This is a genomic window from Streptomyces sp. NPDC014676 (genome assembly GCF_043084105.1).
In the GTDB taxonomy this organism is placed as follows: domain Bacteria; phylum Actinomycetota; class Actinomycetes; order Streptomycetales; family Streptomycetaceae; genus Streptomyces.
This window is the reverse complement of the sequence record NZ_JBIBZI010000002.1, coordinates 463,600-520,102: the sequence shown is the minus strand read 5'-3', so window position 1 is coordinate 520,102 and position 56,503 is coordinate 463,600. Positions and strand designations below refer to the sequence as shown.

53 protein-coding genes (1 of these 53 cut by a window edge) are annotated in these 56,503 nt (G+C 71.7%); 29 read left to right on the top strand and 24 right to left on the bottom strand.

The window, feature by feature from the left end; translation table 11 throughout:
• Positions 1 to 1,069 carry the 3' portion of a glycosyltransferase gene (locus ACF1DX_RS06800; protein ID WP_391790149.1) on the top strand. 1,265 nt of this gene lie to the left of the window's left edge, so the window shows 1,069 of its 2,334 coding nt (coding positions 1,266–2,334); the start codon falls outside the window, past its left edge; the stop codon is at positions 1,067 to 1,069.
• A gap of 52 nt (positions 1,070 to 1,121) precedes the next feature.
• Here the strand turns inward: ACF1DX_RS06800 and ACF1DX_RS06795 are convergent, their stop codons facing one another.
• The 3 genes from ACF1DX_RS06795 to ACF1DX_RS06785 form a co-directional block, all read right to left on the bottom strand.
• Positions 1,122 to 2,105 (bottom strand): hypothetical protein, encoded by a 984-nt coding sequence (locus ACF1DX_RS06795; protein WP_391790148.1) that lies wholly within the window; start codon positions 2,103 to 2,105, stop codon positions 1,122 to 1,124.
• A gap of 124 nt (positions 2,106 to 2,229) precedes the next feature.
• Positions 2,230 to 3,597 carry an alpha-2,8-polysialyltransferase family protein gene (locus ACF1DX_RS06790; RefSeq protein WP_391790147.1) on the bottom strand — a complete coding sequence of 456 codons (1,368 nt, stop codon included), beginning with the start codon at positions 3,595 to 3,597 and terminating at the stop codon, positions 2,230 to 2,232.
• Positions 3,594 to 4,574 (bottom strand): glycosyltransferase family 2 protein, encoded by a 981-nt coding sequence (locus tag ACF1DX_RS06785; RefSeq protein WP_391790146.1) that lies wholly within the window; start codon positions 4,572 to 4,574, stop codon positions 3,594 to 3,596. Before ACF1DX_RS06785 ends, ACF1DX_RS06790 begins: the two co-directional genes overlap by 4 nt.
• A gap of 198 nt (positions 4,575 to 4,772) precedes the next feature.
• Here ACF1DX_RS06785 and ACF1DX_RS06780 point away from each other — a divergent pair, with 198 nt between their 5' ends.
• The 9 genes from ACF1DX_RS06780 to ACF1DX_RS06740 all read left to right on the top strand — a co-directional run bounded on the left by ACF1DX_RS06780 (position 4,773) and on the right by ACF1DX_RS06740 (position 13,213).
• Positions 4,773 to 6,080: a DUF6716 putative glycosyltransferase gene (locus tag ACF1DX_RS06780; RefSeq protein WP_391790145.1), complete on the top strand. Its 1,308-nt coding sequence runs from the start codon at positions 4,773 to 4,775 to the stop codon at positions 6,078 to 6,080.
• 32 nt (positions 6,081 to 6,112) lie between these two features.
• Positions 6,113 to 7,354 (top strand): cytidylyltransferase domain-containing protein, encoded by a 1,242-nt coding sequence (locus ACF1DX_RS06775; RefSeq protein ID WP_391790144.1) that lies wholly within the window; start codon positions 6,113 to 6,115, stop codon positions 7,352 to 7,354.
• 13 nt (positions 7,355 to 7,367) lie between these two features.
• Entirely contained in the window at positions 7,368 to 8,306 is a 939-nt protein-coding gene (locus ACF1DX_RS06770; protein WP_391790143.1) for an N-acetylneuraminate synthase family protein, read from the top strand.
• A gap of 49 nt (positions 8,307 to 8,355) precedes the next feature.
• Positions 8,356 to 9,420, top strand: a complete 1,065-nt coding sequence (locus tag ACF1DX_RS06765) for a hypothetical protein (RefSeq protein ID WP_391790142.1) — start codon at positions 8,356 to 8,358, stop codon at positions 9,418 to 9,420.
• A gap of 56 nt (positions 9,421 to 9,476) precedes the next feature.
• Positions 9,477 to 9,746 carry a hypothetical protein gene (locus tag ACF1DX_RS06760; RefSeq protein ID WP_391790141.1) on the top strand — a complete coding sequence of 90 codons (270 nt, stop codon included), beginning with the start codon at positions 9,477 to 9,479 and terminating at the stop codon, positions 9,744 to 9,746.
• Positions 9,743 to 9,886: a hypothetical protein gene (locus ACF1DX_RS06755; protein ID WP_391790140.1), complete on the top strand. Its 144-nt coding sequence runs from the start codon at positions 9,743 to 9,745 to the stop codon at positions 9,884 to 9,886. The genes ACF1DX_RS06760 and ACF1DX_RS06755 overlap by 4 nt, the downstream gene beginning before the upstream one ends.
• A gap of 21 nt (positions 9,887 to 9,907) precedes the next feature.
• Complete coding sequence (locus tag ACF1DX_RS06750; protein WP_391790139.1) at positions 9,908 to 10,153, top strand: PIN domain-containing protein; 246 nt, start codon at positions 9,908 to 9,910, stop codon at positions 10,151 to 10,153.
• Positions 10,154 to 10,467: 314 nt separating this feature from the next.
• Positions 10,468 to 11,697, top strand: a complete 1,230-nt coding sequence (locus tag ACF1DX_RS06745; RefSeq protein ID WP_391790469.1) for a M20 family metallopeptidase — start codon at positions 10,468 to 10,470, stop codon at positions 11,695 to 11,697.
• A gap of 466 nt (positions 11,698 to 12,163) precedes the next feature.
• Positions 12,164 to 13,213, top strand: coding sequence for a BMP family protein (locus tag ACF1DX_RS06740; RefSeq protein WP_391790138.1), 1,050 nt, complete (start codon positions 12,164 to 12,166; stop codon positions 13,211 to 13,213).
• Between the two features lie 57 nt (positions 13,214 to 13,270).
• Here the strand turns inward: ACF1DX_RS06740 and ACF1DX_RS06735 are convergent, their stop codons facing one another.
• Entirely contained in the window at positions 13,271 to 14,494 is a 1,224-nt protein-coding gene (locus ACF1DX_RS06735; RefSeq protein WP_391790137.1) for an RNA-guided endonuclease InsQ/TnpB family protein, read from the bottom strand.
• Between the two features lie 526 nt (positions 14,495 to 15,020).
• On the opposite strand from ACF1DX_RS06735, the gene ACF1DX_RS06730 reads away from it, so the two are divergent.
• From ACF1DX_RS06730 to ACF1DX_RS06700, 7 genes are all read left to right on the top strand, one after another.
• Positions 15,021 to 16,070 (top strand): BMP family protein, encoded by a 1,050-nt coding sequence (locus ACF1DX_RS06730; protein WP_391790136.1) that lies wholly within the window; start codon positions 15,021 to 15,023, stop codon positions 16,068 to 16,070.
• A 201-nt stretch (positions 16,071 to 16,271) separates the two neighbouring features.
• Positions 16,272 to 17,831 carry an ABC transporter ATP-binding protein gene (locus ACF1DX_RS06725; RefSeq protein WP_391790135.1) on the top strand — a complete coding sequence of 520 codons (1,560 nt, stop codon included), beginning with the start codon at positions 16,272 to 16,274 and terminating at the stop codon, positions 17,829 to 17,831.
• Entirely contained in the window at positions 17,831 to 18,955 is a 1,125-nt protein-coding gene (locus ACF1DX_RS06720; RefSeq protein WP_391790134.1) for an ABC transporter permease, read from the top strand. Before ACF1DX_RS06725 ends, ACF1DX_RS06720 begins: the two co-directional genes overlap by 1 nt.
• Positions 18,952 to 20,226 (top strand): ABC transporter permease, encoded by a 1,275-nt coding sequence (locus ACF1DX_RS06715; protein ID WP_391790133.1) that lies wholly within the window; start codon positions 18,952 to 18,954, stop codon positions 20,224 to 20,226. The genes ACF1DX_RS06720 and ACF1DX_RS06715 overlap by 4 nt, the downstream gene beginning before the upstream one ends.
• Entirely contained in the window at positions 20,223 to 20,636 is a 414-nt protein-coding gene (locus ACF1DX_RS06710; protein WP_391790132.1) for a cytidine deaminase, read from the top strand. Before ACF1DX_RS06715 ends, ACF1DX_RS06710 begins: the two co-directional genes overlap by 4 nt.
• 100 nt (positions 20,637 to 20,736) lie before the next feature.
• Entirely contained in the window at positions 20,737 to 22,014 is a 1,278-nt protein-coding gene (locus ACF1DX_RS06705) for a thymidine phosphorylase (protein ID WP_391790468.1), read from the top strand.
• 74 nt (positions 22,015 to 22,088) lie between these two features.
• Positions 22,089 to 22,679 (top strand): Uma2 family endonuclease, encoded by a 591-nt coding sequence (locus ACF1DX_RS06700; RefSeq protein WP_391790467.1) that lies wholly within the window; start codon positions 22,089 to 22,091, stop codon positions 22,677 to 22,679.
• A 1-nt stretch (position 22,680) separates the two neighbouring features.
• Here ACF1DX_RS06700 and ACF1DX_RS06695 read toward each other — a convergent pair whose 3' ends face one another.
• The gene (locus ACF1DX_RS06695; RefSeq protein ID WP_391790131.1) at positions 22,681 to 23,601 is read right to left on the bottom strand and encodes an AEC family transporter; all 921 of its coding nucleotides are present in this window, start codon (positions 23,599 to 23,601) and stop codon (positions 22,681 to 22,683) included.
• A gap of 128 nt (positions 23,602 to 23,729) precedes the next feature.
• Here ACF1DX_RS06695 and ACF1DX_RS06690 point away from each other — a divergent pair, with 128 nt between their 5' ends.
• Positions 23,730 to 24,128 carry an STAS domain-containing protein gene (locus ACF1DX_RS06690; protein WP_391790130.1) on the top strand — a complete coding sequence of 133 codons (399 nt, stop codon included), beginning with the start codon at positions 23,730 to 23,732 and terminating at the stop codon, positions 24,126 to 24,128.
• Here ACF1DX_RS06690 and ACF1DX_RS06685 read toward each other — a convergent pair.
• Positions 24,012 to 25,025, bottom strand: coding sequence for a sigma-70 family RNA polymerase sigma factor (locus tag ACF1DX_RS06685; protein WP_391790466.1), 1,014 nt, complete (start codon positions 25,023 to 25,025; stop codon positions 24,012 to 24,014). The two genes, ACF1DX_RS06690 and ACF1DX_RS06685, sit on opposite strands and share 117 nt — an antisense overlap.
• Before the next feature lie 210 nt (positions 25,026 to 25,235).
• Complete coding sequence (locus ACF1DX_RS06680; RefSeq protein WP_391790129.1) at positions 25,236 to 26,519, bottom strand: MFS transporter; 1,284 nt, start codon at positions 26,517 to 26,519, stop codon at positions 25,236 to 25,238.
• Positions 26,520 to 26,582: 63 nt separating this feature from the next.
• Between ACF1DX_RS06680 and ACF1DX_RS06675 the strand changes: the two genes are divergently transcribed.
• Entirely contained in the window at positions 26,583 to 27,545 is a 963-nt protein-coding gene (locus ACF1DX_RS06675) for a LysR family transcriptional regulator (RefSeq protein WP_391790128.1), read from the top strand.
• Between the two features lie 94 nt (positions 27,546 to 27,639).
• Here the strand turns inward: ACF1DX_RS06675 and ACF1DX_RS06670 are convergent, their stop codons facing one another.
• A complete protein-coding gene (locus ACF1DX_RS06670) occupies positions 27,640 to 28,401 on the bottom strand; it encodes an alpha/beta hydrolase (protein WP_391790127.1) in 762 nt (253 codons plus the stop codon).
• A gap of 113 nt (positions 28,402 to 28,514) precedes the next feature.
• Here ACF1DX_RS06670 and ACF1DX_RS06665 point away from each other — a divergent pair, with 113 nt between their 5' ends.
• Both ACF1DX_RS06665 and ACF1DX_RS06660 read left to right on the top strand, forming a co-directional pair.
• Positions 28,515 to 29,672 (top strand): adenosine deaminase, encoded by a 1,158-nt coding sequence (locus ACF1DX_RS06665; RefSeq protein WP_391790126.1) that lies wholly within the window; start codon positions 28,515 to 28,517, stop codon positions 29,670 to 29,672.
• 138 nt (positions 29,673 to 29,810) lie between these two features.
• On the top strand, positions 29,811 to 30,155 hold the full coding sequence (locus ACF1DX_RS06660) for an ATP-binding protein (protein ID WP_391790125.1): 345 nt from the start codon (positions 29,811 to 29,813) through the stop codon (positions 30,153 to 30,155).
• A gap of 86 nt (positions 30,156 to 30,241) precedes the next feature.
• Here the strand turns inward: ACF1DX_RS06660 and ACF1DX_RS06655 are convergent, their stop codons facing one another.
• The 5 genes from ACF1DX_RS06655 to afsQ1 form a co-directional block, all read right to left on the bottom strand.
• The gene (locus tag ACF1DX_RS06655; RefSeq protein WP_391790124.1) at positions 30,242 to 30,442 is read right to left on the bottom strand and encodes a PspC domain-containing protein; all 201 of its coding nucleotides are present in this window, start codon (positions 30,440 to 30,442) and stop codon (positions 30,242 to 30,244) included.
• Positions 30,443 to 30,501: 59 nt separating this feature from the next.
• The gene (locus tag ACF1DX_RS06650) at positions 30,502 to 31,083 is read right to left on the bottom strand and encodes a VanZ family protein (protein ID WP_391790123.1); all 582 of its coding nucleotides are present in this window, start codon (positions 31,081 to 31,083) and stop codon (positions 30,502 to 30,504) included.
• Between the two features lie 83 nt (positions 31,084 to 31,166).
• Positions 31,167 to 31,787, bottom strand: coding sequence for a hypothetical protein (locus ACF1DX_RS06645; RefSeq protein ID WP_391790122.1), 621 nt, complete (start codon positions 31,785 to 31,787; stop codon positions 31,167 to 31,169).
• Complete coding sequence (locus ACF1DX_RS06640; RefSeq protein WP_391790121.1) at positions 31,787 to 33,385, bottom strand: ATP-binding protein; 1,599 nt, start codon at positions 33,383 to 33,385, stop codon at positions 31,787 to 31,789. The genes ACF1DX_RS06645 and ACF1DX_RS06640 overlap by 1 nt, the downstream gene beginning before the upstream one ends.
• Entirely contained in the window at positions 33,382 to 34,059 is a 678-nt protein-coding gene (afsQ1, locus tag ACF1DX_RS06635) for a two-component system response regulator AfsQ1 (RefSeq protein WP_391790120.1), read from the bottom strand. Before afsQ1 ends, ACF1DX_RS06640 begins: the two co-directional genes overlap by 4 nt.
• Before the next feature lie 243 nt (positions 34,060 to 34,302).
• Here afsQ1 and ACF1DX_RS06630 point away from each other — a divergent pair, with 243 nt between their 5' ends.
• Positions 34,303 to 35,040 carry a SigE family RNA polymerase sigma factor gene (locus ACF1DX_RS06630; RefSeq protein WP_391790119.1) on the top strand — a complete coding sequence of 246 codons (738 nt, stop codon included), beginning with the start codon at positions 34,303 to 34,305 and terminating at the stop codon, positions 35,038 to 35,040.
• A 318-nt stretch (positions 35,041 to 35,358) separates the two neighbouring features.
• Here the strand turns inward: ACF1DX_RS06630 and ACF1DX_RS06625 are convergent, their stop codons facing one another.
• The gene (locus tag ACF1DX_RS06625) at positions 35,359 to 36,075 is read right to left on the bottom strand and encodes a uridine kinase (protein WP_391790118.1); all 717 of its coding nucleotides are present in this window, start codon (positions 36,073 to 36,075) and stop codon (positions 35,359 to 35,361) included.
• Between the two features lie 52 nt (positions 36,076 to 36,127).
• Here ACF1DX_RS06625 and ACF1DX_RS06620 point away from each other — a divergent pair, with 52 nt between their 5' ends.
• The 3 genes from ACF1DX_RS06620 to ACF1DX_RS06610 all read left to right on the top strand — a co-directional run bounded on the left by ACF1DX_RS06620 (position 36,128) and on the right by ACF1DX_RS06610 (position 41,989).
• Complete coding sequence (locus tag ACF1DX_RS06620) at positions 36,128 to 36,466, top strand: hypothetical protein (RefSeq protein WP_391790117.1); 339 nt, start codon at positions 36,128 to 36,130, stop codon at positions 36,464 to 36,466.
• Between the two features lie 530 nt (positions 36,467 to 36,996).
• A complete protein-coding gene (locus ACF1DX_RS06615) occupies positions 36,997 to 41,538 on the top strand; it encodes a DNRLRE domain-containing protein (RefSeq protein WP_391790116.1) in 4,542 nt (1,513 codons plus the stop codon).
• A 1-nt stretch (position 41,539) separates the two neighbouring features.
• On the top strand, positions 41,540 to 41,989 hold the full coding sequence (locus ACF1DX_RS06610; RefSeq protein ID WP_391790115.1) for a hypothetical protein: 450 nt from the start codon (positions 41,540 to 41,542) through the stop codon (positions 41,987 to 41,989).
• 315 nt (positions 41,990 to 42,304) lie between these two features.
• Here ACF1DX_RS06610 and ACF1DX_RS06605 read toward each other — a convergent pair whose 3' ends face one another.
• From ACF1DX_RS06605 to deoC, 3 genes are read right to left on the bottom strand one after another with little or no spacing between them, the layout of a single operon-like run.
• The gene (locus tag ACF1DX_RS06605) at positions 42,305 to 43,195 is read right to left on the bottom strand and encodes an aldehyde dehydrogenase family protein (protein WP_391790114.1); all 891 of its coding nucleotides are present in this window, start codon (positions 43,193 to 43,195) and stop codon (positions 42,305 to 42,307) included.
• Complete coding sequence (locus tag ACF1DX_RS06600) at positions 43,188 to 44,624, bottom strand: aldehyde dehydrogenase family protein (protein WP_391790113.1); 1,437 nt, start codon at positions 44,622 to 44,624, stop codon at positions 43,188 to 43,190. Before ACF1DX_RS06600 ends, ACF1DX_RS06605 begins: the two co-directional genes overlap by 8 nt.
• A gap of 5 nt (positions 44,625 to 44,629) precedes the next feature.
• Complete coding sequence (gene deoC, locus ACF1DX_RS06595) at positions 44,630 to 45,583, bottom strand: deoxyribose-phosphate aldolase (RefSeq protein WP_391790112.1); 954 nt, start codon at positions 45,581 to 45,583, stop codon at positions 44,630 to 44,632.
• A gap of 112 nt (positions 45,584 to 45,695) precedes the next feature.
• Here deoC and ACF1DX_RS06590 point away from each other — a divergent pair, with 112 nt between their 5' ends.
• Entirely contained in the window at positions 45,696 to 46,370 is a 675-nt protein-coding gene (locus ACF1DX_RS06590) for a PH domain-containing protein (protein ID WP_391790111.1), read from the top strand.
• Between the two features lie 44 nt (positions 46,371 to 46,414).
• On the opposite strand, the gene ACF1DX_RS06585 is transcribed toward ACF1DX_RS06590, so the two are convergent.
• From ACF1DX_RS06585 to ACF1DX_RS06575, 3 genes are all read right to left on the bottom strand, one after another.
• Positions 46,415 to 48,049 (bottom strand): phospho-sugar mutase, encoded by a 1,635-nt coding sequence (locus tag ACF1DX_RS06585; protein WP_391790110.1) that lies wholly within the window; start codon positions 48,047 to 48,049, stop codon positions 46,415 to 46,417.
• A 108-nt stretch (positions 48,050 to 48,157) separates the two neighbouring features.
• Positions 48,158 to 48,982: a purine-nucleoside phosphorylase gene (locus ACF1DX_RS06580; protein WP_217131615.1), complete on the bottom strand. Its 825-nt coding sequence runs from the start codon at positions 48,980 to 48,982 to the stop codon at positions 48,158 to 48,160.
• Between the two features lie 89 nt (positions 48,983 to 49,071).
• A complete protein-coding gene (locus tag ACF1DX_RS06575; protein ID WP_391790109.1) occupies positions 49,072 to 49,512 on the bottom strand; it encodes a gamma-glutamylcyclotransferase in 441 nt (146 codons plus the stop codon).
• Positions 49,513 to 49,598: 86 nt separating this feature from the next.
• Between ACF1DX_RS06575 and ACF1DX_RS06570 the strand changes: the two genes are divergently transcribed.
• Positions 49,599 to 51,059, top strand: coding sequence for an NAD(P)H-quinone dehydrogenase (locus ACF1DX_RS06570; protein WP_391790108.1), 1,461 nt, complete (start codon positions 49,599 to 49,601; stop codon positions 51,057 to 51,059).
• A 110-nt stretch (positions 51,060 to 51,169) separates the two neighbouring features.
• On the top strand, positions 51,170 to 52,111 hold the full coding sequence (locus ACF1DX_RS06565) for a DeoR/GlpR family DNA-binding transcription regulator (RefSeq protein WP_391790107.1): 942 nt from the start codon (positions 51,170 to 51,172) through the stop codon (positions 52,109 to 52,111).
• A 666-nt stretch (positions 52,112 to 52,777) separates the two neighbouring features.
• Here the strand turns inward: ACF1DX_RS06565 and ACF1DX_RS06560 are convergent.
• Positions 52,778 to 54,550 (bottom strand): biotin carboxylase N-terminal domain-containing protein, encoded by a 1,773-nt coding sequence (locus tag ACF1DX_RS06560; protein ID WP_391790106.1) that lies wholly within the window; start codon positions 54,548 to 54,550, stop codon positions 52,778 to 52,780.
• 379 nt (positions 54,551 to 54,929) lie between these two features.
• Between ACF1DX_RS06560 and ACF1DX_RS06555 the strand changes: the two genes are divergently transcribed.
• Positions 54,930 to 55,409: a hypothetical protein gene (locus ACF1DX_RS06555; RefSeq protein WP_391790105.1), complete on the top strand. Its 480-nt coding sequence runs from the start codon at positions 54,930 to 54,932 to the stop codon at positions 55,407 to 55,409.
• On the opposite strand, the gene ACF1DX_RS06550 is transcribed toward ACF1DX_RS06555, so the two are convergent.
• The 3 genes from ACF1DX_RS06550 to ACF1DX_RS06540 form a co-directional block, all read right to left on the bottom strand.
• On the bottom strand, positions 55,378 to 55,998 hold the full coding sequence (locus ACF1DX_RS06550; RefSeq protein ID WP_391790104.1) for a Maf family protein: 621 nt from the start codon (positions 55,996 to 55,998) through the stop codon (positions 55,378 to 55,380). The genes ACF1DX_RS06555 and ACF1DX_RS06550 overlap by 32 nt on opposite strands.
• A 31-nt stretch (positions 55,999 to 56,029) precedes the next feature.
• Entirely contained in the window at positions 56,030 to 56,158 is a 129-nt protein-coding gene (gene mmpB, locus ACF1DX_RS06545) for a morphogenic membrane protein MmpB (protein WP_391790103.1), read from the bottom strand.
• A 129-nt stretch (positions 56,159 to 56,287) separates the two neighbouring features.
• Positions 56,288 to 56,494: an acyl-CoA carboxylase epsilon subunit gene (locus tag ACF1DX_RS06540; RefSeq protein WP_391790102.1), complete on the bottom strand. Its 207-nt coding sequence runs from the start codon at positions 56,492 to 56,494 to the stop codon at positions 56,288 to 56,290.
• Positions 56,495 to 56,503: the final 9 nt, after the last annotated feature.

Here is a 56,503-nt window from a genome sequence, read left to right as displayed (position 1 = left end):
GCACGTCGCCTTCTACATGGACCGGCAGGGCAACGCGGGCGACAAGCTGCTGCCGGAGACGGTGCGCCTGGCGTTCGGCGAGGACACCACCTCCCGGCGCTGGCACTCCGTCCACGCCCACCGCCTGTTCGACGAGGCGGCCCTGGAGCGGGTCAACGCCCGGCGCGGTCTGGTCATCGGCGGTGGCGGACTGTTCATCCCGGACACGATGCCCAACGGCAACAGCGCCTGGCAGTGGAACGTGGCCGACGAGCAGCTGAACGGCATCGACGTGCCGATCATGGTGTACGCGGTGGGGTTCAACGCCTTCGACGGGCAGTCGTACCGGGCCGGGCGGTTCCGCGAGAGCCTCCGGCTGCTGGTGGAGAAGTCCGCGTTCTTCGGACTGCGCAACCACGGCTCCATCGCGAAGGTACGGGCGATGCTCCCGGACCACCTGCACGACCGGGTCCGCTTCCAGCCCTGCCCCACCACGGTCAGCCGTCAGCTGGTCCCCGGCTGGACGGACCCGGCGCACCGCGAGGACACCGTCCTGCTGAACGCCGCCTACGACCGGGCGGGCCTGCGCTTCGGGCACGACTACGGCCACTTCCTCGCGGAGATCGCGAAGGCCGTACGGGACATCGGCGCGCACACCGAGGTCCGCTGCGCCGCGCACTCGCTGGACGACGAGCGGATCGCCTTCGACCTGCGCCGTGAGCACGGCATCTCGCTGCCGGTGATCCCGATGTACGACTTCGACAACGACGCCATCCGGGACCTGTACGCGAAGACCCGCCTGGTCATCGGCATGCGCGGGCACGCCGGGATGATCCCGTTCGGTGTGGGCACACCGATCATCAGCCTGATCTCGCACCCCAAGATGGCGTACTTCCTCGCCGACATCGAGCGTCCCGAGTGGGGCATCTCCGTGCACGAGCGGAACCTGGGCGCGATGCTCACCGAGCGGGCCGTCGGCATCCTGGACGCCCACGCGGCGACGGTCGCCGACGTCCACGAGCGCCAGCAGACGCTGTGGAAGGTCACCGAGGCGAACGCGGCCGACCTGCGGAGGATCCTCGGAGCCTGAAACAGGGTGAGCCCCCGCGGCCGGTGGACCGCGGGGGCTCACGCACGCGGGTTCAGCGGCCCACGGCCTTCCTCACCAGCCGGGTCAGGCGGGAACCGCCGTGCTGCTCCCGGTCCTGTTCGTACGCCTTGCGCAACTGTTCGAAGTGGTCCGCGCGGGTCCGGCTCAGGTACGCGTCGGAGGTCAGCGGCTTGGCGATCGACCAGGCCCGACGGTGCTCGCCGGCGTAGTGGGCGGTGTAGGCCTTGGCGAACTCCAGGACCGACTTGAAGGGGATCCCGCCCGTGTGGTCGCGGTCGATCTGCTCCTGGACGGCGGAGATCAGCGCCAGTTTCTCGTCGACGGAGTAGGAGTCCTCCGCGACGGCCTTCAGCACGTGCCCGGGGATCGGCCGGACCACCTCGAAGGCGAGCGTGGAGCGGACCGGCGGCCCGGCGATCTCTATGTACGGCAGCAGCGCGCCGGTGCTGTGGTGCAGCCACGGCAGCCGCGGTCCGGCGAAGTCCTGGTGCAGCACCACCGAGCCCGGTCGCAGCCGGGTCAGGAACCGTTCGGTCACGCACCGGAACACCCGTGCCGTCTTGGCGATGTCGACGTGCAGGAACTCGACGGGGGTGGTGTCCTCGGGGTCGGAGGTCTGCCAGAGGTCCCCGGCGTGGATCTCCAGGAACGGCAGGAACGGCTCCAGCCGCCCGCGGAAGTCGTCCAGGAAGGAGTTCTCGCCCCGCGGCTTCGCTCCGTCGGTGAAGAACTTCTCCGTGGCGAACGTGCCCTTGCCCACGCGGAAGAAGTCGTACGCGTGCAGCCGGCCCGTGCGCTCGTCGAACACCGGGCTCTCCCGCAGACCGAGGGCGAGGGCGTACGTGGATCCGCCCCCGCCGGAGCCCAGTTCGACCAGCCGGTCCTCGCCCGTGAGGTGATGGCGTCCCAGCAGGTAGAGGAACTGCAACTCCCAGGTGCTCACCTGGGAGTAGGGAAGGGTGTCCGGCAGCCGGACGTCGCCGAGGAGAGGATAGAGCCGACTGAGCTTCGTCATGGATGCCTCACGGGTGGGACAGCGCTGGAGGAGGGCGGCAACGCGGTACGGAACGCACGACCGTTGATACACCAGCGAATCCGGGGAATGCATTCCTCTCGGCCGAATGTCCGACGGGCTTCATTCACTGTTCACCGGTGGAAGCGGGGGCCGCCCGCCGGCGTGCCACCGCCCGCCGCAGACCGCGTGCCTTGCGCGCGACCCGCCGTACGGTGGCGTTGCGCGGCAGGAAGCCCAGCTGGGCCGGAATTCCGCCCGGCAGCCCCAGGGACGTCAGCCGCTTCTTCGTGAAGTACCTCAGGGTCCCGTCGTCCAGCCGCGTCGACAGATACCGCTCGGTCCCGGCCCGCAGTTCCGGGAGGATCTTCGGCTGCATCGCGAACCCGACGGCCCGCACGAGGTCGCCGAGCGCCTCGGTGTCCATGCTCCCGCGCCGCTCCGCGACGGCCGCGCGGTCGTCCGGCGAGGGCAGCAGCGCGTGGACGATCGTGACGGGGACGCGGTTGCTGTTCTCGTACGGCGTCAGCCGTTTCAGCAGCGTGTCCGTGCCGACCCGGGCGACCGGCAGACCGTACAGCTCGGACGCGGTGAGCAGGGCCGTGGAGAAGCAGCCGACGACCAGCGCCGGACGCATCCGCTGGTAGAGCACCTCGGCGAGCACCGGGGTGTCCAGCACCGTGAGATCGGCACCGAGCCGCTCGGCCTCCCGCTCCAGGGTGCGGGTGAAACGGGCCGGGGCCGTGGGGTGCGGCTTGAACAGCACCCGGGTGTGACCCAGTTCCACCGCGCCCTTCAGCATCCGTACGTGCAGGTCCTCCTCCTCCTCGACGGAGAGGATGCGCAGCGCGGACAGGTACTGGCCCAGCAGCAGCGCGGGCTCCTCCACGTCCGGCAGCGCGGCGCCGGTGTCGACCAGCTCGGCGAGCACCTTGGTGAACGCCGGGGTCGGCACCACCTCCGACGCGACACCGAACTCGGTGAGCAGCAGCGGCCGGAGCCCCGGCACCAGGTCCAGGTGGAGCAGGCGCTCCACCCGTGTGCCGACCAGCGGATCGATCTTGTTGCGGGTGGGGCCGTAGCTCATCAGGCCGTCCGCGTAGACGGTGACGGGCGCGTCGGTGAAGATCTGCGCCACGCCGAGGGCCGGGTTGACCTGGATGGACTCCACCGCGAGCGCCACGTCGTCGTCACCGATGTTCCAGGCCAGCCGCAGATACCGCTCCCACAGGGGCACGTCGTCCACCCGCGGTTCCCAGCCACCGGGATGGAAGGGGAAGACGGCCTCGTTCCACGACACCACGTCGTCGAAGCGCGACCGCAGCCGCTCGAACCCGGGCATCTCGTCGACGGAGGGTGTCGTCTCCGGCGTCACCGCGTTGTTGGAGACCAGCAGGATCCGCCGGTCGGCGGGTGCGAAGCAGCCCGAGTCGAGAGCGGCGGCGAGCGTGGCGGTGCCGTACAGGGTCGACGCCATGAAGATCTGTGTGCTCACGCCGCCACCTCCGCGGCCGGCGCCGGACGACGCCGCAGCCGGCGCAGCCGTCCGGCGCGCTCGGCGTCCATCGAGCCGAGCGCGCCGTCGAGTACGTCCTGCGGCATGCGCCGCAGAGCGGCGGCGCTCATCACCTTCAACTTCCTCGCCACGGACGGCTCGAACCTGTCGACGGCGCCCAGGTGGTGGGCGATGATCGCGCAGTACGTGCGCACGGCCTTCGGCAGCAGCGCCGCCGCCTCCGGGTCCCTCGCGGTCTCCTCGATCACCTGGTCGAACGCGCGGATGAAGTCGAGTTGCCGGGCGTCGCCGATCTGCGTCAGCGACGAGGTGACGCCGCGCCGGTAGAAGACCCCCAGCAGGCTGGTCACCGCGAAGGACTCCGCCTCCCGGTGCAGCTTCCAGATCCAGGGCCGGTCCTCCGCCGTGCGCAGCCCGTCGGTGAAGTGCAGCAGGCCGCGATCGACCAGACGACGGTGGTAGATGCCCGCCCAGGCATAGGCGTAGTCGACGGAAGTGGTCCGGTGGGCGGGCAGGATCGCGTCGCGCGGCCGCAGCGTCACGTTGCGCCGGCCGTGCGGGACGCGGTGCACGGTGCGGGCCCGCGCCGTGCACTGCACGTGATCGGTGCGGACGAAGTCGCAGCCGAGCGCCTCGATCGCGGCGACCAGCCGGGCGTAGTAGCCGGGCGCCAGCCAGTCGTCGCCGTCCATGAAGGTCAGGTACTCGCCACGGGCCCGGTCGATGCCGGTGTTGCGGGCGGTCGCCAGACCGCCGTTCCGTTCGTGTCTGACCAGTACCGCCCCCTGCAGTTCATGTTCCGCGCGTGAGAGAAGGTCTGCGGTTCCGTCGGTCGAACAGTCGTCGACGAGAATGAATTCGAAGTCGTCGCGCGCATTGGCACGCAGACTTCGCAGGGCATCGAGGGCGTATTGCCGCACATTGTAGAACGGCACGATCACGGAAAGCTTCGGCACCCTCGAAACGCTAGGAGATTGCCGGACAGGGGAACTTTCCGACGGGCATACACAGGGTGAACTCGATGTGTCGGAATGGTGCATCGCTTGTGCTTCCAGGGAATCCGCGGGCCGGTTCGGCTTTCGGTGGTGTGTTGTTAACTTCTCGTTGATTCACGGTTGGGCCATGCCTAGAATTCGCTTCCTAGCGTCTTCGACGTGCCAGCAAGTGCAACGAAGCCTCTCAGGGTCGCGGTCCTCGCGGATTCCGACACCCGGTGGAAATGGGGCGCGCTCACCGCGAACCGCGTCGCTCCGCGGGACGTCCGCCTCGACGGATTCCTGCTGCGGGGCCGCGCCACCCCCACCGCCCGCCAGCTCGGCGAGGTCGGCGTCACCGCGGACTCGCTCCGCGAGGTCACCGCCGTCGAGTTCCTGCGCGCGATGCGCGAGGAGTCGTACGACCTCCTCGTGCTCGCCCTGGTCGGCGGCGGGGTGCAGGCGATGCTGCACGGACTCAAGCGCGCCTGGGAGGACCGGCCGCGGCGGCCCGTCGTCGTCACCGGATACGTCGGCGTCGTCTACGAGAAGCTCGCCGACGGCCTGCTGCTGCGTCACGGCGCCGACCTGGTGCTCGCCAACTCCCGCCAGGACGCGGACCGTTTCCGCGCCGTGTACGAAGGCGTGGGCGCCGACGCCTCCTCGGTGACCGAGGTCGCGCTGCCGTTCCTCGGCGGGGACTCCTACGAGGGCGAACACGAGCCCTACACGGTCGTCTTCGCCGCCCAGCCCTCCGTCCCGGAGAGCCGCAAGGACCGTACGTACCTGCTGAACCGGCTGGTGGAGCACGCCCGCCGGCACCCCGAGCGCGAGGTGCTGCTGAAGCTGCGCTCCAAGCCCGGCGAACACACCACGCACATCGAGGAGCTGCCCTACCAGAAGCTGTCCCAGCGGCTGGACCTCCCCGCCAACTTCCGCCTGGTCTACGGGCACATGGGCGAGGTCCTCGACCGGACCGACCTGCTCGTCACCGTCAGCTCCACGGCCGCCCTGGAGTCGCTGCACCGCCGCATCCCGACCGCGGTCCTCACCGACCTCGGCATCCGGGAATCCCTCGGCAACCACCACTTCCTCGGCTCCGGCTGCCTCGCCTCCTGGGACCAGCTCGACGACGGACACCGCCCGGTGCCCGACGCGGAGTGGGTCGCCCGGCAGGGTGTCGCGTCGGACGGCTCGTACGGGACGGCCTTCGACGCGGCCCGCGCGCGCATCGCCAAGCTGCTCGACCGCCCCGGCGGACTGCCGCCCCTCACCCCGTACTACACGCCCGTCACCGCGCCCGGCTACCTGCCCGGCATCCTCGCCCGCCACCACCTCGGCCCGGACGGCACCCCGCTGCCCGGCGCGCCCGCCGCCGACAAGGAGCCCGGACCGGTCCGGCAGATCGTGCGCCGGGCGGCGCGCGGCGCCTACCGGCACGGCGTGCAGCGCGTGGCCCCGGTGATCCGCCGGATGGGGGAGCTGTGACCGGCCCGACCCCTGCTCAAGGAGCTGATCCCATGTCCCACCCGCCGACGGTGCGCCGTGTGCTCGCCGTGATCCCCGCGCGCGGCGGCTCCAAGGGCGTACCCGCGAAGAACCTCGCCCCCGTCGGCGGCGTCCCCCTGGTGGCGCGCGCCGTCCGCGAGTGCCGCGCCTCCCGGTACGTCACGGACGTCGTCGTCTCCACCGACGACCAGGCCATCGCGGCCGCCGCCCGGCAGGCCGGCGCCGAGGTCGTGCTGCGGCCCGCCGCCATCGCCGGCGACACCGCCACCTCCGAGGCCGCCGTCCTGCACGCGATGGACACCCACGAGGCCCTCCACGGCGCCCCCGTGGACGTCGTCCTGCTCGTGCAGTGCACCAGCCCCTTCCTGCTCCGCGAGGACGTCGACTCAGTGGCCGGCGCGGTCGTCGACCAGGGCGCCGACACCGCGGTGACCGTCGCCCCCTTCCACGGCTTCATCTGGCGGGACGCGACGGACGGGACCCCCGGCGCGGGAGCGGACCCGTCGGCCGCCGGAGGCCACGGCGTCAACCACGACAAGTCCTTCCGCCCCCGCCGCCAGGACCGCCCCCAGGACCTCCTGGAGACCGGCGCCGCCTACGCCATGGACGCGGCCGGCTTCCGCGAGCACCAGCACCGGTTCTTCGGCCGCACCGAACTCGTGCGCACCGACCCGGCCCGCGTCCTGGAGATCGACGACCCGCACGACCTCGCCCGGGCCCGCGCCCTCGCCCCGCTCTTCGACGGGGACCGGCCCGGCGCCCTCCCGACCGCCGACGACATCGACGCGGTCGTCCTCGACTTCGACGGCACCCAGACCGACGACAGGGTGCTGATCGACTCCGACGGACGGGAGTTCGTCTCCGTGCACCGCGGGGACGGACTCGGCATCGCGGCCCTGCGCCGCAGCGGCCTGAAGCTGCTGATCCTGTCCACGGAGCAGAACCCGGTCGTCGCCGCCCGCGCACGCAAGCTCAGGCTCCCCGTGCTGCACGGCATCGACCGCAAGGACCTCGCGCTCAAGCAGTGGTGCGAGGAACAGGGCATCGCGCCCGAGCGCGTGCTCTACGTCGGCAACGACGTCAACGACCTCCCGTGCTTCGCCCTCGTCGGCTGGCCCGTGGCGGTCGCGAGCGCCCACGACGTCGTACGCGGCGCCGCACGCGCGGTCACCACCCTCCCCGGCGGTGACGGCGCGATCCGAGAGATCGCCGGCTGGATCCTCGGTCCCTCTCTCGATTCCCTCCCCAAGTAAGGAAACCCCGGACATGAGCACCAACTCCCGCATCCGCACCTTCGGCACCCGCGAAGCCGGCCCCGGCCGCCCCGTGTACGTCACCGGCGAGATCGGCATCAACCACAACGGCGACATCGAGAACGCCTTCAAGCTGATCGACGCCGCCGCCGAGGCCGGCTGCGACGCGGTCAAGTTCCAGAAGCGCACCCCGGAGATCTGCACCCCGCGCGACCAGTGGGACATCGAGCGCGACACTCCCTGGGGCCGGATGACGTACATCGACTACCGCCACCGCGTGGAGTTCGGAGAGGACGAGTACCGCCGGATCGACGAGTACTGCAAGGAGAAGGGGATCGACTGGTTCGCCTCCCCGTGGGACACCGAGGCCGTCGCCTTCCTGGAGAAGTTCGACGTCCCCGCCCACAAGGTGGCCTCCGCCTCCCTCACCGACGACGAGCTGCTGCGCGCCCTGCGCGCCACCGGCCGTACGGTCATCCTCTCCACCGGCATGTCCACCCCGAAGCAGATCCGCCACGCCGTCGAGGTCCTGGGCAGCGACAACATCCTGCTCTGCCACGCCACCTCCACCTACCCGGCGAAGGCGGAGGAGCTCAACCTCCGCGTCATCAACACCCTCCAGCAGGAGTACCCGAACGTCCCGATCGGCTACTCCGGCCACGAGACGGGCCTGCAGACCACCCTCGCCGCCGTCGCCCTCGGCGCCGTCTTCGTCGAGCGCCACATCACCCTCGACCGCGCCATGTGGGGCTCCGACCAGGCCGCCTCCGTCGAGCCGCAGGGCCTGCAGCGCCTGGTCCGCGACATCCGCACCATCGAGGCCTCCCTCGGCGACGGCGTCAAGAAGGTCTACGACTCCGAGCTCGGCCCGATGAAGAAGCTCCGCCGCGTCACCGGCGTGGTCGCCGAGGCGGAGATCGCCGCCGCCGCCGGCGAGCCCCTCGCCGTCTGAGCAGTCGAACCCACCCATCCCTTACGACGACGGGAACGGTCGTACGTCGATGAGCCCCCGCGCCGGCCGGCCCGGCCCCCACACTCTCGCCTTCGTCGAGAGCCCGGTACAACTGCTCAACGTGCTGGAGTGGGCGCACGCGCATGCGCCCGGCGTGGGGCTCACCCTCGTGGTGCTGTCCCCGGTCGACCCCATGACCCGCGGCCAGCTGCGCCGCATGGCGGAGCTGGCCCGCGAGGAGGGCCACGAGGTCCGCTGGGAGGAGGCGCGGGGAGGAGCCGGCGCACCGTTCCAGACGGTCGGCGGTCTGACCGCCCCGCTCCGCCGGGCCACCCGCGTCGTCCTCGGTGACCCCTTCTCCCGCTACGTCCAGCTGCTGCTGACGATCACCCGCGCCCGTGAGGTCGTCGTCGTCGACGACGGCACCGCGACCATGGAGTTCGTCGGCCAGCTCGCCCGGGGTGAACGCCTGGTGCGCTGGCACCGCAAGGGCGGCCGCCCCGGCCCCCGCGAACTCGTCCTCGCCCCCGTGTCCGCCGCCGCCCGGCGCCGGCTCACCCCCGGGGCGAAGCGCACGGTGGAGGTCTTCACCTCCATGCCCATGGAGGACACCCCGCCCGGCGTCACCGTCAGCTCCCACACCTTCGCCTGGACCCGGGACCGCTTCGGCCCGCCCCGCGTCACCCGGGGCGCCGACATGGTCGGCACGTCCCTGGTGGAGACCGGCGTGGTGGACGCCGACGCCTACCTGGAGGCCGTACGCGCCCTGGCCGCCACGCACGGCGCCAAACGCTACTTCGCCCACCGCCGCGAGAGCACGGAGAAACTCCACCGGCTCGCCGTCGAGACGGGGCTGGAGATCGTCCGCCCCGAGCTCCCGCTGGAGCTCATCGCCCGGCGCGGCCCCATCGGCTCCACCGTCCTCAGCTTCCCCTCCACGGTCGTCCACACCCTCCCGCTGGCCCTCGCCGGCACCGGCGTCCGCGTCGTGGTGTGCGACATAGACCCCGCCTGGCTCACCGAGCACGCCTCCCCCCGTGCCCAGGGCTTCCTGGCCAACGTCACCGACACGGCCAGGTCCGCCCACCACCTGCGGACGGTCCCGGCGGTCTGAGTTCCGGCTGCCGGAAGTCAGGGCGTGGGAGGTGGGCGCTGCCCTAGACTGGCCGCGTGACCGCAGCGTCCGACTACGAGGACATGCACCACCTGGTGGACCGGCTCACGCCGTCCCAGGTGCGGCGTCTACGCCTGCTCGTCACCCAGGACGAGGAACTGTCACAGGCCGCCGAAGCGCTCCCGGCACGTCCCGACGAGGAGCAGTCGGCGCCGGACGGGCTGCTGTCCCTGATCGGCGCGGTCAACGGGCCCGAGGACCTGGCCGAGCGGCATGACGACCACATCCGGGAACGCATGCGCGAGCGGTTCGGCGACCAGGTGTGAACGCCATTGTTCTCGACACGGGCCCGCTCGCGGCGGCCCTCAACGCCGGCGACCGCCGCCACTCGGAATGCGCCTCTCTGCTGGTCTCGATGACCGGCCGCCGTCTGCTGCCCAGTCCGGTCCTGACCGAAGTGTGCTGACTGCCGGAACGCTGGCCCAAGGTGGAGGCCGCGTTCCTCTCCGAGGTCGCCAAGGGGACCTTCGAACTGGTCCATCTGACTCCCGCGGACCTGGAGCGGATGAGCGAGCTCGTCCTGCGGTACGCGGACTTCCCCCTCGGCGGCGTCGACGCCTCGGTGATCGCCGTTGCCGAACGCTTCGGCGTGGAGCGCGTCGCGACGCTCGACCGCAGACACTTCAGCGTGGTACGCCCCGCCCACACCCCGGTCCTCACGCTGCTGCCCTGACGGCGGGCACGGCGGATGCCCAGGCCGCTGCCGCGTCGAGGCATCCGCCGAATGAACCGGCCCGCGTGCCTTCGGCCGATCGTGGTAACCGTGAGGAGTGGACGGGTGCCGGAACCATGTCCCGGATTGTGACCGGCCTCATGGACCGGCAGGCCAACGGCCTATACCCTCGCAAAAAGGCGGTGAGTGTACCCACCTCAATACACAGCTATGCGTAGGGCAGCCGGATTTTCTCCCTCCAACGGGCTGATTTTTCTTGATCGGGGGTCAGCGGACGGCTCCGGCGCCCTACCCTTCAAAGGGTGAAACCACTGATGTCACTGGAGTCCGAGATCGATCTCCCCGGGGGAGCGGTGCTCCCCGGGGCGCTGCCCGAGGCCCTGCGCGCCGAACTCGTGGCCTTCCGACGCGACCTGCACATGCACCCGGAGCTCGGTCACCAGGAGTTCCGCACCACCGCGGCGATCAAGGAACGCCTCGAGCAGGCCGGTCTGAAGCCGCGCGTCCTCTCCGGCGGCACCGGTCTGATCTGTGACATCGGAACCGACGACGAGGCCGGCACGGACTCGGCGATGCTCGCCCTGCGCGCCGACATCGACGGCCTGCCCATCCCCGACATGAAGGCCGACTGCCCCTACCGCTCCACCGTGCCCGACCGGGCCCACGCCTGCGGTCACGACGTGCACACCACCGTCGTGCTCGGCACCGGCCTGGTCCTCGCCGAACTGCACCGCCAGGGCCTGCTGCCCCGCCCCGTGCGGCTGATCTTCCAGCCCGCCGAGGAGGTGCTGCCCGGCGGCGCCGCCGAGGTCGTCGAGGACGGCGGACTCGACGGCGTCGGCCGGATCCTCGCCGTGCACTGCGACCCCCGCGTCGACGCGGGGAAGATCGGGCTGCGCGAGGGCGCCATCACCTCCGCCTGCGACCGGCTGGAGATCGCCCTCGACGGCCCCGGCGGCCACACCGCCCGCCCGCACCTGACCACCGACCTGGTCACCGCCGCCGCGCGGGTCGTCACCGACGTGCCCGCACTGGTCGGCCGGCGGGTCGACAGCCGCAGTGGACTCGCCGTGACCTGGGGCCGGGTCGAGTCGGGCCACGCGCCCAACGTCATCCCGCAGCACGCCGAGCTGTCCGGCACCGTGCGCTGCCTGGACCTGGAGACCTGGCGGCAGGCCCCCGACGTCGTGGTCGCCGCCATCGACGAGGTGGCCAACCTGCACCGCGCCAAGTCGGAGATCACCTACGTGCGCGGCGTCCCGCCGGTCGTCAACGAGGCCGGCGCCACCGAGCTGCTGCGCGACGCCATGATCGCCCGGCGCGGAGCCGACTCCGTCGAGGGCACCGAACAGAGCCTCGGCGGCGAGGACTTCTCCTGGTACCTGGAGCGCGTCCCCGGCGCCATGGCCCGTCTCGGCGTCCGTCCCCCGGGCGAGCGCACCGTGCGCGACCTGCACCAGGGCGACTTCGACGTGGACGAACACGCCATCACCGTAGGAGTGGAACTCTTCACCGGCGCCGCCCTCCTGGACGCCCTGCGCTAGGAGTCCCAGCCCTTCCGCCCCAACCCAGTTCCTCCACCCCAACCCAGCCCCTCCGCCCGATCCAGCCCCTCCGGCGTTTGAGGAGCGGGGTCCGGGGCGGAGCCCCGGGTCGGGACGGGAAGGGGCGGCGGGGGCGAAAACCCTGCCCGGTCCTCACCCCCCTCCACCTCACCCATCCCCTCCACCTCCTCCCCACCCACCCCACCAGTCCCCACCGTCACCTCCCCTGCCCGCTCCGCTTGCGCGCCCCGCGCACCGGAGGCAGCGTGGGCCGCGTGCACCTACGAGCCCCGCACCGACCGCCCGCTTCGGACCCGTACGTCCCCCTGATTCACCAGGACGTAACCGGCCACCGGCACGAATGGATAACGGCCCCGCTCGCCCCCGTTCCCAGGAGTGTCTACGCGCGTTAATGTGCGCCGAACCGAGCGCCCACTGCGGGGCTTTGGAGAATGGGGAACTTCAGATGCGTCGGATATCCAAACTGACCCGCGTCGCGGTGGGGATCGCCTCGCTCGCACTCGCCGCCACCGCCTGCGGCGGCACCAGCGGTGACAACGGCGACAGCGGCGGCTCCAAGGAGAACCTCGGCCTCGCCATCGCCTACGACATCGGCGGCAAGGGCGACCAGTCCTTCAACGACGCGGCCTTCGCCGGCCTCACCAAGGCCAAGGACGAGTTCGGCTACAAGACCGCCGACGTGGAGCCCACCGAGGGCGAGACCGACGCGGACAAGGAGCAGCGCCTGGCCTCGCTGGCCCGCCAGGGCTACAACCCGGTCATCGGCGTCGGCTTCGCCTACGGCCCCGCGATGAAGGCCGTCGCCGAGAAGTACCCGAAGACCACCTTCGGCATCGTCGACTCCGTGGTCGAGGGCGACAACGTCACCTCCCTCGTCTTCGCCGAGGAGCAGGCCTCCTACCTGGCCGGCGTCGCCGCCGCCAAGGCCACCAAGACGAAGACGGTCGGCTTCGTGGGCGGCGTGGACATCCCGCTGATCCACAAGTTCCAGGCCGGCTACGAGCAGGGCGTCAAGGCGACCGACCCCGGCGTCAAGGTGATCCCCCAGTACCTGACGCAGACCGCGGAGGAGGGCGGCTTCTCCAGCCCCGACAAGGGCAAGGCCGCCGCCGAGGGCCAGATCGAGAAGAAGGCCGACGTCATCTACCAGGCGGCCGGTCTCTCCGGTCAGGGCGTCATCGAGGCCGCGGCCAAGGCGAAGGTCTGGGCGATCGGTGTCGACTCCGACCAGTACCAGCAGGAAGCCCTCGCCGCGCACAAGAACTACATCCTCACCTCCGCCCTCAAGGACGTCGGCGGCGCGGTGTACACCCTGGCCAAGTCCGTCGAGGACGGCAAGCCGCTGACCGGCACCCAGGTCTTCGACCTCAAGGTGAACGGCGTCGGCCTGTCCGAGAGCAACCCGGAGATGGCCAAGATCCCCGGCCTGACGGACGCCGTGAACAAGGCCAAGGAAGGCATCATCGACGGCTCCATCCAGGTCAAGACGGATTGACATGCTCCTCGCCCTGAAGGGCGAGGATTCCGGCCTTCCCGACTGGTTGCCGTGCCGCTACGCGGCACGGTTTCCGGTCGGGAATCCGTGGCTTCCTGTTTCTTCGCGCTGTGCCAGAACGGGTTCTGGTCTTACCGGCGCTCCGCAGGCCGATACCGCCAGTCCGGCGGCCGTTTCGATGTTGAGTGCGGCGTTGTGGTCCCGGTCGTGGACCGTGCCGCAGGCGCTGCAGGTCCATTCCCGCACGTGCAGGGGTTTGGGCCCGTCCTTGGCCCCGCAGGTGGAGCAGGTCTGGCTGGTCGGCTCGAACCGGCCGGTCTTCACCAGGGTGCGCCCGTACCGGGCGGCCTTGTACTCCAGCATGTTCACGAACGACGCCCAGCCCGCGTCATGGACGGACTTGGCCAGCCTGGTGCGGGCCAGTCCCGCCACCGACAGGTCCTCCACGGCGATCCCTTGGTCCTCGGAGATCAGCTTCGTGGAGAGCCGGTGGTGGAACTCACGGCGTGCATCAGCCACCTTGGCGTGGGCGCGGGCGACCTTCAGGCGGGCCTTGGCCCGGTTCTTGGATCCCTTCTGCTTGCGGGACAGCTCCCGCTGGGCCTTCTTCAGCTTCTTCTCCGCGCGGCGCAGGAAACGCGGGGAGTCGATCTTCGTGCCGTCGGACAGGACCGCGAAGTGCGTGAGGCCGAGGTCGATACCGACGGTCTGGTCGGTGGCGGGCATGCGTGCCTGGTCGGCGGCGGGGTCGGTGTCGATGACGAAGGACGCGAAGAACCGGCTGGCCGCGTCCCTGACGACGGTGACGGAGGTCGGGGTGGCGGGCAGTGTGCGGGACCACTTCACCTTCACCGCCCCGATCTTCGGCAGGTCCAGCCGGCCCGCGACGGTGATCTTCCAGCGGGCATTCGCGGTGAACCGGACCGACTGCCGGTGATCCTTGCGGGACTTCAAACGCGGCGGACCCAGTTTCGGGCCCTTGCGGGTGCCGTTGAGGGAGGCGAAGAAGTTGCGGTACGCGGTGTCGGCGTCCCGCAGGGACTGCTGGAGCACCACCGCGGAGACCTCACCCAGCCAGGCACGTCCGGCCGTCCGCTTCGCCTCGGTGATCAGCTTCCGGGACAGCTCCCCGGCCGTCGGGAACGGCCGCCCGGCCCGACGGGCGTCCTCACGGGCACGGACCGCGTCGTTGGACACCACGCGGGCGCACCCGAACGCCCTGGCCAACGCGGCCTGCTGGACGGCGTTCGGGTACAGGCGGAAGCCGTACCGGAGCCGCATGACGATCACCCTAGGCACATCGAACCCACGTCGTCACCGGGAACATGCGAGCGACCCGTCACCATGACGAAGCAGAGTCCGGCTCCGCCGGAACGCCACCGCGACGCTCCGCGTCGCGACCACACGATCCGCTGCACCCCCGGCCTGAAGGCCGGAGCACTGCGAATGACTCCCAGTAGCCGAACCCGGTACACACGCACGGAGGGGGCCGGCCCGTCGGGTGCCGGCCCCCTCCGTCGTTCCCGCGCCCCTTCAGGGGGCGCGGGGCCGCGCCGGTATGAGGCTCCGCCGCGTGGGCACGAAGGGGGCGCGGGGGTGATGCTCCCGAGGGTGCCCGCTCACCCACCGCCACCCTCCGTTCGCGCCCGGCAACGCCCTGCCCACCGCTCGACGCCGTATTGGCCACGGCCGCATAACAAGGTGGACAGAAGGGGTTTTCAGGCAGGTCTACGCGCGTTAATCTGCGGCAGAGCCAGCGCCGCAGCCGAACACGTCCCGGCGCTTTGTACGACTAGGAGCACCACACATGCGCCGGATTTCCCGGATCACGGTCGCAGGCGCAGCGACCGCCTCCCTGGCCCTCGCCCTCTCCGCCTGTGGCGGCACCTCCACCTCCTCGAGCTCCTCGGAGTCGAAGGGTGACAAGGGCCTCGCCATCGCGTACGACGTCGGCGGCAAGGGCGACCAGTCCTTCAACGACGCCGCGTACGCGGGTCTGGAGCAGGCGAAGAAGGAGTTCGGCTACGAGACGGCCGACGTCGAGCCCACCGACGGCGAGACCGACGCCGACAAGGAGCAGCGCCTGGTCTCGCTGGCGAAGCAGGGTTACAACCCGGTCGTCGGTGTCGGCTACGCGTACGCCGCCGCCGTGAAGGGTGCCGCGGAGAAGTTCCCGGACACCACCTTCGGCATCGTCGACGACGCCACGATCGAGGCGAAGAACGTCGCCGACCTGGTCTTCTCCGAGGAGCAGGCCTCCTACCTGGCCGGTGTCGCCGCCGCCAAGTCCACCAAGACGAAGACGGTCGGCTTCGTGGGCGGTGTGAACATCCCGCTGATCCACAAGTTCCGCGCGGGCTTCGAGCAGGGCGTCAAGGACACCGACCCCAAGGTCAAGGTCATCTCGCAGTTCCTGACCCAGACCGCGGAGGAGGGCGGCTTCTCCAGCCCCGACAAGGGCAAGAGCGCCGCCGAGGGCCAGATCGAGAAGAAGGCCGACGTCGTCTACGCGGCCGCCGGCCTGTCCGGCCAGGGTGTCATCGAGGCCGCCGCCGCCAACAAGGTGTGGGCGATCGGTGTCGACTCCGACCAGTACAAGCAGGAAGCCCTCGCCACGTACAAGGACTCGATCCTGACCTCGGCCATGAAGGACGTCGCCAAGGCGGTGTACAACCTGGCGAAGTCGGTCGAGGACGGCACGCCCACGACCGGTATCGTCAAGGGCGATCTGAAGACGGGTGAGGTGAGCCTGTCGAACTCCAACCCGAAGTTCGCGGACGACGCCGAGCTCCAGAAAGCCATCGAGACGGCCAAGGAGAAGATCATCAGCGGCGAGATCAAGGTCAAGTCGAGCTGAGGCAAGTCACCCCTGAACCACCCGGGGTCGCGTCCGCTCGACGGGGTACGAGGAGCCAGGCTCCTCGTACCCCGTCGGTCGAGTGCGCCGCCCCTTTGCATGCCGTAGGGGCACTACGCGCGTAGACGGCCCCCGTCCCCAGGAGAGTGCGTCATCAACGCGTCCAGCAGCCCTCCGGCCGGAGCGGCGGTCAACGATTCGGTGACCGCCGTCGAACTCGCCGGCATCACCAAGCGCTTCCCCGGTGTCGTCGCCAACCACGACATCCACCTCACGGTCCGCAAGGGCACCGTCCACGCCCTCGTCGGCGAGAACGGCGCCGGCAAGTCGACCCTGATGAAGATCCTCTACGGCATGCAGAAGCCGGACGAGGGCACCATCGCGATCCACGGCGAGAAGGTGAGCTTCTCCTCGCCCGCCGACGCCATCGTCCGCGGCATCGGCATGGTGCACCAGCACTTCATGCTCGCCGACAACCTCACCGTCCTCGAGAACGTCGTCCTGGGCAGCGAGAAGCTCTACGGCATCGGCGCCAAGGCCCGCCGTAAGATCAAGGAGCTCTCCGACCGCTACGGCCTCGGCGTGCGCCCCGACGTCCTGGTCGAGGAGCTCGGCGTCGCCGCCCGCCAGCGCGTGGAGATCCTCAAGGTCCTCTACCGCGGCGCCACCACCCTGATCCTCGACGAGCCCACCGCCGTCCTCGTGCCGCAGGAGGTCGACGCGCTCTTCGACAACCTGCGCGAGCTGAAGGCCGAGGGCCTGTCGGTCATCTTCATCTCCCACAAGCTGGGCGAGGTCCTCTCCGTCGCCGACGACATCACCGTCATCCGCCGCGGCACCACGGTCGGCACGGCCGTCCCCGCCGAGACGACCCCGCGCCAGCTCGCCGAGCTGATGGTCGGCAGCGAGCTGCCCACCCCCGAGACGGCCGAGTCCACGGTCACCGACCGCCCCGTCCTCACCGTCGAGAAGCTGCGCCTGGCGGCCCCCGGCGGCAAGGCCCTGCTCGACGACATCAGCTTCACCATCCACGCGGGCGAGGTCCTCGGCATCGCCGGTGTGGAGGGCAACGGCCAGACCGAGCTGGTCGACGCGCTCATCGGCCTGAGGCACGCCGACTCCGGCGTCATCCGGCTGGCCGACGAGGAGATCACCTCCTGGGCCACCCGCAAGCGCCGCGAGCAGGGCATCGGCTACATCCCCGAGGACCGCCACCGCCACGGCCTGCTCCTGGAGTCCCCCCTCTGGGAGAACCGCATCCTCGGCCACGTCACGGAGAAGCCCAACGCCAAGGGCGTCTGGCTCGACCCGAAGGCCGCCCAGGAGGACACCCGCCGGATCGTCACCGAGTACGACGTCCGCACCCCCGGCATCGACGTCACCGCCGCCTCCCTGTCCGGCGGCAACCAGCAGAAGCTGATCGTCGGCCGCGAGATGAGCCACAAGCCGCGCTTCCTGATCGCCGCCCACCCCACCCGCGGTGTGGACGTCGGCGCGCAGGCCGCCATCTGGGACCACATCCGCGAGGCCCGCCGCGAGGGCCTGGCCGTGCTGCTGATCTCCGCCGACCTGGACGAGCTCATCGGCCTGTCCGACACCCTCCGGGTGATCTACGACGGCAAGCTGGTCGCGGACGCCGACCCGGCCACCATCACCCCGGAGGAACTCGGCACCGCCATGACCGGCGCCGCCGAGGGCCACCTGGAGCACGAAGAGACCCCGGCCGACGGCGGCCCGGGTGCGGAAGACGAGGCCCGCTGATGAAGAAGTTCGACAAGGAGCGCGTACTCCTCGCGGTGGCCGGACCGGTCATCGCGCTCGCCGTGGCCTTCGTGCTCAGCGCGATCGTCCTGATCGCGTCGGGCAAGAACCCGGTCGAGCCGTTCGCCCTGATGTTCGAGCAGGCCGGTTTCTCCGACATCCAGGTCCTGATCATCAACCAGGCCTCGATGTACTACATCGCCGCCCTCGCGGTCGCCATCGGCTTCCGCATGAACCTGTTCAACATCGGCGTCGACGGCCAGTACCAGCTCGGCGCCATGATGGCCGCCGTCGTCGGCGCCCACGCCGCCCTCCCGGCGTTCCTCCAGGTCCCGCTGCTGCTGCTGACCGCCGTGCTCACCGGCGCCTTCTGGGCCGGCATCGCCGGTGTCCTCAAGGTCACCCGCGGCGTCAGCGAGGTCGTCGCCACGATCATGCTCAACGCGATCGCCACCTCGCTCATCGTCTACATGTGGAAGCCGGACGTCTTCGGCGTCAAGATCGGCAACAACAGCACCACCGGCGAGATGCACGAGTCCGGCTGGATCCCCGGCATCGACATGGGCGCGGCCGGCGAGATCTACGGCCTGGTGATCCTCGCCGTCCTGCTCGGCATCGGCTACTGGATCACCCTCAACCGCACCCGCTTCGGCTTCGACCTGCGCGCCTCCGGCGCCTCCGAGTCCGCCGCCTCCGCCAGCGGCGTCGACCCCAAGCGCATGGTCCTCACCGCCATGCTGCTCTCCGGCGCCATCGCCGGCCTCGCGGGCCTGCCGATCCTCCTCGGCGACTCCCACACCTACAACCTCAACTTCCCCACCGGCATCGGCTTCCTCGGCATCGGCATCGCCCTGCTCGGCCGCAACAGCCCGGTCGGCATCGCCTTCGCCGCCCTGCTGTGGGCCTGGCTCGACAAGGCCTCGCCCGAGCTGGACTTCCACGGCTACGACAAGGAGATCGCGGTCATCATGCAGGGCCTGATCGTCCTCTCGGTGGTCGTCTCCTACGAGGCCGTCCGCGAGTGGGGCCTGCGCCGCCAGCAGCGCCGGGTCGGCGCGGAGCTCGCCGCAGGGCACGTCCTGGGCGCCGACAACAACACCACGAAGGAGGTGGCCGGCCGATGACCGCTCCGACCACAGCGACCGACGTCAACCAGCCGTCGCTGGAGCACACACCGCCGACCGGCCGCCGCATGTCGTGGCCCGTCCTGCTCCTGGTCATCGCCGGAGCCCTGGCACTGGTCTCGATCGTCCGCATCGTCACCGGCGCGGACGGCATCACCAACGTCAGCCAGATGTCCACCGCCCTCCAGCTCGCCGTCCCGATCGGCCTCGCCGGTCTCGGCGGCCTGTGGGCCGAGCGCGCGGGCGTCGTCAACATCGGCCTCGAGGGCATGATGATCCTGGGCACCTGGTTCGGCGCCTGGGCCGGATTCCAGTGGGGCCCGTGGACCGGCGTCCTCGTCGGCGTCATCGGCGGCTGCCTCGGCGGACTGCTGCACGCGATCGTCACGATCACCTTCAACGTCAACCACATCGTCTCCGGTGTGGCCATCAACATCCTCGCCCTCGGCGCCACCCGCTACCTCGCCCCGCTCGCCTTCGAGGGCCACCAGGGCGGCTCCGCCAAGCAGTCCCCGGCGGTCGAATCCCTCGGCCACTTCACCGTGCCGGGACTGTCCGACGGACTGAGCGACCTCAACGACAAGGGCTGGTTCCTCGTCTCGGACATCGCCGGCCTGCTCGGCGGACTGGTCACCGACGTCTCCTGGCTGACCCTGGTCGCCGTCGCGCTCGTCCCCGCCACCTGGTGGATCCTGTGGCGCACGGCCTTCGGACTGCGCCTGCGCTCCTGCGGCGAGAACCCGATCGCCGCCGAGTCCCTCGGCGTCAACGTCTACAAGTACAAGTACCTCGCCGTGATCATCTCCGGCGGCCTGGCCGGCCTCGGCGGCGTCTTCCTCTCCATCGTGGCCAACCCCTTCTACCTGGAGGGCCAGACCAGCGGCCGCGGCTACATCGGCCTCGCCGCGATGATCTTCGGCAACTGGATGCCCGGCGGCCTCGCCATCGGCGCCGGCCTCTTCGGCTACACCGACAGCCTCAACCTGCGCGGCGGCTCCGCCAACGTGCACGCCCTGCTGCTGCTCGGCGCGCTGCTGCTGGTCATCGGCGCGATCTGGCTGGCCGTCCGCAAGAAGTACGTCCACGCGGTGATCACCCTGATCATCGGCGCCCTCGTCTGGACCTGGTACGCCACCACCAACGAGGTCCCCAACCAGGTCGTCTCCGCCACGCCGTACGTCATCACCCTCGTGGTCCTCGCCCTTTCCGCGCAGCGGCTGCGCATGCCCAAGGCGGACGGCATGCCGTACCGGAAGGGACAGGGCAAGTGACCTCCGCCGGGTCCACCGCGGCCGGCACCGACTGGGAGGCGCTGCGCGCCGTGGCACGGGACGCCATGTCCCACGCCTACGCCCCCTACTCGGGCTACCCGGTCGGCGTGGCGGCCCTGGTCGACGACGGACGCACGGTCTCCGGCTGCAACGTCGAGAACGCCTCGTACGGGCTCGGCCTGTGCGCCGAGTGCGGACTGGTCTCCGAGCTCCAGCGCACCGGGGGCGGCCGGCTCACCCACTTCACCTGCGTGGACGGCGCCGGCGAGATCCTCGTCCCGTGCGGCCGCTGCCGCCAGCTCCTGTACGAGTTCGGCGGCCCCGGCCTGCTCCTGGAGACCCCGGCGGGCATCCTGCCGCTCTCCGAGATGCTGCCCCAGGCCTTCGGCCCGCAGCACCTCACCAAGTAATTCCCGTACGGCCCCTCCGAGCGACTGCCGGTATCCGTCGATACCGTCGTCCGGAGGGGCCGCACCCTTCGCACCTCCGGAAGGAACGCCAGCCATGGCCATGGACGCCATCTCCGTCATCCGCACCAAGCGGGACCGCGGCGAACTCAGCGACGAGCAGATCGACTGGGTGATCGACGCGTACACCCGCGGGGAGGTGGCCGACGAGCAGATGTCGGCCCTCGCCATGGCGATCCTCCTCAACGGCATGAACCGCAGCGAGATCGCCCGCTGGACCGCCGCGATGATCGCCTCCGGCGAGCGCATGGACTTCTCGTCCCTGTCCCGCCCCACCGCCGACAAGCACTCCACCGGCGGCGTCGGCGACAAGATCACCCTCCCGCTGGCCCCCCTCGTCGCGGCCTGCGGCGCGGCCGTCCCCCAGCTCTCCGGCCGCGGCCTCGGCCACACCGGCGGCACCCTCGACAAGCTGGAGTCCATCCCCGGCTGGCGCGCGCTGCTCTCCAACGAGGAGATGCTGTCGGTGCTGGACGGCACCGGCGCCGTCATCTGCGCGGCGGGCGACGGACTGGCCCCGGCGGACAAGAAGCTGTACGCCCTCCGGGACGTCACGGGCACGGTCGAGGCGATCCCGCTGATCGCCTCCTCGATCATGTCGAAGAAGATCGCGGAGGGCACCGGCTCCCTCGTCCTGGACGTGAAGGTCGGCACCGGCGCCTTCATGAAGACGATCGACGACGCCCGCGAACTGGCCCGCACCATGGTCGGCCTGGGCACCGACTCCGGCGTGCGGACGGTCGCCCTCCTCACCGACATGTCCACCCCGCTCGGCCTGACCGCCGGCAACGCCCTCGAGGTCCGCGAGTCGGTCGAGGTCCTGGCGGGCGGCGGTCCCGCGGACGTCGTCGAGCTGACCCTCGCCCTGGCCCGCGAGATGCTGGACGCGGCGGGCCTGAAGGACGCCGACCCGGCGAAGGCCCTCGCCGACGGCTCCGCCATGGACGTCTGGCGCCGCATGATCGCCGCCCAGGGCGGCGACCCGGACGCGGAGCTGCCGGTCGCCCGGGAACAGCACGTCGTCAAGGCCCCGTCCTCCGGCGTCCTGACCCGCCTCGACGCCTACGGCATCGGCGTCGCCGCCTGGCGCCTCGGCGCGGGCCGCGCCCGCAAGGAGGACCCGGTCCAGGCGGGCGCGGGCGTCGAACTTCACGCCAAGCCCGGCGACACCGTGACGGAGGGCCAGCCCCTCCTCACCCTCCACACGGACACCCCGGACCGCTTCGACTACGCGCTCCAGGCGGTCGAGGGCTCGTACGACATCGAAGGCCCCGGTACGCACTTCTCCGCCACGCCGGTGGTGCTGGAACGTATCGCCTGACCTGGGTTTTCCTCATTCGGGTGAACGGGACCGGTGGACCCCCGCCGGTCCCGTTCCGCGTGCTCGATGCCTTCATGGACGTGTGCGACGGCGACTACATCAAGGCCGACAACGAGTGGGACGAACTCCGCTGGATCCGGGAGCGGACGGACGCTCCCAAGGGCTGCCGGGTGGAGATCGTAGAAGGGCTCGTCACCGTGACACCACTCGCCGGGGTCCGCCACCACGCCATCGCCGCACGGGTGCACCGGCGCCTCTACGAGGCGATCCCGGAGGACTGGGGCGTCCATCAGTGGTGGGACATCGCCGTGCCGGAGCACCTCGCGCTCTACGTGCCCGACCTCGTGGTCGTGCGGGAGAACACCCGGGACGCGGGCGACGACGGCCTGTGCCCCGCGGCGGCAGCCGAACTCGTCGTGGAGATCACCTCGAAGGCCACCGCGAGCCGTGACCGGACGGTGAAGCCCGAGGCATGCGCCACGGGCGGTGTCCCGCTCTACCTGCTGATCGACGGCCTGGCACCGGGCGGGCCGGCCTTCACGCTCCACGGCGCACCGGAGAACGGCGTCTACCGCGTCCTCGACGCGGGCCCGTTCGGCGAGCCGATCAAGCTCCCCGCCCCCTTCGACCTCGTCATCGACACCAGCGAGTTCCCCGGGACCTGACTCACCCCAGCAGCGCCGCCACCACGACCAGCACCGGCACCGACAGCACCGTCGACACCAGGATCGCCTCCCGGGCCAGCTTCTCGCCCACCCGGTAGCTGCTCGCGTACGTGAAGAGGTTCTGGGCGGCCGGGAGGGCCGACGTCACCACCACGTCCAGCAGGTGCGCGCCGCGCAGCCCGAAGACGCCCACCGCCAGCGCCCAGGCCGCCAGCGGCTGGCCCACCGCCTTCAGACCCACGGCGAGAAGAACGGCGCCCCGGTCACCGCCCCGCAGGGGCAGCGCGCTGCCGCGCAGCGAGATGCCGAAGGCGAGCAGTACGGCGGGGACCGCCATGTTGCCGATCAGGGTCACCGGGTCCCAGACCGGCCCCGGTATCCCGACCCCGGCCGCCGACACCGCCACCCCCGCCAGCGACCCCACCGCGATCGGATTGCGCAGCGGGGTGAGCAGCCGCCGCCACAGGGGCTGCTTCTCGCCCGCCGTCGACAGGTCGAGGATCGTCAGCGCGACCGGCGTGACCCCGACCAGCTGGAACAGCAGCACCGGCGCCACGAGCGAGGCGTCGCCCAGCACGTACACCGCGATCGGGATCCCCAGATTGCCGGAGTTGACGTAGCTGGAGCACAGGGCGCCGATGGTGGTGCGGCCCACGCCCCAGCCCCGTACGACACCCACCGCGACGAAGACGCCCGCCACCGCCGCCGTGCTCAGCGCGGTGACCAGGAGGCGGCTGGAGAAGACCACCGACAGGTCGGCCCGGGCGAGCGTGGTGAACAGCAGCGCCGGGGACGCCACATGGAACGCCAGCTTCGTCAGGACCTCGCGGCCCTGCGCGCCGAGATACCCCCGGCGGCCGATGACGTAGCCGACGCCGATGACGACGGCGATCACCAGGAACCCGCTCAGCACCCCCTGCACGGCGGCTCCTCGCGGACGCGAAAGGCATCGGACACCATGGGCGGGGAGGATCTATGGCACATACAGCCAACCCTCCGGGGAGGGCCGCTTCCAGGTCAATGTGATCCTTACGGCGCCGGCCGCTCGCGATGAGTTGCGCACCGCCGCCCGGTCTACCGGTCGTGGACGCCATGACACCGCCCGTGCTCGTGCTCAACGGCCCCCTCGTCCAGGACGAGGTGAGCGGGCCCTGCGACGCGCTGCGGGCGCTGATGGACAGCGGCGGCGGCGGTGGCTCGGACCGGGTGGTGGTGTGCGATGTCGCCGGGCTGGGGCCGGCCGGTCTCGCCGCCGTGAACCTGCTCGCGCGGCTCCAGCTCACCGCCCGCCGCGCCGGGGGCCGGATCCGGCTGCGCGATCCCTCCCCGGCGCTATGCGCCCTGCTCGACCTGGTCGGCCTCCGCTTCGAGACGGAGGGGCAGGCCGAACAGCGGGAACCACCGCTCGGTGTCGAGGAAGCAGTGGAACCCGGTGATCCGGCCGTCTGAGATCTCCAGCACCTGGACCGCCCACGGTGTGAAGCCGCCGGCCTCCGGATCGGGCTTGTACTGCGCGAACCCCGGCAGCCCGTTGACCTCCACCGGTATCAGCCGCGACCCCGAGCAGGCGGCGCCCAGCGTCGTCATGAAGCCCGTGATGTCCTCGGTGCCGGTCAGCCACAGGTCGAACGGCGGCATCGTCATGACGGCGTCCTCGTGCAGCAGCGCGGTCAGCGCCGACATGTCGTACCCCTCGAACGCCGCGACATAGCGCTCGAGCAGCTTCCGCTGCTCCTCGTCCAGCGGGTCGGAGACCGACGCGTCGGCGCCCGGCTGCCGCCGCTCGGCGAGCGTCGCCCGGGCCCGCTGGAGCGCGCTGTTGACCGACGCGACCGACGTGCCCAGCAGCTCGGCGACCTCGCTCGCCTTCCAGGCCAGCACCTCGCGCAGGATCAGCACCGCCCGCTGCCTGGCCGGCAACTGCTGCAGCGCGGCCATGAAGGCGAGCCGCACCGACTCCTTGGCGACCGCCGCCTCCGCCGGGTCGGCGGGCGTGGGCAGCACCCGGGAGTCGGGCATCGGCTCCAGCCAGGTGCTGTCCGGGCGGGGGGAGAGCGCCGCCTGCGCCAGCGGGGTGGACTCGGTCAGGTCCATCGGCCTCGCCCGCTTGCCGCCCGCCGTCAGCATGTCCAGGCAGACGTTGGTCGCGATGCGGTACAGCCACGAGCGCAGGCTGGAGCGGCCCTCGAACCTGTCGAAGCCGCGCCAGGCGCGGATCATCGTGTCCTGCACCGCGTCCTCCGCCTCGAAGGAGGAGCCCAGCATCCGGTAGCAGTACCCGGTCAGCTCGACCCGGTACGCCTCCAGCCTGGCGTCCAGATCGGTCGTCGTCGCGGTGCCGTTCATCTTCGTCCACCCACCCCATGTGGTGTCGTCGTGGTCCACCACTTCGGAAGCTACAGCAGCCCACTGACAACGGCCCGCCGTGCAGACGAATGTGCAGGTCAGGGGGGCTGGCGCAGGTGTGTTTCGCCCCCGCCGCCCCTTCCCGTTCCCGTCCCCCGGGGGCAGCGCCCCAGGTTCGGGACGGGAAGGGGCGGCGGGGGCGAGGAAAACTCAAGCCGGCCGGACCACGGCCGCCCGCGCCGCCGCCCGCGTCCCGGCCAGGGTGATCGACGCGACCCCGGCCACCGAGACCAGCCCGACCGCCACCGTCCCGCCCCAGCCCCCCGCGTGGAACGCGAGCGCTCCCACCGTGCTCCCCACGCTGGACCCGACGTAGTACGCGGACTGGTACAGGGCCGATGCCTGCGCCCGCCCCACCGTCGCCGTCTTCCCGACCGCCGACGACGCCACCGCGTGCCCCGCGAAGAACCCCGCCGTGATCAGCACCAGCCCCAGCAGCACCACCGGCAACGACCCCGCCAGCGACAGCAGCAGCCCCGCCGCGGTCGTCCCGCCGCCCGCGTACAGCGCGCCCCGGCGGCCCAGCCGGCCCACCAGCCGCCCCGCCGCCGACGCCGAGACCGTGCCGACCAGGTACACCAGGAAGATCGAGCCCACGATGCCCTGCGGCAGCGAGAACGGCGCCTCGGTCAGCCGGTAGCCGATCACCGTGTAGACACCGCCGAACACCGTCATGAACAGCGCGCCGATCGCGTACAGCCGCCGCAGCAGCGGGTCGGCGAGATGCCCCCGGACGGTCCGCACCAGCACGCCCGGCCGCAGCGAGCCCGCCCGGAAGTGCCTCGGCGCCGGCAGCAGCAGCCGGAACGCCACCGCGCACGCCACCGCGACCACGCCGATCACCCCGACGGCGACCCGCCAGCCCCACTCCTGCGCCACCCAGCCGGTGATCACCCGGCCGCTCATCCCGCCGACGCTGTTGCCGGCCACGAACAGCCCGATCGCGGTCACCAGCGCCTTCGGCGTGACCTCCTCCGCGAGATACGCCGTCGCCGACGCCGGCAGCCCGGCCAGCGCCGCACCCTGCAGCGCCCGCAGCGCCACCAGCGCGCCCAGCGACGGCGCGAACGGCACCAGCAGCCCGAGGACCACCGCGACGGCCAGCGAGGCCGTCATGACCGTGCGCCGTCCGTAGCGCTCCGACAGCGCGCTCATCGGCAGCACGAACAGGGCCAGGCCGCCGGTGGCCGCCGCCACCGTCCAGCTCGCGTCGCCCGCGCTCACCGCGAAGTCGCCGGAGATCAGCGGCAGCAGGGCCTGGGTGGAGTACAGCAGTGCGAAGGTCGCGACGCCCGCGAGGAACAGGGCGAGACTCATCCGGCGGTAACCGGGCCCGCCCGGAGACATCCGGGACTCGGAGACGGGCGGCCGGGAGGAGGGAACGGATGCGACGGCGCCCACATTGGTGGACGCCCCGGTACTGGCGGGAGTCATGCCTCGAAGCTACGTACGCCCCCGCTCATCCGTCCAATGCACGGAATCGCCATAATCGTTCCCATGGCGCATGAGCAGAGGTCACGGAGCCGGCTGTCACGGACCAGTGACACACGAGACACGGACGACATGTCGCGGCTGCTCGCACCCCGCCTCGCCCACTTCGCCGGCGTCGCCCGCACCGAGCACGTCACCCGTGCCGCCCAGGAGATGCAGGTCCCGCAGTCCACCATCTCCCGGGCGATGGTCCGCCTGGAACAGGACCTGGGCGTCGAGCTGTTCGCCCGCCACGGCCGCACCGTCTCCCTCACCCCGGCCGGCCGCACCTTCCTCACCTCCGTCGAGCGCGCCCTCGCCGAGATCGAGCGCGCCGCCGACGAGGTGCGCGCCGACGCCGACCCCGCCACCGGCAAGGTCGCCTTCGGCTTCCTGCACACCATGGGCGCCGAGACCGTACCCGGCCTGCTGCACGCCTTCCGCGCCGACCACCCGCGCATCCGCTTCAGCCTGGTCCAGAACTACGGCGAGGCCATGCTGGAACGCCTCCGCGCGGGCGAACTCGACCTGTGCCTGACCTCCCCGGTGCCCGAAGCCCCCGACCTCGTCGCCCGCCGCCTCGACGAACAGAAGCTGCGCCTGGTCGTCCCCGCCGACCACCGCCTCGCCGGCCGCCGCCGCATCCGCCTCGCCGAGGCCGCCGACGAGACCTTCGTGACCCTGGAACCCGGCTACGGCCTGCGCCGCATCACCGACGACCTCTGCGCCCAGGCCGGCTTCAGACCCCGTATCGCCTTCGAGGGCGAGGAGGCCGAGACCCTGCGCGGCCTGGTGGCGGCGGGCCTGGGCGTGGCCCTCCTCCCCCCGCCGGCCTTCCCCCGCCCCGGAGTGGTGGAACTGACGGTCACGGCCCCCAGGGCGGCCAGGGAGATCGGCGTGGCCTGGCTCGCCGGCCGTCCGGACACACCCCCGGTGGCGGCCTTCAAGAAGTTCCTGCTCTCCAAGAGAGGCACGCTGCTGCCGGCCTAGGGGCGCGGGGCCGTGTCGACATGCGGCTCCGCCGCGTGGGCGCGGCCGGCCCCCGACGGCCCGCGGTCACGGAACGGCATTCCGCCCGACGGCACTACCGCCGCAACGACTTGCCGAACCCGGCGGCGAGCGGCATCCGCAACCCCAGCGGCGGAGGCGCGGCCAGAGCATCCCGCACGGGCCGCGAGAACGCCCGCCCGAACAACGCCCCCATCACGAAGTCCTCGGAGAGCGCCAGCACTTCGTCCCGGTACTGGCTCAACCCGTGGCCGTCCGAATGGACTTCGAACCGGCACACCTCCCGGTTCGCCTTCTTCGCCCGCGCCGCCAGCCGGAACGACAACTCGGGATCGCTGCGCGCGTCGTTCGTGCCGTGCACGATCAGCACCCGCCGCCCGGCGAGCTGTTTCACCGGTTCGGGTGGCGCCGCCACGTCCTCGTCCGGCAGCCAGGGGGCCAGCGCCAGCACGGAGTTGACGGCCTCGTGGCCCGCCGCGCGGAGCGCGGCCCTGCCGCCCATGCCGACGCCGGCGAGGCAGACGGGGACGTCCCCGTAGCGCCGTACGGCCTCGTCGGCGGCCCACGCGGCGTCCCGCGCGAGATGCGCCTCGCTGCCGTTCCAGCCCCGGTAGCGGTAGTGGACGACGTGGGCGGCGAGGCTCTCGTCGCGACCCGCGCGGGTGAGACGGCGCCCCAGAGCGCGTACGGAGGCGGCCGCCAGCACGGCGGACGGTCTGCGGCCGGACACCTCCTCGCCGCCGGGGAGCAGCAGCACCACTCCGCCCACCGCCGTCGGATCCGGGCCGAGCGCCCTCCCCAGCCGGGCCGTGCGAACCGGCATCGCTTCCTGTGCCATGACAGAACATTCTCAGAAGTGCGGGTGTACTCCACCCGGCCGTGCGATCACTGTTACGTATCGGCGCCTTCGCCCTCCCGGCGATCTACGCGCGTAGGAGTTAGAGTGCGGAAATGACGAGCCAGACCATCGCGAACACCCCGACGACGGAGCAGATCCGCCGGGCGCCCAAGGTTCTGCTGCACGACCATCTCGACGGCGGGCTGCGCCCCGGCACCGTCGTGGACCTGGCCCGCGAGAGCGGGTACCTCCACCTCCCCGAGACCGACCCCGACAAGCTGGGCCTGTGGTTCCGGGAGGCCGCCGACTCCGGCTCCCTGGAGCGGTACCTGGAGACGTTCTCGCACACCGTCGGCGTCATGCAGACCCGTGACGCCCTCGTCCGGGTCGCCGCCGAGTGCGCCGAGGACCTCGCCGAGGACGGCGTCGTTTACGCCGAGGTGCGCTACGCCCCCGAGCAGCACCTCGAAGGCGGGCTCACCCTCGAAGAGGTCGTCGAGGCGGTCAACGAGGGCTTCCGGGAGGGTGAGCGGCGCGCGCGGGAGAACGGCCGCCGGATCCGGGTCGGCGCCCTGCTCACCGCGATGCGGCACGCCGCCCGCGCCCTGGAGATCGCCGAACTCGCCAACCGCTACCGGGACCTGGGCGTCGTCGGTTTCGACATCGCGGGCGCCGAGGCCGGCTACCCGCCCACCCGGCACCTCGACGCCTTCGAGTACCTGAAGCGGGAGAACAACCACTTCACCATCCACGCCGGTGAGGCGTTCGGGCTGCCGTCCATCTGGCAGGCCCTCCAGTGGTGCGGCGCCGACCGGCTGGGGCACGGGGTGCGCATCATCGACGACATCCGGGTCCGCGACGACGGCACGGTCGAACTCGGCCGGCTGGCCTCCTACGTCCGGGACAAGCGCGTCCCGCTGGAGCTGTGCCCCAGCTCCAACCTCCAGACCGGGGCCGCCGCCTCGTACGCCGAGCACCCCATCGGACTGCTGCGCCGGCTGCACTTCCGGGCCACGGTGAACACCGACAACCGTCTGATGTCCCACACCACCATGAGCCGGGAATTCGAGCACCTGGTCGACGCATTCGGCTACACGCTCGACGACCTGCAGTGGTTCTCCGTCAATGCGATGAAATCGGCGTTCATTCCTTTCGATGAACGACTCGCCATGATCAATGACGTCGTCAAGCCCGGATACGCCGAGCTGAAGTCCGAATGGCTGTTCCGTCAGACGGCCTCCACCAGCGGTTCTCCGGAAAAGGAAAGCTGAGAACGGCGTCCGCGGGAAACGTGAACAGCGTCAATGTTCACCATCCGTCCGCATTTCGATGTTTGCGGCGGGAGGGGCCCCGTGTTTACGGTCTCAGCACCGCTCACTCCCCGTATCCCATTTCGAGGACGCATTTACATGAAGCAGTCTGCTGCCAAGACCCTCGGTGTCGCCGTGCTGGGTGCCGCCTTCGCCGCCGCCGGTGCCGGCGCCGCCCACGCGGCCCCGGCCGTCCCGGACGCCGCCCCGGCGCTGGACACCGTCAACCGGGCCGTACCGGCGGAGAAGCTGTCCACCGCGCTGCCGGGCTCGGACCGGGCGCTGGCGACGGGCCAGGAGCTGGCCGGCACCGGCGTGGCGACCGCGCAGCCGGTCGCCCGGCAGGTGGGCCAGGAGGCCCCGACCGGTCTCCTCGGCGGTATGCCGCTGCAGGACCTGCCCACCCAGGGCGTCAACCTCAACGGGATGCCGATCGGCGCCTGACCGCCAGGCGGAAACGCACCGATGGGGCGCGACCCGGAACCGGGTCGCGCCCCATCGGCGTACTCGCGGCAGACCGCGTCGCGGAGCTACCAGGCCGCCCGGGCCTTGTCCTCCGACGGCAACAGGATCCACAGCGCTATGTACAGCAGGAACTGCGGGCCCGGAAGCAGGCACGACAGCAGGAAGATCACCCGCATCGTGGTCGCGGAGGTACCGAAGCGCCGGGCCAGCGCGGCGCAGACTCCGCCGATCATGCGGTTGCCGGTGGGGCGGGCGAGGCGGCTCATCATGACTCCTTCGTGAGTGGTGCGAGGCCTCCCGACCGGCTGCCTCGATGCACTCCACGTTACGGAGACGAAGGGGGCAAAGCATCGCTCCACGGGGCGATCCCGACCCTGGGAATCGTCGGGGTCCTCCCCTGAGCCGGCTCCTCCGGGAGGAGGGGCGGGACGGAGCACCGTACCGCCCGGCGGCGCAGCCGGGCGCGGCCCGCCGGCACCACCGCCGCATGCGCGAGTGCCGCACCCGCCGTGTTGAGCAGCAGCGAGTCGACGTCCACGACCTGGCCCGGCACCACCGTCTGCAGCATCTCGATGGCCAGCGACACCAGCGCGGTCGCCGCCGTGGTGCGGACCAGCGAACCCAGCCGCGAGACGGCCGGCCGGCCCCCGGCCATCGGCAGCAGCACACCCAGCGGCGCGAGCAGCGCCAGCCCCTCGCAGATCCGGCGGACCCCCGTCGTCCAGCCCAGCGCGAAGTCGCCCCGGATGCCGTCCAGCGGCCGCAGATTGGCGGGCATCACCCAGGGGACGTCCAGGGGGCGCAGCGTGTACCAGGCGACGAACGCGAGATACGCGCCCAGGAGGAGGCCTCCTGTCACACGGATACGGGTCACGGCGGAGCCGCCGATGAAACCTTGACGCTGCACGCCCCCCAAGACGCGGCCTTCGGCACGATCGGTTCCGGGATGTCACCCGTTCACCGGATGAGGCGTGCGCCACAGCCGCGGGTTCACCCGCCGGTGGCCTCCGAGGACGGCGGTTCCTCCTCGTCCGGACGGGACCGGACCTCGTCCGTGCACGCGTAGCGGAGCGGCCGGGCGCCGTCGGGGCCGCCCAGGATCACCGAGCCGTCGCCCTCGGCCGCCGCCGAGTCGGAGAAGGTGCACACGATCTGCGCGAGCCCGGCGGAGGTGAGGTCCGCGGGCGCGGTGCTCAGCCGCAGCGTGTCCTCGGGGTCTCCGGGCCGCGGACCGCCCACGGTCGTCCCACGCCGTACCCGCGTGCTGTACCCGGTCCGCTGCTCGGCGGCCGACGGCTCCCGTGCCAGCTCGTCCAGCAGCCCCTGCGCCACCAGCACGCGCCGCGCGTCCGCCGCCCCGTCCGGCACCCGCACCGTCCGGTCGACGGCCACCAGCGACGACCCGCACAGCAGGAACACCTGCACCGGCAGCCCCCGCTCCGCCTGCGCCGACGCCTCCGGCCCGGCCGGCGAGCAGCGCACCCGCGACGGCGCGGGACCGAAGTCGGTCGGCACCTCCGTGGCCCGTATCCCGCACCCGGCGAGCAGCACCGTGAGCGCCCCCGCCGCGAGCAGCCCCCGCGTACGCCGCGGAGCAGTCCGTACGTTCATCAGGCGTCCCCCTCGGCGCCCTCGTCCCCGATGCCGGCGTCCTTCTCCGAAGCGCTCCGCGCGGACACGTCCCGCGGCAGCCGCAGGGTGAACACGGCGCCTCCCTCCGGGGAGTTGGCCGCGGTGATCTCGCCACCGTGGATATGGGCGTTCTCCAGCGCGATGGACAGGCCCAGGCCGCTCCCCTCGGAACGCGGCCGCGAGGCGCTCGCCTTGTAGAAGCGGTCGAAGACGTGCGGCAGGACCTCCTCCGGGATGCCGGGACCGTGGTCCCGCACCTCGATGACCACCGCGCCCCCGTCCCCGGCGCCCTCCGCGCCGTCCTCCCGTACCGAGACCCGCACCGGCGACCCGCCGTGCTTGAGCGCGTTCCCGATCAGGTTCGCCAGGATCACGTCCAGCCGGCGCGGGTCGATCCGGGCGTGGATGCCGCGCTCGGCGTCCAGGTCGACCGCGTCCAGCCAGGCACGCGCGTCGATGCAGGCGGTGATCTGGTCGGACATGTCGACGTCGTCGAGGACCAGCCGGGCGGTGCCCGCGTCGAAGCGGGTCACCTCCATCAGGTTCTCCACCAGGTCGTTCAGCCGCCGGGTCTCGCTCACCACCAGCCGTACCGCGGGCTCGATCATCGGATCGATGCCGCCGGCCTCGGAGTCCAGCTCCTCCTCCAGGACCTCCGTCACCGCCGTGATCGCGGTCAGCGGCGTCCGCAGCTCGTGGCTCATGTCCGCCACGAACCGCCGGGACGCCTCGTCGCGCCCCGCCATGTCCGCCACCCGCTTCTCCAGCGCCTCGGCCGCCTTGTTGAACGTCCGGGAGAGATCCGCCAGTTCATCGGTGCCCGACACCCGCAGCCGGGTGTCCAGCTTCCCCTCGCCGAGCCGTCGCGCGGCCACGCCGAGCCGCTGCACCGGCTTCAGCACCGTCGTGGCCGCCGCGTGCGCGAGCAGCGCGGAACCTATCAGCGCCAGCCCGGTGGCGATCCCCAGCGACCAGGCCAGCGAGTTGAGGTCCTTCGCCTCCGGCTCCAGCGACTTCAGCATGTAGCCGGTCGGCCCGCCGCCGATCACCCGCGTCCCCGCCACCAGGTACGGGGTGTCGCCGTCGACGATCCGCTGCCAGTACAGATGGTGCGGGTACGTGTTGTTCGACGTGATCTTCTGCCGCTCGGTCACCGCCTCGCGCAGCGAGACCGGCACGTCCCGCAGCGAGAAGCCGTTCAGCCCGCCCGAACTGCCGTACACGGTCCGCCCGTCGGGGTTCTCGGCGACCAGCAGCACGGTGAAGCGCTGACTGCTGGTCGCCATCTGCCCGGCGGTGCGCTGCAGTTCGTCCTGCGTCGGCCGCTCGGGCAGCGAGCCCGCCCGGTTGCGCATCTCCTGCTCGAAGTCGCGCAGCACCGCGTCCTGGGTGCGGGTCAGCACCGACTCGCGGTTCAGCCAGTACGCGATGCCGGACGCGGACACCGCCGCGGTGAGCGCGACCAGCCCGAACACCACGACCAGCCGCAGCCGCAGGCTGGTGAACCGCAGCCGTGACCAGACTCCCTTGCGCGCCGCGGACCAGCCGCGGCCTTCCTCCTGGTGCTCCTGTGTCACTGAGGCGCGTCCAGCCGGTAGCCCACACCGCGCACCGTACGGATCAGGGTCGGGGACGACGGCACGTCCTCGACCTTGGCGCGCAGCCGCTGGACACACGCGTCCACCAGGCGCGAGTCGCCCAGGTAGTCGTGCTCCCACACCAGTCGCAGCAACTGCTGCCGGGACAGCGCCTGCCCCGGCCGCCGGCTCAGCTCGAGGAGCAGCCGCAGCTCGGTCGGCGTGAGCTGGAGGTCCTCGCCGTTCTTCGTCACCGTCATCGCCGAACGGTCGATGACCAGGCTGCCGAAGGTCGCCGAGTCGGTGGACTCCCGCTCCCCGCGCCGCAGCACCGCCCGGATCCGGGCGTCCAGCACCCGGCCCTGGACCGGTTTGACGACGTAGTCGTCGGCGCCGGACTCCAGCCCGACCACCACGTCGATGTCGTCGTTGCGCGCGGTCAGCAGGATGATCGGCAACTGGTCCGTGCGCCGGATGCGCCGGCACACCTCGAACCCGTCGATGCCGGGCAGCATCACATCCAGCACGATCAGATCCGGCCGCTGCTCACGCAGCAGCTTCAGACCGTCCTCACCACTGGCAGCGGTCGCCACCCGGTGACCCTGGCGCGTCAGTGAGAGCTCCAGGGCCGTGCGGATGGCGTCGTCGTCCTCGATCAGCAACAGGGAAGGCACGGGCTCATTCTGGCCCATGGAGGGCCCCCTGTTCGACCCATGGACGGCAGATGCCCATTGAGCACGCATACGTGCCGCTACGTGCACGGACACCTGTGAAGGATCCGTGGGCCCACCGTGACCGACCTCTGTGACACGCCTGTGACAGTCGGCTGACACGGCGATGAAGGTCCCCGGGCAAGCTTTTCGGCACAAGCACAACAGCACGGCAGAACACCGGAAGTCCACGACGGGGGGCGCGAGATGAACACGCTGCACGGCACCAGCACCAGCGCAGTGATCACGCGTCTGCACGACGTGCACCGGGGTTGTGAGAAGTCCGGTGCGGCGGGCATGCGGGGGTGCGCCCGCGGCACCGGGCGTCAGCACACCACGATCATGACGGTGGTTGACGCACCCACGGGGGACACGGACGGGGGGAACGCGTACAGGGAGGGCTCGGGGGAGCGCCGCTCGCTGTCGGAGGCGGAGTTCACCGCCTACGTCCAGGAGCGCCGCGCCTCCCTGTACGCCACCGCCTACCACCTGACCGGCGACCGCTTCGAGGCCGAGGACCTGCTGCAGAGCGCGCTGTTCTCGACCTACCGGGCGTGGGACCGGATCAGCGACAAGGCGGCCGTCGGCGGATACCTCCGCCGCACCATGACCAACCTGCACATCAGCGCGTGGCGCCGCCGCAAGCTGAACGAGTACCCGACCGAGGAACTGCCGGAGACGGCCGGTGACACGGACGCGATGCGCGGCACCGAGCTGCGCGCCGTGCTGTGGCAGGCGCTGGCCCGGCTGCCCGAGCTCCAGCGCACCATGCTGGTCCTGCGCTACTACGAGGGCCGCACGGACCCGGAGATCGCGGACATCCTCGGCATCAGTGTCGGCACGGTGAAGTCCAGCATCTGGCGGTCGCTCCGCCGGCTGCGCGAGGACGAGGTCCTCAGCTTCGGCCGTGACGAGGAGGACGCCTTCGGGGAGCTTGTCGCCTGAGGGTACGGGGGAGTCACGGGGATGCCGGGGGGCGTCGCCGTGACGAACGGGGGCGCGGGGATGTCGGGGGACGTCGCCGTGGCAAGTGGGGGAGCGCGGGGGCGTCGGGGGACGCCGCCGTGACGAACGGGGGACCGGAGGGGGGAAGCACGAGGGGGTCACGGGGGACCTCCGCGGATCCGGGGGGACCACGGGGGAGCACGAGGGATCCGGGGAGAACACGGGGGATCACGGGGGAGTGCGAAACAGCGGGACTGGAGGGCCGGGGGGCCCGCCCGGTCCCGCCTTTCGTATGTGCGCGGTGGTGTGGGCGTCCCGCTAGGCCGGGGTGCTCGTCCCCGTCGCCGTACGCCCGGCGACCGCCGCCCTCGCGAGGCGGCCCAGCGCCTCGTCCCGGTCGCATGCGTACGCGCCCAGCGCCGTCTGGCGGGCCACGATCGACCGCTCCAGCCGCATCAGCCGCCAGCCGCGGCGCAGCAGGAACGGCACCGACTTGCGGCCCTCCTTCAGGTCCCGCAGGAACCGCCGCCGGAACGTCCGCACCGGACCGCGGTTCAGGCACAGCGCGTCGGCCAGCAGGCCGAGTTCACGGCAGCGCTCGACGATCTCCGCGGCGAAGATGCCCTCGGCGATGAACAGCGGGGTCCCGCCGATGTCGACGGCCGTCTCGCCCGTACGGGCGCTCAGCGAGATGTCGTAGACGGGAACCGGCGTACGACGCGTGCGGCACAGCCGCTCGATCGCGGCGACGGCGGTGTCCGCGTCCCAGGAGCCGGGGTGGTCCCAGTCGATGTCCGTGCTGCCCGCCACGAGGGGGAGGGTCGGGTCGTCGCCCTCCTTGTAGAAGTCGTCGAGGCGCAGCACGGGAAGACCGGAACGGGCCGCGATGAGGGACTTGCCGGAGCCGGAGGGGCCGCAGAGCAGCACGACTCGCGCGGATATGGGCGACTGGGAACTCACGGGACACCAGTCTGAGGCATCAGCCGGGCGGCGTACGCCCCGCGGTACGGCTTTGAAGCGCGCGTCACACCTCAACTACTCTTCGCGTCGATCCGGTTACCCATCGAAGGCGACAGGTGGCAGAGCGATGGCCCGACACAAGGCCCCCAAGGCGCCGACCGTCCGACGTGCCCTGGCCGTCCTCGCGACCGCCTCGGTGGCGCTCGGGGCCGGCGCGGCGACGGCGGCGGCCGCGGACTCCGACTCGCTCCTCGACGACACCGGCCGGGCCGTGGGCACGGTCGCGGACCTCAAGCCCAATCCGCTGGCCGGCACGGGCGTGGACCCGCTCGACAACGGCGTCGGCACACAGGTCGCCGACTTCCGCGCGGTGGACTCGCGGGAGGTGACGGGGCCGGTCGCCCAGGCGCGGTCGGTCGGCGGCGTCCCGGTGGCGGGGCAGGCGACGGACGCGCTGAGGGGCTGACCCCTGCCGTCCGCTGCGCCCCTGGTCCGCCCTGCGGGCTCGGCGCGGCCTCGTGCGCCGGGCCCGATGGCCGCTCGCCCGGCCGTCCCGGCGTCGCGATGTGCCGCAGGGCGCCGGCATCCCCGTCACCGGGGGCATGCCCCACCGCGGTCGAGCCGCCGTCCCGCCGGGGGAGCGGCCGCGGCGTCCGCGGGTTCGGGATGCGACCGTGACGTCCTCGCGGCGCGTCAACCGCTCTACCGGCCGGCTCGGTTGGCGTGATGACAGGTCGAGCGGATCTGCCTCGGCCGGTTGGCGTCAACTTCGCCTCGCACGTGGTGACTTGTAAGGCAAGCCCTGCCCGGGCGCCCCGCCCGCTCGGCCGGAGCGGCATGTCTTTTTGTGGACATGTCATGCATGGGTATTAAGATCACCCAACCTTTGACCGAGATGGATGGGAAGGTTCCTCTGTGTACGACCGCACGCCGATCGCCCCGGTTCCCGGCCGACGAAGATCCCGCATCGGACGACGAGCCCTGACGGCAGGCCTGTTGGCCGCTCTCGTGTGCGCCCCGCTGCCCCTGCTCGGCGAGCCCGCGTCCGCCGAGGCCGCGGAGGCGGCAACCGGGGCGGCGACGACGGCACAGCAGACGTCCGGCGCGCGGAGCGAGATCGTCTCCGAGCGCACCGAGTCGACCACCACCTGGGCCAACGCCGACGGCACCACCACCGTCGAGGCGTACACCGGTCCGATCCGGGTCAAGCAGGCCGACGGCGGCTGGCGGCCCGTCGACACGACCCTCGTGGCCGAGGACGGCGTGGTGCGGCCGAAGAGCGCGGCCGCCGGCATCACCTTCTCCGGCGGCGGTGCGGACGAACCCCTCGCCGAGGTCTCCCGCGGCGGCCACACCCTCGGCCTCGACTGGGACGGCAGGCTTCCCGAACCCCGCCTGGACGGTTCGACCGCCGTCTACGAAGGCGCCGTCGAGGGCGGTGATGTCGTGGTGACCGCCCTGAAGGAGGGCTTCTCCCACTCCGTCGTCCTGCACGAGCGCCCCGACGGCCCGGTCAGTTACCGGCTGCCCGTCTCGGCCGACGACCTCACCCTGCACGAGACCGCCGACAAACGTCTGCGCTGGAACGACGGCAGCGGCCGTGCGGTGGCCACCGCACCGCTGCCGGTGATGTGGGGCTCGGACGAGAAGCACGCCTCCGGCGAGCCCGAGGATCTCGCGGCCATCGACGTCGCGATCGAGCGGGACGCGGACACCGGCGACCAGGTCCTGGTCCTGCGGCCCGACGCGGAGTTCCTCGCCGACCCCGAGCTGAAGTACCCGGTCACCATCGACCCGACCGACTCCCTGCTCGGCCCGGTGACCGACACCTGGGTCCAGTACGACGACTACCTCACCTCGCAGCGCGGCTCGACCGAGCTGAAGGCCGGCACGTACAACGGCACCGAGAAGGCCCGCTCGTATCTGAAGTTCGACGTGGCGAAGTACGCGGGCAAGCACATCCTCGACACCGACCTGCGCCTGTACTCGTACTACTCGTCCACGTGCAGCACCGGCAACTCCGGCAACCAGGTGCGCCGTATCACCTCGGCCTGGGACCCGTCGGCCCTCACCTGGGCCGAGCAGCCCACGACCACCACGACCGGCGCCGTGACCTCCACAGCGGCCAAGGGGTACAACTCCAACTGCCCGGCCGGGCACGTCTCCTGGGACATCGACGGCATCGTCCAGGCCTGGGCCGACGGTCAGCCCAACCACGGTGTGCGGATCGCGGCCGTCGACGAGACCGACCCGCTCACCTGGCGCCGCTACCACTCGGCGAACCAGACGGACGGTTCGCACAACGCCGCCTACGAGCCGTCCCTGACGGTCACCTACAACTCCAAGCCCGGTACCGCGGCAGCCGTTTCCCCGCTGACCGGTGCCTACATCTCCGACACCACACCCACGCTGTCCGCCAAGGCCACCGATGCCGACGCCCAGCAGCTCACGCTGACCTTCGAGGTGTGGACGGCGACCGGCACCGCGGCCCTGCAGTCCGGCACGTCAGCCGCCGTGGCCTCCGGAGCGGTGGCCACCCGCACGGCCACCGCACTGGCACCGGGTGACTACAAGTGGCGGGCCCGGGCGTCCGACGGCACCGACACCGGGGCCTGGTCGGCCTGGCGGACGTTCACCGTCGACACCACCGCGCCGTCCGCCCCCGCCATCACCTCCACCAGCCACCCCTCGGCGTCGGCCTGGTACAACGCCACCACCTTCGCGGGCACGCTCGCCGCGACGGACGCCTCCGGCGTGAGCGGGTACGCCGTCAAGCTCGACCAGAACCCGACGACCGCTGCCGGAACGACCGTCACACAGACGGCGGCCGACGTGAACTGGTCCGGGCGCACCGACGGAACGTGGTGGGTGCACGCGGCCGCCAAGGACAAGGCGGGTCTGTGGTCCTCGACCCAGCACCGCGGCTTCAACGTCGACACCACCGCCCCGGGCGCGCCCGGCGGTCTGGCCTCCTCCACGCATCCCGTGACGACCAGCGTCTACGCCGACCGCACCGCGACGTTCACCTGGTCCGCGCCCACCGACCTGTCCGGCATCGCCGGTTACGCGGTCAGTGTGGACCGCGTCACGGACACCCTGCCGGCCACCACCGGCACCGCGCAGACATCGACGAGGTTCACCACCACCGTCGACGCGGACGGCGCCTGGTACCTGCACGTCCGGGCCGAGGACCAGGCGGGCAACTGGTCCTCCACCGCCGCGCACCTGCCCTTCCGGGTCGACACGACGCTGCCGCCGAGCCCGGCGATCAGCTCGTCCACCCACCCCGACCAGACGGGCGCGTACAGGAGCGGTTCCTTCGAGGCGACCTGGACGGCGCCCTCCGGCGCCTCCGCCGGGTACAGCGTCGTCGTCGACTCCGCCTCCGACACCGTGCCCGACAGCACGGCCGAGACGACCGGCACGTCGTACGCGACGACCCGCGCCGAGGGCGTCTGGTACCTGCACGTGCGCGGCGTCGACGGCGACGGCACGGGCGGGGCGACCGCGCACCACCGCTTCACCGTCGACACCACCGCGCCCGGCGTCCCGGCCGTGACCTCCGCGTCCTACCCCGCGGACGCCTGGGCCGGCGGCGCGCAGGAGACCGGGACGTTCACGCTGACGCCCGACGGCGCCGACACCCGCGTCCTGACCTACCGCATCGACGGCGACACCGAGCGGAGCGTCACCACCAGCGGCGGTCCGGTGGCGCTGCCGGTCACCCCGGCCACCGAGGGCAGCCATCGGCTCGTCGTCACCGCGACCGACCGGGCCGGCAACGTCTCGGCCGGGGCCGAGCGCGTCTTTCACGTCGGACGGGCGGCCGTGACCGCGCCCGCCAACGGCGAAGTGCTCGCGGGGTCGGCCGATCTCGCGGTCAGCGCGCCGGCCTCGCTGACGGAGGTCACCTTCCTCCAGCGGGCGTCGTCCGCCGATCCGTGGCAGGTGATCCCGGCCTCCCAGGTCACCCGGGCCGATTCCACCACCGTCTCGTGGCCGGTGCCGCTCACCGGTGGCTCGGCCCCGAAGCTGGTGTGGGACACCTCGTCCCTGTCCGGCAGCGGCAGCCGGCAGATCGGCGCCCGCTTCAGCGGGCCGTACGACCCGCCGGGGGCCGAACCGGTCTCGGTGATCGTCGACCGGGTGGAGGTCATCGAGGACGGTGGGGGCGACGACGTCCAGGAGCCGGAACCCGCTCAGGCGTACGCCCTGGAACTGGCCGAGGAGCGCGCGGCGGAGAACCCCGACGCCTTCGCCCCGCCCTACGTCGATCCGGCGACGGGCGAACTGGTCGCGCCGGTCGTGGAGTCGGCCTCGGCCGACGAGGCGTCCGCACCGATCCGGGTGACGCAGGTTCCGGCCGACGAGGGCAGCGGAACGCCCGCCGAGGACACGGAGGACGACACCAAGCCCGACACCGGGACCACCGAGACGGAGACCCCCGTACCACCCGCCGACGGGGTCGCGGAGTCCACCGGCGAGGAGTCGTTCGACATGCCGGAGGACACCACGGAGACCACACCCGAGCCGGCCGGGCCGACGGTCACCGAGGAGGTCGCCCCGCGCACCGAAGTGGTGGAGCACAGCGTCACCGCGCTGGAGTCCGTGCGTGACGAGATCCTCCAGCTGCCGGAAGCGGAACTGCCCGGCGTGAGCGGGCTGCGCGTCGCGTCCGTGGACGCCGTGCGCAACCGAGTCGTCGTGGAGACCGAGACGGCCGCTCCGGCGCTGGTCGCGGCTCTGGGCGAGCGCTACGGCACCGACTCGGTGGCCGTACAGGTCACTCCCGGGGTGGACGCGCTGGACCCGCAGGCGAACCGCTACAACGACACCTCGCCCTACTACGGCGGGGCGCGTATCTACTCGCAGCTGACCATGAGTTCGGCCACGTGGTGCACGGCGGGCTTCAGCTGGAAGTACAACGGCAAGTGGTACGTGGTGACCGCGGGCCACTGCACCACCGGCAGCGGTGCCGTCCTGAACCCCAGCAAGAGCGACTACATCGGTCCGGTCGTCCGGGACAACTGGAAGAACGGCTCCGGCTCGGTGAAGCTGTCCGGCCAGAAGTACTACTCGGGTGACCTGGCGCTGTACCGGGTCGAAAGCGGCAGCTCCGCGTCGGCCCGGATCTACAAGGGCGGCAAGACGTCCAGCTCGTCGCGTCCCGTGCACGACTACTGGCGGCGCTGGGCACAAAGCGGTGACAAGGTCTGCACGGGCGGCATGATGACCGGCGAGAAGTGCGGCTGGAAGGTGACCGACACACAGGCGACCATCCGCTACTCGGGGGGTACGACGGCCAGGAACATGGTCGTGGCCAAGAAGACGTCCGGCTCCTGCACCATCAAGGGTGACTCCGGCGGCCCGGTGTACACCGTCGACGGCAGCGGGCGCGCCTTCGCCAAGGGGATCATCTCCGGCGGCGGAGGTGGCGGCGGCGACGACAGCGGCGGCCTCTTCGACCCGTGCTGGCTGTACTTCACCGACATCGGGCTGGCCAACAGCGCCTTCCCCGGCACCGTAGCGAGGTATTGACATGCGCCGAGCCCTGTTCGTCCCGCTGCTGGCGGTGGCTCTGACCGGATGCTCGGTCCTCGGCCGGGACACGCCGTGCACCGAGGCCGGCGCGGACTCGCAGGTGTCCGTCGTGTGGCGGCCCGCCGACTTCGGCGGGCCGGACGCGGCGAGACTCCGGCTGTGCGTGGACGGCGCCTGCGAGGAGCAGGCGTCGGGCAGTCCCGACGACCCGTTCATGTCGCTGGCGGTCCGTCTGCCCGACGACGTCGGCGCGAAGACCGTGGCGGTGCGGCTCGTCGTGACGTCCGCGAAGAGCGGTGACACGGTCGTCGAGGACAGCACCGGAGCCAAGCTGACGGAACAGCACCCCAACGGCACGTCCTGCCCGCCCACCGTCTGGACGGCGACGTTCCGTGCCCACCCCGCCGAGGGCCTCACCTCACCCAAGGGCATGAAGCTCCAGGGCTGAACCCCTGCGCGAGGCGCCTGTCCCCCGGTGACACCGGGGAACAGGCGCCTCGCGCCTCATCGGCGGCCGAGCGGGGGAGCCGGTCCGGGCAGCACCTGCGCCGTGACCGGCATGGGACACCGTCGCCGCAGCTCCGGCCCCGGACACTCCGCCACGGATCGTCGCCGCGCTCGCCGACTCGGCACGGCACGACCGTGTCCACGCACCCGCCGTCCCGCCGCCGCGCACTCTCCACGGGCAGCCGGGCCACCGCGTGCCCCGGCGCCCGTTCTCCCTTCGAGGAGGCTGGAGGGCCGGCAGTGCGGGGTGGGCCGGTCAGTAGGCGGAGCCCGACGCGCCCAGCGAGCCCGTCGGGTGCCAGACCGTCTTGGTCTCCAGGAACGCCGTCAGGCGGTCCGTGCCGGGCGTCGCCGACCAGTCGTCCACAGGCTGTGGACGCAGGACGCGCTTGAGGTTGTCCGCGGCCGCGATCTCCAGCTCCTTCGCCAGCGCCTCGTCGGCGCCCGCGAGGTCGATCGCGTTGACGTCCTGGTGCGCGGCGAGCGGGGCCGCGATCTCCGCCGTACGGCCGGAGAGGACGTTGACCACGCCGCCGGGGAGGTCGGAGGTGGCCAGCACCTCGCCGAGGGAGAGGGCGGGGAGGGGGGACTTCTCCGAGGCGATCACGACCGCCGTGTTGCCCGTCGCGATCACCGGGGCCACCACCGAGACCAGGCCCAGGAAGGACGACTCCTGGGGGGCCAGTACGGCGACCACGCCCGTCGGTTCGGGGGAGGACAGGTTGAAGTACGGGCCCGCGACCGGGTTGCCGCCGCCGACCACCTGGGCGATCTTGTCGGTCCAGCCCGCGTACCAGACCCAGCGGTCGATCGCCGCGTCGACCTGCGCCGCCGCCTTCGACTTCGACAGGCCCTCGGCGTCGGCGACCTCCGCGACGTACTGGTCGCGGCGGCCCTCCAGCATCTCCGCGATCCGGTACAGGATCTGGCCGCGGTTGTACGCCGTCGCGCCGGACCAGCCGCCGAACGCCTTGCGCGCGGCGACCACCGCGTCACGGGCGTCCTTGCGGGAGGAGAGCGGGGCGTTCGCCAGCCACTTGCCCTTTGCGTCGGTCACCTCGTACACCCGGCCGCTCTCGGAACGCGGGAACTTCCCGCCGACGTACAGCTTGTAGGTCTTCAGTACGGAAAGTCGTGCGTCAGACATCGAGGTACGCCTCCAGGCCGTGGCGGCCGCCCTCGCGGCCGAAGCCCGACTCCTTGTAGCCGCCGAACGGCGAGGTCGGGTCGAACTTGTTGAACGTGTTGGACCAGATCACGCCCGCGCGGAGCTTGTTCGCGACCGCCAGGATGCGCGAGCCCTTCTCCGTCCAGATGCCCGCCGACAGGCCGTACGGGGTGTTGTTGGCCTTGGCGACCGCCTCGTCCGGCGTGCGGAAGGTGAGGACGGACAGGACCGGGCCGAAGATCTCGTCGCGGGCGACCGTGTGCGCCTGGGTGACGTTCGTGAAGAGCGTCGGCGTGAACCAGTAGCCGGACGACGGCAGTTCGCAGGCCGGGGACCAGCGCTCGGCGCCCTCCGCCTCGCCCTGGTCGGCCAGCGCGGTGATCCGGGCCAGCTGCTCGGCGGAGTTGATCGCGCCGATGTCGGTGTTCTTGTCCAGCGGGTCGCCGAGGCGGAGCGTGGACAGGCGGCGCTTGAGGGAGTCGAGGAGCTCGTCGTGGACCGACTCCTGGACCAGCAGGCGGGAGCCCGCGCAGCAGACCTGGCCCTGGTTGAAGAAGATGCCGTTGACGATGCCCTCGACGGCCTGGTCGATGGGCGCGTCGTCGAAGACGATGTTGGCGCCCTTGCCGCCCAGTTCGAGGGTCAGCTTCTTGCGGGTGCCCGCGACCGTGCGCGCGATCTCCTTGCCGACGGCCGTGGAGCCCGTGAAGGCGACCTTGTTCACGTCCGGGTGGGCGATCAGCGCGGCGCCGGTGCGGCCGTCGCCGGTGACGATGTTGACGACGCCCTTGGGCAGGCCCGCCTGGCGGCAGATGTCCGCGAAGAAGAGCGCGGAGAGGGGGGTCGTCTCGGCGGGCTTCAGGACCACCGTGTTGCCGGTCGCGAGCGCCGGGGCGATCTTCCACGCCAGCATCAGCAGCGGGAAGTTCCAGGGGATGACCTGGCCCGCGACGCCCAGCGGCCGCGGGTTCGCGCCGTAGCCGGCGTGGTCGAGCTTGTCGGCCCAGCCCGCGTAGTAGAAGAAGTGCGCGGCGACCAGGGGGAGGTCCGCGTCGCGGGTCTCCCTGATCGGCTTGCCGTTGTCCAGGGTCTCGAGGACGGCGAGCTCGCGGCTGCGCTCCTGGACGATGCGGGCGATGCGGAAGAGGTACTTCGCGCGCTCGGAGCCGGGGAGCGCCGACCACTTCTCGAACGCCTTGCGGGCGGCCTTCACCGCGCGGTCGACGTCCGCCTCACCGGCCTCGGCGACCTCGGAGAGGACCTCCTCGGTGGAGGGGGAGACGGTCTTGAAGACCTTGCCGTCGGCGGCCTCGGTGAACTCGCCGTCGATGAACAGGCCGTACGACGGGGCGATGTCGACGACCGAGCGGGACTCGGGCGCCGGTGCGTACTCGAAAACGGGTGCCATGGTGATCAGTCCACCGTCACGTAGTCGGGGCCGGAGTAACGGCCGGTGGCCAGCTTCTGACGCTGCATCAGCAGGTCGTTCAGCAGCGAGGAGGCGCCGAAGCGGAACCAGTGGTTGTCCAGCCAGTCCTCGCCCGCGGTCTCGTTGACCAGGACCAGGAACTTGACGGCGTCCTTGGTCGTGCGGATGCCGCCGGCCGGCTTCACACCGACCTGGACGCCGGTCTGGGCGCGGAAGTCGCGGACCGCCTCCAGCATGAGGAGGGTGTTCGCGGGGGTCGCGTTGACGGCGACCTTGCCGGTCGAGGTCTTGATGAAGTCCGCCCCGGCCAGCATGCCGAGCCAGCTCGCCCGGCGGATGTTGTCGTACGTCGACAGCTCGCCGGTCTCGAAGATGACCTTGAGGCGGGCGCTCGTCCCGCAGGCCTCCTTCACGGCGGTGATCTCGTCGTACACCTTCAGGTAGTTCCCCGCGAGGAACGCCCCGCGGTCGATGACCATGTCGATCTCGTCGGCACCGGCGGCGACGGCCTCGCGGACGTCCGCCAGCTTCACGGCGATCGGGGCGCGGCCGGCCGGGAAGGCGGTGGCGACGGAGGCGACCTTGACGCCGGAGCCGGCGACGGCCTCCTTCGCCGTGGCCACCATGTCGGGGTAGACGCAGACCGCGGCCGTGGCGGGCGTGGTGCGGTCGGTCGGGTCGGGGCGGACCGCCTTCGCGCCGAGCGCCCGGACCTTGCCCGGGGTGTCCGCGCCTTCCAGCGTCGTCAGGTCGACCATCGAGATGGCGAGGTCGATGGCGTACGCCTTCGCGGTCGTCTTGATCGAACGGGTGCCGAGGGAGGCGGCGCGCGCCTCTAGGCCGACCGGGTCGACGCCGGGCAGCCCGTGGAGGAAGCGGCGCAGCGTGCCGTCGGACGCGGTGACGTCGCTGAGAGCGTGTGGTGCAGTGGTGGGCATGGTCACCAGACGAGCATATCTACGCGCGTAGCGGCTGTACAGCCCCGTGGGGGATCGCGTACGGCTTCCACCGCGTACGACGTCACCGGAGGCGTCGTGCAGAATCGGGAGCATGACGTCCCCCGAGCACCAGTCGCCCGACCCGGAGCCCGCGAAGCCGGCCGGGTCCGAGGCATCCCCGTACAAGGACCGCGTCCACCGCTCGCTCGCGGGCATCGTCGGCGGTGTGCTGCTGCTCGCCGTCGTCGGATGGCTCGGTGTCGACGCGGTGTTCGCCGGCGAGGGCCGCACCCCCTGGCTGGCCCTCGCCGCGATGCTCCTCCTCGTACCGCTGATCGTCGCCTACACCCTGCGTCCCGCCGTGTACGTGAACGACGACCGGCTGCGCGTCCGCAACCCGTTCCGCGTGATCGTGCTGCCCTGGGGACAGGTCGCCGCGCTGCGGTCCAGTTTCACCAACGAGGTCCTCACCGCGTCCGGCGCGAAGTACCAGCTGTGGGCCCTTCCGGTGTCGCTGCGGGCCCGCAGCAAGGCGAACCGGCAGGAGGCACGGGCCGCCGCGCAGGTGGTGCGCGAGGGCGGCGTCCGGCGCGGTGCGGGGGGCGCCGCCGAGGGGCCCCGGCGACACGAGAGCGACCGGGCGATGGACGACATGCGCGGGCTGCACGAGCGGCGGCAGGACGCCGAGGCCGCGCAGGGCGAGGTGACCGTGCGGTGGGCCTACGAGATCATGGCGCCCGCCGTCGCGGGGGCGGTGCTGCTGGCGGTGCTGCTGGCCATGGGGTGAGGGGGTGACGTGGGGCGGGTGGGCCCGCCCCACACCGGGTTCCCTCAGATGCCCGCTGCCTCGGAGAGGTCCTGCTTGATCCTCGCGAGGAGCGCCGTCGCCTTCGCGCGGGCCTCGGGCAGGCCGGCCCTCGTGGCGACCGGGACCACCACCTCCAGGTAGCACTTCAGCTTCGGTTCCGTGCCGCTGGGGCGGACGACGACCCTCGCGCCGTCCAGGGTGTAGCGGAGGCCGTCGGTGGGCGGGAGGGCCTTCGTGCCCCGGGTCAGGTCCTCGGCCTCGGTGATGCGCAGGCCGGCCAGCTCCGTGGGCGGCTGCTCGCGCAGGCGGCGCATCGCGGAGGCGATCAGGCCGAGGTCCTGTACACGGACCGAGAGCTGGTCGGTGGCGTGCAGACCGTGCTCGACGGCGAGGTCGTCGAGCAGGTCGAGGAGGGTGCGGCCCTCGGCCTTCAGTCCGGAGGCCAGTTCGGTGAGGAGGAGAGCTGCCGTGATGCCGTCCTTGTCGCGTACGCCGTCGGGGTCGACGCAGTAGCCGAGGGCCTCCTCGTAGCCGTAGCGCAGGCCCTCGGCGCGGGCGATCCACTTGAAGCCGGTGAGGGTCTCGGTGTGGCGGAGGCCGGCCTTCTCCGCGATGCGGCCGAGGAGGCTCGACGAGACGATCGACTCCGCGAAGGTGCCGGTCGCTCCGCGGCGGACCAGGTGGGCGGCGAGCAGGGCGCCGACCTCGTCGCCGCGCAGCATGCGCCAGTCCGCGCCGTCCTTGACGGCCGCGGCGCAGCGGTCGGCGTCGGGGTCGTTGGCGATGACCAGGTCGGGGCCGGTGCCGCGGGCCTTCGCGAAGGCCAGGTCCATCGCGCCGGGCTCCTCCGGGTTGGGGAACGCGACGGTCGGGAACTCCGGGTCGGGGTCGGCCTGCTCGGCGACGAGGACGGGCTCCGGGAAGCCGGCCCGTGCGAAGGCGGCGAGGAGGACGTCCTTGCCGACGCCGTGCATCGCCGTGTAGACGGTGCGGGCGGTGCGGGGGGAGTCCTTGGCCAGGACCGCGTCCGTGCGGGCGAGGTAGGCGTCCAGGACGGTGTCGTCGAGGATCTCCCAGCCCTCGGTGGGACGGGGGACCGTGGTGAGCGAGGCCACGGCCTCGATCTCGGCGGCGATCTCCGCGTCGGCCGGGGGGACGATCTGGGAGCCGTCGCCGAGGTACACCTTGTAGCCGTTGTCGCGGGGCGGGTTGTGGCTGGCGGTGACCTCCACTCCGGCGACGGCGCCGAGGTGCCGGATGGCGAAGGCGAGGACGGGGGTGGGGAGGGGGCGGTTCAGGACGGCCGCGCGCAGTCCGGCGCCGGTCATGACGGCGGCGGTGTCCTCGGCGAAGTCGCGGGACTTGTGGCGGGCGTCGTAGCCGATGACGACGAGGCCGTCGGTGTGGCCGTGCTTCCTCAGGTACGCGGCGAGGCCGGCGGCCGCGCGGATGACGACGGAGCGGTTCATGCGCATCGGGCCGGCGCCGAGCTCGCCCCGGAGGCCGGCGGTGCCGAACTGGAGGGTGCCGCCGAAGCGGGCGGCGATCCCGGCGTGGTCGCCGGCGTCGATGAGGTGGGCGAGTTCCTCGCGGGTGTCCGGGTCGGGGTCCTCGGCGAGCCACGCCTGGGCCTGTGCGATGAGGGCGTCGTCTTGCACGGTCGGTCGGCCTCTCTGAGTTCGTCGACTGTCAGGGTTGCATGCCTGTGGCGCCGGCCCCGCGCGAAACGGTGACGGCGCCACGTGAAACGGTGGCGGCGCCGCGCCCTACAGGCGTCCGAGCACCTGGGCCAGCAGGGACCCCATCCGCGTCGCGGAGTCCCGGCCCGCCTGGAGGACCTCCTCGTGGTTCAGCGGCTCGCCCGTCATCCCCGCGGCCAGGTTGGTGACCAGGGAGATACCCAGGACCTCCGCCCCCGCCTCACGCGCGGCGATGGCCTCGAGGACCGTGGACATGCCGACCAGGTCCGCCCCGATCACCCGGGCCATCCGGATCTCCGCCGGAGTCTCGTAGTGCGGCCCGGGGAACTGCGCGTAGACGCCCTCCTCCAGGGTCGGGTCGATCTCCTTGCACAGCGCCCGCAGCCGCGGCGAGTACAGATCCGTGAGGTCGACGAAGTTCGCGCCGACGATCGGGGAGGTCGCCGTGAGGTTGATGTGGTCGCTGATCAGGACCGGCTGGCCGGGGCGCATGCCCGCGCGCAGACCCCCGCAGCCGTTGGTCAGGACGATCGTCTTCGCCCCCGCGGCCACGGCCGTACGGACACCGTGGGCGACGGCCGCGACCCCGCGTCCCTCGTAGTAGTGCGTACGGCCCAGGAACACCAGGGCCCGCTTCGCACCGATGGCGTACGAGCGGATCTTGCCGCCGTGGCCCTCCACCGCCGGCGGCGGGAAGCCGGGCAGTTCGGTGACCGGGAACTCGGCCTCGGGCGTGCCGAGGGCGTCCACGGCCGGGGCCCAGCCGGAGCCCATCACGAGGGCGACGTCGTGGGTCTCGGCGCCGGTGAGTTCGCGCAGGCGCGCGGCGGCGGCGTCGGCTGCGGCGTACGGGTCGCCCTGGATGTCGTCCGGAAGAAGAGAAGCGTTCACGCGATGAGGGTAGCCGGTAATCGCCTACGCGCGTAGATGTCGGAGTGAACGGGTTGCCGATCGTTGTCTTGTCGTTTCCCCCGAGGAGGTCAGCAGGGACGCTTGCGGAGTTCCATCACATAGTCGTGGGGCGCGCCCGCGGACTCCGCCGCGTCGGCGATCTCGCCCAGGTAGCGGGCCGCGGGGAGGCCGCCCTCGTAACCGTTGAGGACGTACGTCCAGGCCGGCTCCTCGCCGTCCAGGGTGTGCACGCGCACCCGGGTGCGGCGGTAGAGGTCCAGGTCGCCCGCGCCCTCCCAGCGGTCCAGGGGCTCCTCGTCCATCGGGGCGATGTCGTAGAGGGCGACGAAGACCGCCGAGATCGGGTCCTCCACCAGCGTGGCCAGCGCACCCTCCCCGCCCATGTGCTCGCCCCCGAACGTCAGCCTCCACCCGTTCAGCCAGCCGGTGGCGCGCAGCGGCGAGTGCGGGGCGCGGCGGGACATCAGCCGCGCGTCGAGATGGGCGGCGTACGCGGCGTAGAGCGACATGGGGGAAGGGTACGGCAGCGGGAACGGGCGCCACCTTCGGTAACGGGGGAGCCACGGCCGAGGCCCCCGGGCGGTCGCACGGTGAAGTGTGCGGGACAATGGAGTACGTGACTCGGATCGTGATCATCGGTGGCGGACCCGGCGGATACGAAGCGGCGCTGGTCGCCGCACAGCTCGGCGCGGAGGTGACCGTCGTCGACTGCGACGGCCTGGGCGGGGCGTCGGTGCTCACCGACTGCGTGCCGTCCAAGACCCTGATCGCCACGGCCGAGGTGATGACCACCTTCGACTCCTCGTACGAGGAACTGGGCATCATCGTCGCCGACGACACCCCGCCCATGGAGCAGGCCGCCCGGGTGGTGGGCGTGGACCTCGGCAAGGTCAACCGGCGTGTGAAGCGGCTCGCGCTGGCCCAGTCCCACGACATCACCGCCTCGGTGACCCGGGCCGGCGCACGCGTGCTGCGCGGGCGGGGCCGGCTGGAGGGCATGCAGGCGCTCGACGGATCGCGGAAGGTCGTCGTCCGCGCCGCGGACGGGACCGAGGAGACGCTCACCGCCGACGCCGTACTGATCGCGACCGGCGGCCACCCGCGCGAGCTGCCGGACGCCCGCCCCGACGGCGAGCGGATCCTGAACTGGACCCAGGTGTACGACCTGGACGAGCTCCCCGAGGAGCTCATCGTGGTCGGATCGGGTGTCACGGGCGCCGAGTTCGCCGGTGCCTACCAGGCGCTCGGGTCGAAGGTGACGCTCGTGTCCTCGCGCGACCGGGTGCTGCCGGGCGAGGACCCGGACGCCGCCGCCGTGCTGGAGGACGTCTTCCGCCGTCGCGGGATGAACGTCATGGCGCGCTCGCGGGCCCAGTCCGCGAAGCGGGTCGGGGACCGGGTGGAGGTGACGCTCGCCGACGGCCGCGTCATCACCGGGTCGCACTGTCTGATGGCCGTGGGCGCCATCCCCAACTCCGAGGGCATGGGTCTGGAGGAGGCCGGAGTCAGGCTGCGCGAGTCCGGCCACATCTGGACCGACAAGGTCTCCCGGACGACGGCTCCCGGCGTCTACGCCGCCGGTGACGTCACCGGCGTCTTCGCGCTCGCCTCGGTGGCGGCGATGCAGGGCCGCATCGCCATGTACCACTTCCTGGGTGACGCGGTGGCCCCGCTGAACCTCAAGACGGTCTCGTCGAACGTCTTCACCGACCCCGAGATCGCCACCGTCGGCTACTCCCAGGCCGACGTCGACGCCGACAAGATCGACGCCCGCGTGGTGAAGCTGCCGCTGCTGCGCAACCCGCGCGCGAAGATGCAGGGCATCCGCGACGGCTTCGTCAAGATCTTCTGTCGCCCGGGCACCGGCATCGTGGTGGGCGGCGTGGTCGTCGCGCCGCGCGCCTCGGAACTCATCCATCCCATCTCGATCGCGGTCGACAACAATCTGACAGTGGAACAGATCGCGAACGCCTTCACGGTCTACCCCTCGCTGTCGGGCTCGATCGCCGAGGTGGCACGGCAGTTGCACACCCGGAAGGCCGGCGCGGAGGCCTGACGGTCCAAAACGACGGCCCTATACCACTTGGTGCAGGGCTGTGCGAACAACTTCTGCTATTCAGCGCAAACTGCTGAAAGCAGACGGTCGTCGGCGTTACTGTCAGTTTCGTGTTCGCTGCAGAACGTCGCCAATTGATCCTCGAAATGGTGCGAGCGAACGGGGCCGTGTCGCTCCGTGAGCTCGCCCGCGTCGTCCAGACCTCCGAAGTGACCGTACGGCGGGACGTGCGCGCGCTGGAGGCAGAAGGACTCCTCGACCGCCGGCACGGCGGTGCGGTACTGCCGGGCGGTTTCACGCGAGAATCCGGTTTTCCGCAGAAGTCACATCTCGCGACCGCCGAGAAGACCGCCATCGCCGACCTCGCCGCGAATTTGGTGGAAGAGGGCGAGGCCATCGTGGTCGGCGCGGGTACCACCACGCAGGAGCTGGCCCGCCGGCTGGCCCGGGTGCCCGGCCTCACGGTCGTCACCAACTCGCTGCTGGTCGCCCAGGCGTTGGCCCATGCCAACCGGGTGGAGGTGGTGATGACCGGCGGTACGCTCCGCGGCTCGAACTACGCCCTGGTGGGCAGTGGTGCCGAGCAGTCCCTGCAGGGGCTGCGGGTGTCCCGGGCGTTCCTCTCCGGGAGCGGCCTCACCGCCGAGCGCGGGCTGTCCACGTCCAACATGCTGTCGGCGTCGGTCGACCGGGCGCTGGTCCAGGCCGCGGCGGAGGTGGTGGTCCTCGCGGACCACACCAAGCTCGGTACGGACACGATGTTCCAGACGGTGCCCACGGATCTGATCACGCGGCTGGTGACCGATGAGCCGGCCGGACATGACGACCGGGCGGCAACCGAGTTGCAGGCGCTGGCCGATCAGGGCGTGCAGATCGCTGTCGCGGGGGCGGGGGGTGAGGGGGGCTCGACGGGGCGTCAGCGCCGGGACGTTCCTCTTCCCGGGCCGCGGCGGCAGGGGCCCGGCGGGCTGCGTACGGCTGTGGCGCTGGGGACGGCGGAGTCGGCCCAGGGGGCCGAGCGGGCGCGGGTGGCGGATCTGCGGAGGCGCTGACGGCCGGCTCGGGGGGTGCGTCGTGGGCGCCCTGCGCTTGCCGCGGGCCGGGGGTGCGCCGCCGGTGCCTTGCGGGCTGCGTGGCCCGGCACGTGTTGCGGGGTGCCCCGGCGTGGGGGTGGGCCGGGGGTGGGGTTGCGCTGCCCGGCGCTTGCGGGGTGCCTCCCCCACTCTCGACTCCGCTCGAGCGGGGGACCCCCATGAGCGGGAGGTACCCCCACCGCCCACCCGTGCCGCCCTGGGGGTACCTCCCAGGCCCTTGAGGCACTGGGGGAGGCACGACTGCCCGCGGAGGGCGGGGGAAGCGGCGGTAGTCGCGTACGGCGGGGAGGGGACGGGCGGGGGTGGCCGCCCGCAGTGGCTGGCGCGTCCGCACCCCGACCTCACCGAGAAACGTGATCCGCGCCAGTCCGAGGACGGACACCCCCGACGCGGCCCCGCACCACCCACCGGCCGTGGGCGCTGCACACGCCCTCACCGAAGCCGCACAGGCGCCGCAGGCATCCCACCCACCGGACCGAAAGCCGCACCGCGGGCACAAGCCCCTCACCCCCACCGAGGCGAACAGCCGCAAGACCCGTACCCCGCCGGGGCGGACAGCGGCGCCGCGGGTGTAAGGCCCGTACCCCGCCGGGGCGGACAGCGGCGCCGCAAGCGGCAGATGCGTCAGTCCTTGATCTCGCAGATCGCCGCACCGGAGGTGACGGAGGCACCGACCTCCGCGCTCAGGCCCTTGATCGTGCCGGACCGGTGGGCGTTGATGGGCTGCTCCATTTTCATGGCCTCCAGGACGACGACCAGGTCGCCCTCCTGGACCTCCTGCCCCTCCTCCACGGCGAGCTTGACGATCGTGCCCTGCATCGGAGAGGCGAGGGTGTCGCCCGAGACCACCGGGCCCGACTTCTTCGCCGCGCGCCGCTTCGGCTTCGCGCCCGCCGCCAGCCCCGTACGGGCCAGGGACATGCCCAGCGAGGCCGGGAGCGAGACCTCCAGACGCTTGCCGCCGACCTCGACGACGACCGTCTCGCGGTCGACCTCCTCCTCCGCCCCCGCGTCGACCGCGGCGGTGAACGGCTTGATCTCGTTGACGAACTCCGTCTCGATCCACCGCGTGTGCACCGTGAACGGTTCGGCCGAACCGGTGAGCTCGGGCGCGAACGCCGCATCCCGCACCACCGCGCGGTGGAACGGGATGGCCGTGGCCATGCCCTCGACCTGGAACTCCTCCAGCGCACGGGAGGCCCGCTCCAGCGCCTCCTTGCGGGTGCGTCCGGTGACGATCAGCTTCGCCAGCAGCGAGTCCCACGCCGGCCCGATGACCGACCCCGACTCCACCCCCGCGTCCAGCCGCACACCCGGCCCCGACGGCGCGTCGAAACGGGTGACGGTGCCGGGCGCCGGCAGGAAGTTGCGCCCCGGGTCCTCACCGTTGATCCGGAACTCGAACGAGTGACCCCGCAGCACCGGGTCGCCGTACCCCAGCTCCTCCCCGTCCGCGATGCGGAACATCTCCCGCACCAGGTCGATGCCGGCGACCTCCTCGGTCACCGGGTGCTCCACCTGCAGACGCGTGTTCACCTCCAGGAAGGAGATCGTGCCGTCCAGGCCGACGAGGAACTCCACCGTGCCCGCGCCGACGTAGCCGGCCTCCTTCAGGATCGCCTTGGAGGCGGAGTACAGCTCCTCCATCTGGGCGTCCGACAGGAACGGCGCCGGCGCCTCCTCGACCAGCTTCTGGTGCCGCCGCTGCAGCGAGCAGTCACGGGTGGAGACCACGACCACGTTGCCGTACTTGTCGGCCAGGCACTGCGTCTCCACGTGCCGCGGCTTGTCCAGGTAGCGCTCGACGAAGCACTCCCCGCGGCCGAAGGCGGCGACCGCCTCGCGCACCGCGGAGTCGTACAGCTCCGGCACCTCCTCCAGCGTCCGCGCGACCTTCAGACCGCGCCCGCCGCCGCCGAAGGCGGCCTTGATGGCGATCGGCAGCCCGTGCTCCTCCGCGAAGGCGACGACCTCCTCGGCCCCGCTCACCGGATCGGGCGTACCCGCCACCAGCGGAGCGCCCGCGCGCTGCGCGATGTGCCGGGCCGCGACCTTGTCACCCAGGTCGCGGATGGCCTGCGGCGGCGGGCCGATCCAGATCAGATCCGCGTCCAGTACCGCCTGCGCGAACTCGGCGTTCTCGGAGAGGAAGCCGTAGCCCGGATGGATGGCGTCCGCGCCCGACTCACGCGCGGCCTTCAGCACCTTGTCGATGTCGAGGTAACTGGTGGCCGGAGTGTCACCGCCCAGGGCGAACGCCTCATCCGCGGCGCGGACATGCAGAGCGTCCCGGTCCGGGTCGGCATAGACGGCAACGCTCGCGATTCCGGCATCCCGGCAGGCCCGGGCCACGCGGACAGCGATTTCGCCACGGTTGGCGATGAGCACCTTGCGCACGATTGAGGCTCCCTCCTTGAAACAAGCCGAGTTTAGGGACTGCCGACACGGCACTTCGACCCGTCCCCACTGGTGAGCTTGCCCACACGGAGCGTGATACGAGGCTCGCTCGACCCGCGAAAGCCCTTGTCGCACCTCGGTACGCAGGACTCCTCCCGGAAACCCTAGCCGTCCTGTGTGGTCAAGGTCTCTGTGAGAGCGTGCTGCGGCCCACTCAGTTTCTTTGTGGAGTCCCTACGAATGGCCCAATGATTCTTTGCCCTCCGCAGGACCCTTGTACCGAGGTTTACCCGTTAGTAGCCTTCGCGTCGGCCCGAACATACTCGGGGTAACCGCAAGCGTGCTCGAAAGTGGGTGGGGGCCGGTGGTGCGCAGACCGGTGGCAGGGGTCGTGGCGCTCGTCCTGTTCGTGGAGGCGCTCGGCGTCGCGGCGCTGAACTGGATCCTGGCCTCCGTCGTCGACCGCCAGGACATGTCGCTGGCCGGGCTCGACCCGGACATGATGTCGACGTCCTCGAAGATCGGCGGCATCGTCTTCGGGCTCTACTTCGCGCTGTGCGGCCTGGTGGCCCTGCTCGTGGCCGTACGCGACCGGTCGCCCGCCGGGCTCGGCCGGGTGCTGCTGATCAGCGCGGCGGTGGTGCACGCACTGCTGGGCGCGGTCGCCTGGGGCCTGGTCGGCCCGCCCGCGTTCCTCTGCATGGTCGTCGTACTGGCGCTCATCGTGCTGCTGCTGATGACGTACGACGGCCGTCCGGAGCAGCCGGCCGCCGCCGGGTCCGGCGCCGCTCCCGAGGGCGGCGCCGGCGGTGGTGACGGCTCTCCGGTCACGCCTCCGGCCGCGCCCACAGCTCCGTGATGCCGACGCCGAGGTCGGCGAGGAGACGCCGGACCAGGGGCAGGCTGATGCCGATGACATTGCCGTGGTCGCCGTCGATGCCGTCGATGAACGGGGCCGAGCGGCCGTCCAGGGTGAACGCCCCGGCGACGTGGAGCGGTTCGCCGGAGGCCACGTAGGCGGCGATCTCCTCGTCGGTGGGATCGCCGAAGCGGACCACGGTGGAGGCGGTGGCGGAGACGTAACGGCCACTGACGGTGTCGTAGACGCAGTGGCCGGTCTGCAGCGTCCCCGCGCGGCCCCGCATGGACTTCCAGCGCGCGGTGGCCTCCTCGGGGTCCGCGGGCTTGCCGAGGGCCCGGCCGTCCAGTTCCAGGACCGAGTCGCAGCCGATCACCAGCGCGCCCTTGACCTCGGGCTTCGCGGCGACGACGGACGCCTTGGCCTCGGCCAGGGCGAGCGCCAGTTCGGCGGGGGTGGGGGCGGTGACGGCGTCCTCGTCGACCCCGCTGACGATCACCTCGGGATCCAGCCCGGCCTGGCGGAGCAGCCCGAGCCGGGCGGGGGACTGGGAGGCGAGCACGAGTCGGCGGCGCGGCTGATCTGTCATGCGGTCAGCGTATCGACGTGCTCCCGATGCCTCATCTCACGCCGATCACGAGCATGGCGAGCACCATGGCCAGCGCCACGAGAACGCCCAGCCGCCGCAGCATGTCCTGCGTGTTCCGCAGTTCTTCGGGCGGCTCGTTCTCGGGGTCGGACCACAGCATGTCACCAGCGTGGGGCCTGGCCGGCCGAGGTGCCTGAGTACGCGTACTCAAGTAGGGGCGCGGCATCGTCCCTCCGCGCGGTGGAGCCGCGGAGGGGCACGGCCCCGCGCCCCCGAGGCCGGCGGCGGCTCAGCTCGGCCAGTACGTGCGCGTCCACGACGCCGGGCCCGGACGCGGGACGCCGCGGGCCACGATCCGGGACGGGTCCGACCAGGAGTCGCGGGGGGTGGGCGCGCCGGGCGGCACGGCTGACGCCGCCGCGGCGCGCGCCCGGACCACCGCCAGTGCGGCGGCCAGCTCCTCCGGTGTGGGGTTGCCCCGTACGACCTTGATCACGTCGGCTCC

Excerpts from the sequence above, each read along its gene's own strand:
- ACF1DX_RS06795 (WP_391790148.1), bottom strand. The coding sequence starts at position 2,105 with ATGACGAAGCTCAGTCGGCTCTATCCTCTCCTCGGCGACGTCCGGCTG.
- ACF1DX_RS06775 (WP_391790144.1), top strand. The coding sequence starts at position 6,113 with ATGTCCCACCCGCCGACGGTGCGCCGTGTGCTCGCCGTGATCCCCGCG.
- ACF1DX_RS06770 (WP_391790143.1), top strand. The coding sequence starts at position 7,368 with ATGAGCACCAACTCCCGCATCCGCACCTTCGGCACCCGCGAAGCCGGC.
- ACF1DX_RS06765 (WP_391790142.1), top strand. The coding sequence starts at position 8,356 with ATGAGCCCCCGCGCCGGCCGGCCCGGCCCCCACACTCTCGCCTTCGTC.
- ACF1DX_RS06745 (WP_391790469.1), top strand. The coding sequence starts at position 10,468 with ATGTCACTGGAGTCCGAGATCGATCTCCCCGGGGGAGCGGTGCTCCCC.
- ACF1DX_RS06740 (WP_391790138.1), top strand. The coding sequence starts at position 12,164 with ATGCGTCGGATATCCAAACTGACCCGCGTCGCGGTGGGGATCGCCTCG.
- ACF1DX_RS06735 (WP_391790137.1), bottom strand. The coding sequence starts at position 14,494 with ATGCGGCTCCGGTACGGCTTCCGCCTGTACCCGAACGCCGTCCAGCAG.
- ACF1DX_RS06730 (WP_391790136.1), top strand. The coding sequence starts at position 15,021 with ATGCGCCGGATTTCCCGGATCACGGTCGCAGGCGCAGCGACCGCCTCC.
- ACF1DX_RS06720 (WP_391790134.1), top strand. The coding sequence starts at position 17,831 with ATGAAGAAGTTCGACAAGGAGCGCGTACTCCTCGCGGTGGCCGGACCG.
- ACF1DX_RS06715 (WP_391790133.1), top strand. The coding sequence starts at position 18,952 with ATGACCGCTCCGACCACAGCGACCGACGTCAACCAGCCGTCGCTGGAG.
- ACF1DX_RS06705 (WP_391790468.1), top strand. The coding sequence starts at position 20,737 with ATGGACGCCATCTCCGTCATCCGCACCAAGCGGGACCGCGGCGAACTC.
- ACF1DX_RS06700 (WP_391790467.1), top strand. The coding sequence starts at position 22,089 with ATGGACGTGTGCGACGGCGACTACATCAAGGCCGACAACGAGTGGGAC.
- ACF1DX_RS06690 (WP_391790130.1), top strand. The coding sequence starts at position 23,730 with ATGAGTTGCGCACCGCCGCCCGGTCTACCGGTCGTGGACGCCATGACA.
- ACF1DX_RS06685 (WP_391790466.1), bottom strand. The coding sequence starts at position 25,025 with ATGAACGGCACCGCGACGACGACCGATCTGGACGCCAGGCTGGAGGCG.
- ACF1DX_RS06680 (WP_391790129.1), bottom strand. The coding sequence starts at position 26,519 with ATGACTCCCGCCAGTACCGGGGCGTCCACCAATGTGGGCGCCGTCGCA.
- ACF1DX_RS06675 (WP_391790128.1), top strand. The coding sequence starts at position 26,583 with ATGGCGCATGAGCAGAGGTCACGGAGCCGGCTGTCACGGACCAGTGAC.
- ACF1DX_RS06670 (WP_391790127.1), bottom strand. The coding sequence starts at position 28,401 with ATGGCACAGGAAGCGATGCCGGTTCGCACGGCCCGGCTGGGGAGGGCG.
- ACF1DX_RS06665 (WP_391790126.1), top strand. The coding sequence starts at position 28,515 with ATGACGAGCCAGACCATCGCGAACACCCCGACGACGGAGCAGATCCGC.
- ACF1DX_RS06660 (WP_391790125.1), top strand. The coding sequence starts at position 29,811 with ATGAAGCAGTCTGCTGCCAAGACCCTCGGTGTCGCCGTGCTGGGTGCC.
- ACF1DX_RS06655 (WP_391790124.1), bottom strand. The coding sequence starts at position 30,442 with ATGAGCCGCCTCGCCCGCCCCACCGGCAACCGCATGATCGGCGGAGTC.
- ACF1DX_RS06645 (WP_391790122.1), bottom strand. The coding sequence starts at position 31,787 with ATGAACGTACGGACTGCTCCGCGGCGTACGCGGGGGCTGCTCGCGGCG.
- ACF1DX_RS06630 (WP_391790119.1), top strand. The coding sequence starts at position 34,303 with ATGAACACGCTGCACGGCACCAGCACCAGCGCAGTGATCACGCGTCTG.
- ACF1DX_RS06620 (WP_391790117.1), top strand. The coding sequence starts at position 36,128 with ATGGCCCGACACAAGGCCCCCAAGGCGCCGACCGTCCGACGTGCCCTG.
- ACF1DX_RS06610 (WP_391790115.1), top strand. The coding sequence starts at position 41,540 with ATGCGCCGAGCCCTGTTCGTCCCGCTGCTGGCGGTGGCTCTGACCGGA.
- ACF1DX_RS06605 (WP_391790114.1), bottom strand. The coding sequence starts at position 43,195 with ATGTCTGACGCACGACTTTCCGTACTGAAGACCTACAAGCTGTACGTC.
- ACF1DX_RS06600 (WP_391790113.1), bottom strand. The coding sequence starts at position 44,624 with ATGGCACCCGTTTTCGAGTACGCACCGGCGCCCGAGTCCCGCTCGGTC.
- deoC (WP_391790112.1), bottom strand. The coding sequence starts at position 45,583 with ATGCCCACCACTGCACCACACGCTCTCAGCGACGTCACCGCGTCCGAC.
- ACF1DX_RS06590 (WP_391790111.1), top strand. The coding sequence starts at position 45,696 with ATGACGTCCCCCGAGCACCAGTCGCCCGACCCGGAGCCCGCGAAGCCG.
- ACF1DX_RS06575 (WP_391790109.1), bottom strand. The coding sequence starts at position 49,512 with ATGTCGCTCTACGCCGCGTACGCCGCCCATCTCGACGCGCGGCTGATG.
- ACF1DX_RS06550 (WP_391790104.1), bottom strand. The coding sequence starts at position 55,998 with ATGACAGATCAGCCGCGCCGCCGACTCGTGCTCGCCTCCCAGTCCCCC.
- mmpB (WP_391790103.1), bottom strand. The coding sequence starts at position 56,158 with ATGCTGTGGTCCGACCCCGAGAACGAGCCGCCCGAAGAACTGCGGAAC.